The following is a 57671-nucleotide window of genomic DNA, read 5'->3' on the forward strand; positions in this document are numbered from 1 at the left end:
TAATTCGGTTCTTTATACCTAAAAGCCGTCCAGCAATGGGCGGCTTTTTTATGCCGTGCCCTCCGGTACACCACTCACGGGCTGTCGCCAGCGACGTTGAAAAACACACTATGCGTTTTTTATCTTTGCAGCCAAATACGAACGCAAGCCTGTGCCAATGCTCGTGTCGGATCGATGCTGATATCTCGCCAGCGTGATGATACCGTCTCCAGTGCAGGAGGCACTTCCGTGCAGGCCAGCACTAAACGTTCCGCACCTCGTGCTACCAGGCGTGCGGCAAGCTGATCCAGCAAGCGTCCACCGTGCTGTAATTCTCCGCGTTTTACCGCATAGCATCCCGGCACGAAGAGTGTCGTCATTTCCTGCTCGTCCGGCACCACGGTTTCAGCCCCTAACTGCGCGGCAAAACGCTGCTGATACCACCCAGCATTAAGCGTTCCGTGAGTCGCGATCAGCCCGATTTTTTGCGGTGCTTTCTTTGCCTCCGCAGGCAGTGTGATAGCGTGCAACGTGGCATCAGCAATATGTACCAGTGGCGCATGGCTTTCCTCCGCCAGCGCATCAAACCAGTGGTGTGCCGTATTGCACGGCACCACGATATGGCTGACCGACAAGCGGTTAAGCTGCCGAACGGCATGCAAAAGCATCGGCAACGGTGATTCGCCCGTTCCTGCCAATGCCTGCTGGCGGTCTGGAATCTGCGGCACAGTCCAGGCAACCACTGGCACATGATCCTGATCGCGGCTGGCTGGTGTTTCTTCAATGATTTTATGCAGCAGATCGACCGTCGCCAGCGGCCCCATGCCACCCAGCACACCAATCAGCGGCGAACTCATTGTGCGGCCGTCTGTTCAAACAGTTGACGGTAACCAAACAGTCCGGCTGACCCACCGGTATGGATGAAGACAATGTTTTCATCGGCGTGAAAATGTCCCTGACGAATCAGATCGATCAGCCCCGCCATGCCTTTGCCGGAATAGACCGGATCGAGCAGAATCCCTTCCAGTTGTGCCAGCAGCCTGAGCGCTTCCAGCGTTCCTTCGGTTGGAATACCGTACCCTTTGCCAACGTAGTCACTGTTCACCTGCACAGCACTGCGCGGTAGCTCACCCGGAATACCGAGCAGTTGCCAGGTGCGCTGCGCTAATGCGTAAACATTCTCTTCCTGCTTCGCTTTCGGCGCTCTGACGCTGATGCCTAACAGGGGAATTTGGCTATGCGTCGCCGCCAGCCCGGTAACCAATCCCGCCTGCGTACCCGTGCTCCCCGTCGCATGCACAATATGATCGATGCGCAGGCGCTGCTGGCTGGACTGAAACAACAACTCTTCCGCACAGGCGACATAGCCCAGTGCGCCGACCGGACTGGAGCCGCCGCCGGGAATGACATAAGGTTTCAATCCTTCTTTGCGCAGCGATTCTGCCAGCGTTTCCATCGCCTGCTGCATGTCCGTTCCAGCGGGCAGATGATCGATAATTTCACCGCCAAGCAGATGATCCAGCAGCACGTTGCCGGAACGCTGGTAGTCTTCGCCGTAGTCCTCCACGCGCTTTTCCAGCAGTACTTTGGTTTTCAGCCCCAGCTTTGTCGCCGCCGCAATGGTTTGCCGTACATGGTTAGACTGCGTCGCGCCCTGCGTGATAATGATATCCGCGCCCTGCTGTTGCGCATCGGCTAACAGGAATTCCAGTTTGCGGGTTTTATTCCCACCCGTTGCCAGTCCTGTCGCATCGTCGCGTTTGATATAAATCGTCGGCCCGCCCAGATAGGCAGACAGATTCGGCAGTGCCTCCAGCGGTGTAGGAAAATGGCCCAGTGACAAACGGGGGAATCGGGCAAGGTGCATAATAGTCTCCTGAAATTCGGATTACAGATTGAGGTGACGACGCGCTTCTTCACGAACGCGATGTAAAATACGCTGCTTCAAGGCGGCGTAGTCAGGGTGCTGTGCCAGAGTTTCAATGTCTCTTTCGCGGCCAAACGGCAGTGGGATCGCTTCTGCAATACGACCGGGACGCGCGGACATCACCAATACCCGGTCAGCCAAGAACAGCGCTTCATCCACGTCATGGGTGACAAATAACAGCGTGGTGCCGGTTTTTTGCCAGGCAGATAGCAGCAGTTCCTGCATCATCAAACGGGTTTGTGCATCCAGCGCACCAAACGGCTCATCCATCAGCAACACCTCAGGGTTCGGCAGCCAGGCACGAGCCAGTGCCACCCGCTGTTTCATTCCGCCAGAGAGTTGCCAGGGGTAGTGCTGTTGGAATCCTTCCAGCCCGACCAGTGCCAGATAATTTTCTGCTTCACGCTGAAGCAGGGCTTTATTTGCGCCCTGCATCCGTGGTCCAAACGTCACGTTTTCCAGCACGGTGAGCCAGGGAAATAAGTTGGCCTGCTGAAATACCATGCCGCGCGAGGGGCCCGGACGACGAACAGGTTCATCGCCGCACAGTACGCGTCCCTTATCGGCAGCTTCAAAACCGGCGATCATATTGAGAATGGTGGATTTGCCGCAGCCGGAAGGACCCAGCAGCACCACAAATTCACCTTTAGCGATCTGGAGAGAAACGTCATCCAGCACCGTTAGCGGGCCGCGTTGTGACGGAAATGTGAGGCTAACGCGCTCCACAACAATGTGTGGCGCAACGGGCTGAGAAGATTCTGTCATGATGATTTCCCCGCCCACGGCACGAAGACGCGCTGTGCACCAACCAATAACAGATCGAGCACATAGCCAATGCCGCCTAATAATAAAATGCCCAACATAACGATATCGGTACGCAGATAAGCGCTGGCGTTCATGACCATCCAGCCAATGCCCGACGTGGCAGCAACCATTTCTGCCGCAATCAGGGACGTCCAACCGATACCAATAGCCAGTCGCACCGTGGTAAATAATTCCGGCAGCGTATCGGGCAAAACGACGTGGAAAAAGATCTGTCGGCGACTGGCGCCGAGCGTTTGTGCGACGCGGATACGGGAACGTTCCACGCGCTCAACAGCGGCACAAGCCCCCACAACGACGCTGAGAAACGTCGCGATAAAGATCAGGAAAAATTTGGATGCCTCACCGATTCCCAACCAGACTACCGCCAGCGGGATCAGTGCGATTTTAGGCAGTGGCCGGAGAAACTGAACGAAAGGATTAAAAACGGCAGCAATCGGAGGCGATAGCCCCATCAACAGCCCAAGCGGGACACCAAGAATAATGGCGACGCTGAAAGCGCTTAGCGCCCGAGCGACGCTGACGGCAATATGCTCCCATAGCGGCACCTGCCGATAGCCATCCTGCGCCAGTTCCCCAGCGGTCAGGATGATATCTGACAGTGGCGGTAGCAGCAGCGGATCGGCCCACTGCTTCGCGCCCGCCACTTGCCACAACGCGAGCACCGCCGCCACAGACGCGATACTCAATAATACATAAGACGTTCTTTTCACGACCCGTTAATTCCCTTTCACAGCCTGCTTCAGATAAGAGGAATTAATGGAGTCGGCGAACGATGCAGGAATATCGCGTTGGCGAACTTCGCCGATACTCTCCAGAAAATGCGCCGTTTTTGCGACTGCCTGACCGATACCGCTGCGATCGGTGTTGCTACCGTCACCCAGCCACTGTGCCGTCGCCTGCTGTTCCAGCGTGGGGTATTCCAGCCCTGACAGCGTATTGGTTGCCGTCGTAACAGGCGCACCGACTTCTTTTGCCACAATTGCCGCCGCTTTTTCCGGATCCTGACGGAACTCATCCACTTTCAACTGGTGTACGCGCAGGAAGCGCGCCACCGTTTCAGGGTACTGCTGGGCAAAAGCCTTTCTAACCACATAGTTGTTGTAAATCAGATAGCCATCTTTTTGCAGATCTTTGGTCGCAAAAATCGCATGCCCGGCGGATGCTTCCAGCTCCTGCGCGAATGGTGCCCAGACGTAGCCTGCATCAATGTCGCCACGCTTCCATGCCGCCACCATCTCAGCCGGACGTAGCGGAATAAGGGTAATCTTGCTGCGGTCGAGTTTATTCACCGCGATTGCCGCTTCCAGCGCGTACTGCGCTGTGGAATTTGGCGGATAGGCGACACGCTTACCTTCGATATCTTTCAGCGTGGCGATACTAGACTTGGCAATCAGACGCTCGTACGTGGCGATCACACCAGATACACCGACGATCTCCACCGGCAGTTTCCTGACAATACCGGCTGTCGCCGGGCTGGAACCAAAGTTGGCGATATCTATCGCATTACTGGCAAAATAATTCAGCGCATCAGCACCAGAAGCAAACTGCACCCACTTTACTGGCGCACCCAATGCTTTTTGCAACGAACCATCGGCTTTAGCTAAGACTAATACCTGCGAACCGCCACTGTAGGCTACGCGCACCTCATCAGGATGCTTTTCCGCCGCCAATACAGATGTCGTGATTAATAACAAGCCACTGACGCCGACAACACTCAATCTATTTTTCATTACTTTTCCCTATAGCGTTAAATAAAAAATCAGTTAAGTAAGTTAATAAATAATTAATTAATACATCAGGCCACTTTTTTATTTAAATAAGAGAGTTGTCCCCAACTGACATCATCGACAAAAATACCGTTCTCCTGCCGCTGGCGATAGGTTTGCTTTTCTTTATCGCCCGGCAGTAATAATTCATTATCATCGCGGGATTGGCGCACCCATTCTAATAACGCAGGTATTTCCTGCTGATAGGTGGCCGCACCGCCTAATTTCTGCGGATCGATTAAAATCGACAGCATGCTGTTAATAATCTGCTTGCCCTCGCCTTTCGCCGTGCGCTCGGTTTTCCCACCGGTCAGCGCCGCACCCAGTAAAGAGCAAACCAGCGAAAGCCCCGATCCTTTATGCTCGCCAAACGGCAACAGCGCGCCCAAGGGTTGTTCCATCAGCCAGCGAGGATCGACCGTCGGGTTACCTTCGTTATCGACGATACAGCCGGGCGCGACCGATTTGCCCTCGTTCCAGGCGATACGCGCTTTGTTACCTGCAATCACGCTGGTAGCAAAATCCAGAATCACCGGATCGTCCTGTTCAACCGGAATCCCTGCACAAAACGGGTTCGTCCCGAAGCGCGCCTGCTGACCCTGCCACGGCAGCACCACCGGTTTGGTATACACGTTGGCGAAATGCAGCGATACCAACCCGGCTTCTGCGGCCTGTTCCGCCCACGCGCCGATACGTCCCAAATGGTGTGCATTGGCTAAACTTACCACCGCCAGACCGTGCGTTTGCGCACGCGCAATGCCTTCCGTCAGTGCCTGCTTTGCGACCACCTGCCCGAAGCCCTGCTGCCCGTCAAACGAAATGAGCGGACCGAAGTCCAGCGTTTTCTCCGCCTGTGCGTGAGGTGAAAGCCCACCTTCCCGAATGGCGTCGATATAGCGCGGCAACATACTGACGCCATGCGAGTCATGCCCTTTCAGGCTGGATTCAACGAGATTATCCGCCACCGTTCCTGCAATTGATGCATCGACGTCATTCTCTGTTAGGCGGTCACGTAAATAATCGCGTAAATAATGATGAGTAAAGACAGGCATATTTTTCTCGGTATAAAGAATGACAATTAACATTGTCGCCACTATAACGCGCAGATTTTTATCCATAACTGACAAATAAGACTATCTATAGCGAATATTTAGCTAAGGCGGTTATTTACTTGTTTTCTCTTATTCAGCACCAATTAAAATCGCCTTTCTTCTAACTTATTCCAAAAAACACTTTATCAGCGACACGCCAAGAAAATAGGATGCCTTCTTTCACACCTCCCTTATTACGTATTCTTTATTGAAATAATAAATGATGGCTCTGAGCTGCTTTATTGCCGATTCAATTACTATTAAAAATGAGACAACAATGATGAATCACTCACTCCCCGCGAAAAAATCGACACGTTTCACACGCCTTGCTGCCCTGATCGGCCTGACGCTAACGGCCTTTGGCACCAGTGCGGAAGGCAGCATCAGCATTGCGCAGCAGTTTGGCATTGGCTACCTGATTCTGGATGTGGTGCGCGACCAAAACCTGATAGAGAAGCACGGTAAGCAGCAGGGCCTGGATATCAAGGTAGACTGGCGCACACTTTCTGGTGCGACGGCGATTAACGAAGCCCTGCTATCCGGCGCGCTGGATGTGGCCTCCGCCGGGGTTCCTCCAATGCTGACCGTATGGGATCGCACACAGGGTCGCCAGAATGTGAAAGCAATCGCCTCGCTCGGTTCGATGCCCAACTATTTACTCAGTAATAACCCAGCAGTGAAATCTATCCGCGATCTGAGCGATAAAGACCGTATCGCCGTGCCTGCGGCAGGTGTAGGTTTTCAGTCTCGCACGCTGCAAATCGAAACCGCGAAGCTCTATGGCGCGGAAGATTTCAAACGTTTCGATAAGATTTCTGTCAGCCTACCGCATCCCGATGCCAGCGCGGCGCTGATCGCAGGGGGTTCCGAAATCAATGCACACTTTTCCAGCCCACCGTTCCAATATCAGGCGCTGGAACATGCCAATGTGCACAAGATCCTAAGCTCTTATGACGTACTGGGCGGTCAGGCAACGTTCAACGTGCTCTACACCACGCAGAAATTCCATGATGAAAATCCGAAAACCTACCGCGCCTTCTATGAAGCGCTGAAAGAAGCGTCCCAGATTATCAAAGCAGATAAAGTCGCGGCGGCAGAAACCTATATTCGGGTAGAAAAATCGAAGCTGGATCCTGAACTGGTCAAACGTATCGTCGCCGATCCCGAAATCGATTTCACTATCACGCCAGAACGCACCTACGTTTATGCCGAAAAGTTGCAACAGCTTGGCGTGCTGAAAAACAAAGCCGCCTCCTGGAAGGATTATTTCTTTGCTGAAATCCACGACCAACCGGGTAGCTAAGCGGTCAGCATGACCCCATTCGACAAGCATCTCGTCGCTACGCAGGAGAACAATATGACACACCACTCCCACGATACCGTCGCCCAGCCGCTGTTGCAGGTTGATGGCGTCGGACTGGAATACCGAACCCGTCGCAGTTTGGTTCGCGCCACCCATGATGTGAGTTTCGACGTCTTTCCCGCCGAGCGCTTTGTACTCTTAGGGCCTTCAGGCTGTGGTAAATCCAGCCTGCTCAAATCTATCGGCGGTTTTTTGTCTCCGGTAGACGGTGAAATCCGCCTTGAGGGTCAGCCAGTCGCACGTCCGGGCCCGGATCGCATCATGGTCTTTCAGGAATTTGATCAGCTGCCGCCGTGGAAAACTGTGCTGGAAAATACGCTATTTCCGCTGGTTGCCAGCCGTCAGGCAACACGAGCCGAAGCCGAGGAACGCGCGCGTTATTTTCTCGATAAGGTCGGGCTGGCGAAATTTGCCGATGCCTATCCGCATACGTTATCCGGTGGAATGAAGCAACGCGTCGCCATCGCGCGGGCGCTGACCATGCAGCCGAAAGTGCTGCTCATGGACGAGCCATTCGCCGCGCTGGATGCGCTGACCCGACGCAAAATGCAGGAAGAACTGCTGGCGCTGTGGGAAGAGGTGCGCTTCACGCTGCTGTTTGTCACCCACTCGATTGAAGAAGCGCTGATCGTCGGCAGCCGGGTCTTGCTGCTCTCCCCCCATCCGGGTCGTGTGCGAGCGGAAATCAACTGCCATCAGTTCGCGCTGAGCGACCAGGGCAGTGAAGCTTTTCAAACCACCGCACAGCGTATTCACCATCTTCTTTTTCCAACTGATACTGACGTGCCTTCACCCGTCACCTCTACGCAAGGTAAATCTTATGAGCATACAGCCCCCCGTGCGGCCCGAGTATCAGCGTGAACTGGCACCGCTGAAAGACTTCACACTGACCCAGCCTCTACCGCTGACCACGCGCCTGTGGAATCAGACCTGGATTCGCAAGCTGGTGCTGTTGGCAGGGCTGCTATTGCTGTGGGAGTTCGCCGCACGCTGGCAAAACAACGATCTGATGTTGCCGGGTTTCCTGCAAACCTTTCAGGCATTTCGTGACGATCTCGCCAGCGGCGAACTGCCGCATAAGATGGTGGTTTCCCTCGGCACATTGCTAAAAGGCTATGTCATTGGCAGCCTGCTGGCACTGGCCCTCAGCGCGTTGGCGGTATCCACCCGTTTCGGACGCGATCTCTTAGGCACCCTAACCTCCATGTTCAACCCGCTCCCTGCGATTGCGTTACTGCCGTTAGCGCTGCTGTGGTTTGGACTGGGAGAAAAGAGTCTGGTCTTCGTTCTCGTCCACTCCGTGATGTGGCCGATGGCGCTGAATACCTATTCCGGCTTTCTCGGTGTTTCGGAAACGCTGCGTATGGCAGGTCGCAACTACGGCCTGACAGGCTTTCGCTATATCAATGCCATCCTGATCCCCGCTGCGCTGCCGTCGATTCTCTCCGGTCTGAAGATCGGCTGGGCATTTGCCTGGCGTACCCTGATCGCCGCTGAACTGGTCTTCGGCGCATCCAGCGGCAATGGCGGTTTGGGCTGGTACATCTTCCAGAACCGTAATGAGCTTTATACTGACCGTGTTTTCGCCGGGCTGGCGTCCGTCATCATCATCGGGCTGCTGGTTGAAGGGCTGGTGTTTTCCACCATCGAAAAGATCACAGTGAAACGCTGGGGAATGCAGCGCTAAACGTCATTCTGGTTATGCGAAATCTAGCCATTGATAACCAGAATTGTTCTTTTGCGGCGCTCGATATCGCTGTTACAACTGATTTGTCTTTTCCCACAGAGATGAGAGATCGCGAACATGATTGCAATACAAGCGCCACAAACCTATCTGAATCGTGACGGCGTCATTCGTTCTGTTGGTGACTATGCGGCTCCCTACGCCAACACCATACTGATTATTACCAGTCCACAGGCATGGAAAACGACGGCGGATGCTGTCGAACGCAGCCTCAATGAGCACGGCTTGCGCTACCAGGTCGAATTTTTGCCGGGTGATTGCACCAAACCCGCGATCGAGGCGCTGACCGCACAGGCGCGCGCCTTCAACGCAGAACTGATTTTAGGCATTGGCGGCGGGCGTGTGCTGGATGTCGCCAAAGCCGTCGGCGACATTGTGGGACAGTTGCCCGTCATCGCCGTCCCCACCATTGCCGCTACCTGCGCCGCCTGGTCACCGATCAGCGTGATATACAGCGACAGCGGTGCGCACAACGGCCCCTTTCCGCTGACGCGGTTACCGGTGTGGGTACTGGTGGACAGCGAGATCATCGCTCACAGCCCTTCGCGTTATCTCAAAGCCGGTATCGTGGATGCGCTGGCGAAGTGGTATGAATTCCAACCTTATTTGCGCCACGGCGATGACGGGCTGGCATTAGCGCTTAAAGCACAGGCGGCGAAGCTGGCTGTGGAAACATTTAATACGTATGGCGAACAGGCCATCGCAGATAACGAGCAAGGTCTGGTCACGCCGACGCTGCGCCGTGTGATCGATGCCGTTATCGCGCTGGCGGGCGTCGCGAACAGTATGAAAGATGAGGTGCCACGCATTGGCGTTGCCCATGCCATTCACAACAGCATGACGCGCCTGCCGGAGCTGCACGACTGGCTGCATGGTGAGAAAGTCGGTTTTGGTCTGGCCGCACAGGCCTTTCTGGAACACGATAACGATGCTGACCGCGAAGAACTCTTCTCCCAACTGCGTCGCTACGGCAGCCCGATAACGCTAAGCGCTCTCGGTCTGAACGAACGCCCACAGCTAGTGGAAAACATCGTGCAGCACGTGAAAATCGCACCGAAAATTGCCTCACGACTGCCTTTCGCCACAGATGTCGAACGAATCCAACAGGCGCTGTGGCGCACGCAAACGTTAGAAACGGGTGTGATAAATAGCCACGCGGCCTAGTTGATAATCACCCTTCAAAATGGAAACGGGTGCATCGAATAACCGATGCACCCGTTTCTCTTTTTCTTTCCGGCATTATCCCTGCTGGGCAGGCTGCGTACTGATTCCCTTTATTTCGCGCTCGTAGGCCTGTGCTTTTTTCTCATCAAACTGGTGTTCCCACTTAGCGATGACCAGCACCGCCAGCGCATTCCCTACCACATTCAGCGCGGTACGCGCCATGTCGAGGATACGGTCAACGCCCGCAATGAACGCCAAACCTTCCAGCGGAATACCGACGCTGCCCAACGTAGCCAGCAGCACGACAAATGACACACCCGGTACGCCGGCAATGCCTTTGGACGTCAACATCAGCGTCAACACCAGCACGATTTCTTGCCCAATCGACAACTCAATACCGTAAAGCTGCGCGATGAAGATCGCCGCAATACTCTGGTATAGCGTCGAGCCATCGAGGTTAAAAGAGTAGCCGGTCGGTACGACGAAGCTGGTAATCGACTTCGGTGCGCCATAGGCTTCCATTTTTTCGATGATACGCGGCAGCACGGTTTCTGAACTCGCTGTAGAGTACGCGAGGATCAGTTCATCTTTCAGTATGCGGATCAGCATCGTAATACGCAGCTTACACAGCCGAGCGACGATGCCGAGCACCACCAGCGCGAAGAAGAAAATCGCGGCGTAAACCAGCATAACCAGCTTGGCTAACGGCCACAGCGACGCAAAACCGAAGTTGGCAACCGTAACGGAAATCAGCGCAAATACCCCAACCGGTGCATAGCGCATGATCATGTGGGTCACCTTGAACATCGTTTCCGACACGCCGCGGAAGACGTTCAGCAGCGGGTCACGATGCTCTTTCGGCAACGAAGAGAGCCCCAAACCAAACAGCACGGAGAAGAAAATAATCGGCAGCATGTCACCATGAGTCATCGCCGCGAAGATATTCGGCGGGATCAGCGACAGTACCGTCCCCACCAGACTGTGCGAACCGCTCTGCACCTGTTCGGTGGTCTTTTGATACTGCGAGATATCCACAGCGGTCAGCGTCGACATATCAATGCCGTGGCCTGGCTGGAAGATGTTCGCCAGCGTGATGCCCAGGATAATCGCCACCGTCGTGATGATTTCAAAATAGAGAATGGTTTTGAAGCCGATGCGCCCAAGCTTTTTAGCATCCCCTACACCCGCAATCCCGACAATCAATGTGGCGATCACGATCGGGACAACAATCATTTTAATCAGGCGGATAAAGATGTCGCCCGCAGGGCTAAGAATATTGCTGATGAGCCACTGGCGGCTTTCTTGTTGTTCATGCAGCACGGCACCGAGTGCAATACCAAGAACCAACGCGATAAGGATTTGCCAGGCAAGGCTGATTTTTTGTGTTTTCATCGTCATTTTCCGTTTTAAACTCCCCGCCATCACAAACATGGCGCTAGCGCGACTCCGGCGCAATGCGAACCGAAAAAATCAACGTGGAGGTGACTGACTATTGAGAAGGATGTCTGATGGATTATCCCGCATCTTGCAAGCTGCATACGCGCGGTTCAAAACGCACACGTTTTATCCTGCCGCTCGAATGATTTAGGGTAATTTTTCTAAAATGATACAAAAACCGTTAACATAATTATTCAATAAAAACGCACAAGTATTTGTATCACTTAATAAAAATACAGACATAAGTTATTGTTATGGCAGGAATGCTACTATTCCAGCACGATCAGATCAAGCAGATTGTCGGCACGATAAACCATATTTATGCTGAATCGAGCCCAGAAAACGGCAGGCATCGCGCTACAAGAAATCGCGGCGAAATCGAATGGAAAATGTCAGCCCAACCAGAAAAAACGCTGGCTGGGCATTGGGTTAGGAAACGATGCTGTTACTCAGATTTGGTAATCAATCACCGCTTCATCGTTATCCGAGAACACCTTATCTTTAATCTCATCCAGTGACAGTTCCGTGTTACACAGCTGAATAAATTTCCAGGCATAGTTACGCTGTAACTGACCCTTTTTTAACCCCAGCCAGACCGTATTCGCTTCAAACAAATGCTCGGCATTTAACCGCACCAACCCGGTATCGCGCGCGGGATCGTATGACATATCGGCCACAATCCCGACGCCGAGCCCCAGCTCAACATAGGTTTTAATCACATCCGAATCCTGCGCGCTCAGCGTAATATCCGGTGACATCCCCACCGCCTGAAACGCACGATCCAAACGCGAGCGACCGGTAATTCCCTGACGATAGGTAATCAGCGGCTCCGCATTGAGCATCTCTAGGGTAATAACCCGCTCCTGCGTCAGCGGGTGGTCCTCCGGCACAATGACGGAATGGTGCCAGCGATAGTAGGAGAACGCTGCCAGCGAGGGATCGTTAATCAACTGCTCACTGGCAATACCGATATCCGCTTCACCGGAATGGAGCATCGCCACGATCTCATCCGGCGTGCCCTGATTCAGCACCAGACGCACCTGTGGGTACAGAGAACGGAAGGCTTTAATCACCGGCGGCAGGCTGTAACGCGCCTGCGTATGCGTGGTCGCGATCACCAACTGGCCGGTATCGTTATTGGTGAAAACATTCGCCAGCCGCCGGATATTGCTGGCGTCATTCAGAATGCGCTCCGCCACCACCAGCAGCTCTTTTCCCGGTTCGGTCATACCTAACAGGCGTTTGCCACGACGAATGAAGATTTCAATCCCCAGCTCTTCTTCCAGCTCGCGGATATGGCGGCTCACGCCGGATTGAGAGGTAAACAGCGTATTCGCCACCTCGGTCAGGTTGTAATTGCACCGTGCTGATTCACGAATAATCTTCAGTTGCTGAAAGTTCACCTTTCACTCCCTTGTCCTTTATTACAGATAGCAATATTGATGCAAGTAATGAGAGCCAGAACAAATAAGCAAATGGAGTTGATTATATTTTTTTATACTAACGGTATGTCTGCCGCACAGCCTTACCTAACAAGAAATAGACATAAATTTTAAAATCAAAAAGTTAGACAACGCTACTTTTGTCACGCGCGCGCCGTCAATCAACCATTTCGCTATGATTTATGCCTTTCTGATCTATTTATCCCAGCGTTTTTATCCGCTTTTTCAGCATTTCCGCTCACGCTAAATAGGCCACACGACTTCAAGCTGACGTGCTATCGCTGCTATGATGGAAATCAGGATGAGAGACAAGGTGACAACATGCAGGGTGTACCGGAACAGTTTACCGATGAGAGAGACTATGCCCAGTTCCGGCATTTGCCGACGCTGCCCAGCATTGAGCTTTATCACGCGCACATCTGCCGTTATGCCTTTGAACCACACACGCATGAGGCGTTTGGTATTGGCACCATTGACGACGGCGCAGAGCAATTCCGCTACCGTGGCGCCAAGCATATTGCGCCTGTCGATTCACTCGTGTTGATGAACCCTGATGAACTGCATACGGGGGAATCAGCGACGGAAGACGGCTGGCGCTATCGCATGATCTACATCCCGCCCGATGTGCTGGAGAACGTCTCCGGTGAGAAAGGCTGGTGGTTTACCGATGTCGTGCGCCACGATCCCGCAACGGCACGTCAGTTGGCGATGACGCTGGCCGCGATGTGGCAGACAACCGACCCGTTAGCGAGTGAAAGCCTGCTGCTGTCGTTGATTGAACTTTTCCGGCCACATGCACACATCGCGCAACGCCAGATGATTGAACCGTTGCACCGCTTTGATGTAGTGAAAGCCTACCTGCGGGAGAACTTCGCTCATCCCGTTACCTTAAAAGATCTGGCGGCGCTGGTGTCCCTGAGCCCATATCATTTTCTGCGCCAGTTCAAAGCTCAGTATCACGTCACGCCGCACCAGATGCTGATGGCAATTCGGCTGTATGAGGCGAAACAGATGCTGACGCGCGGTATGGCGGCCGCTCATGTCGCCATCGCCGTCGGGCTAACCGATCAGGCACATCTGACACGCACCTTCGCTCAGCGCTATGGCGTCACGCCCATTCGCTACCAAAAGCAGGTTTATCCGGTTCGGCGTTAACCTCCTCCCTCGGATAATAAACAGCAATATCCTACAATAATTCACCGCCGACTCCCCCTAGACTGGCGCGATGCACTATTGTGAAAAAATGGGTTTATCATGTTAATCGGTGTTTTATTTGCGCTAGCCGCCGGCCTCATGTGGGGGTTGATTTTCGTTGGGCCGTTGATCGTACCGGACTATTCTGCTGCCTTGCAGTCCACCGGACGCTATCTGGCCTTTGGACTGATTGCCTTACCGCTGGCGTGGCTCGATCGCCGTCGTCTGCGTCAGTTAACCCGTCGCGACTGGCTGGAAGCCACGAAACTCACGGTTATCGGTAATCTGCTGTACTACTTCCTGCTCGCCAGCGCCATCCAGCGTACTGGCGCGCCGATCTCGACGATGATTATCGGCACCCTTCCCGTGGTGATTTCCGTTACCGCCAATGTGTTGTACAGCAAGCACGATGGCCGCGTGGCTTGGCGTCGGCTGCTGCCTTCGCTGCTGCTGATTGCGGCCGGTCTGGTCTGCGTCAACATTGCGGAACTGAAAGGAACGACCGTTGAATTCGATTTATGGCGCTATGCCAGCGGCATTGCGATGGCATTTTGCGCGGTCATTTGCTGGACCTGGTATCCGCTGCGCAACGCCCGCTGGCTCCGCGACCACAAAGATAATACGCCGACCACCTGGGCCACGGCACAAGGGCTGGTCACGCTACCGCTGGCTCTGCTGGGCTATCTGCTGGTATGCGGCCATCTGGCGCTAACGGACAGTACCTTTACGCAGCCGTTCGGCCCGCGACCTGAAGTTTTTATTCCGCTGATGATTGCGATTGGGCTGTTTTGCTCATGGATCGGTACGCTGTGCTGGAATGAAGCCAGCCAGCGCCTGCCGACAGTGCTGGTAGGGCCATTGATTGTGTTTGAAACGCTGGCGGGGCTGGCCTACGCCTTCATCATCCGGCAATCCTGGCCACCGCTGCTGACGCTTTGCGGCATCAGCTGTCTGATTGTCGGTGTGATCTACGCCATGCGGGTGAAACCGGAACCTGTGGTGGTCGCCGTCCCGGTGCCGGTTTCACGGACAGAGTAAACGCACGCCTGACATGCTGTGAAAATAGCCGGCCTTTATGTCCGGCTTGCCAGCTTCTGGAACAGCGCGGTCAGTTGTGCTTCATCTCTCGCCCCCTGATGCTGATCGGTCACCTTGCCATTGGCATCAATGATAAATGAGGTCGGCGTGCCGCTGACCTGATAACGCTCTTTGGTAATGCCCAACTGATCGCGCACCACCGGATAGGTCACGTTATGGTGCGCCAGCATTGACGTGATATCCACGCCGTCAGGATCGGTGTTCACCGCGACCACCACCACTTTATCGCCATACTCCTGACTCAGCTTCTCCAGCGCGCCCATTTCCACCATGCAGCCGCCGCAGCCCGATGACCAGAAATTCAGGTACACGCTTTTCCCCTGCCAGCGCGACAAATCCACCTGCTGGCCGGCTAAATCGTAGGCCGCCAGTGCTGGTGCCTGCGCCCCAACGCTCACCTGTTCTTCCTTACAGCCGCTCAGCGCGACAACGCCTAGTAGGCAAAGCGCGGTAATTCCGTTACGCCATTTCATGATGATTGACCTCTTCACCAAAATACTTACCGTGTTGCAGACGGATAATGCGGTCAGCAAACCGCCCCAGCTCAGGATTGTGTGTCACCATGACAATGGTACGTCCCTGCCGGTGCAGATCTTTCAGCAGATCCAGCACGCGTTGTTCGTTCTCTTCGTCCAGATTTCCCGTTGGTTCATCGGCGAAAATCACAGGAGGCTCGTTCACCAACGCACGGGCGATACACACACGCTGCTGTTCACCACCGGAAAGCTGGCTCGGTAAGTGATTCACGCGATGCGCCAAACCAACCTGATCCAGCACGCGCTGCGCCGCCGCTTCATCGACTACGCTGTGGTAATGCTGCGCCAGCATTACGTTCTCCAGCGCGGTCAAAAACGGAATCAGGTGGAACTGCTGAAAGACCAACCCAATCTTATCAGCACGAAACTGACGCCGTCCTTCCTCGTCCAGCGCAGCCGCGTCGACACCATCCAGCAATACCTGTCCTTCGCTCACCGTATCCAGACAGGTGAGAATATTCATCAGCGTGGTTTTACCCGAGCCAGACGCGCCCATGATGGCGACAAATTCGCCGCGCGCGATGCGGATATTGATGTTCTCCAGCGCGGTAACCTGACCAAAGCGTTTATAGAGCTGGCGAGTTTCAATCACCGCCTCCGCTGCCTGTGCCTTTTCCTGCACATTCACCTCTACAGACATCGAGCTACTCTCCTTTCAAGACTTTGGCCGGTTCGACATAAATCGCCCGCCGGGTGGGAACCACCGCCGCTACCGCAGCAACCAGCAACGATAGCCCCAGCGTGAGCGGGAACACCGGTAAACGCAGCGAGATTGTTGCGTTGAAGACGGCCATCCCCAGCACCTGTGCCAGCAGATAACCCAGCAGCGAACCACACACCACGGCCGCCAGCGCGATAATGCCGGTTTCCGCCAGCATCTGCCGAATAATGTCTCGTCCGCTCGCGCCCAACGCTTTCTGTAGTGCAAACTCGCGCGCGCGTTCCCCGACAATAGCCATCAGCGTGGTGTTGACACACAGTGAAGACAGCACGAGGATCACCGCCGATACCAGTCCCATCAGCCCTTTGATTTTATTCAGCACCTGGCCTTCCGACGCCGATACTTTCAGGATCGGGCGGATCTCCAATTGCGGATACTGCTGCTGGAGTTGGGCGGCGAAGCGATCGACCTGTCCCAGATCGTTGCTGACGCTCAGCAGCGCATTACTGATCGCGCCTTCTTTATCCAGCCACTTCTGCGCCAGCTCCAGATTGACGATCAGCATGTTGTCCGTCGCATCGCCGGATTCTACGATGCCTTTGATCTGTAACCGCTGTTTCCCGCCGTCGCCCACCAGCGTGATGCTGTCGCCGACGTTAACGTTCAGCCGCTGCGCCAGTTTCACCCCGATCATCGCATTACGATCGTCGAAGCTCACACCAATCCAGTTACCCGTGACCTGCCAGTACGGCGCCAGTTGTCGCAGCGACTCGAACCACACGCCCATCAGCACCACTTTTTCCAGCTCCGTACGCGCCATGCCGTACAGATAAGGGCTGGATGCATTGATCAAGCCAGCTGGCGCGTTGTCGATAATCGGCTGAAACGTACTCTGTGGGATCGTATTGCCCCGCGCCGGGCCGATATAAAAATTCGCGCCGAAGGTACGCAGCTCCTGGCTCATCTTGGCGTTGATATCGAAATAGACGGCAGACATCGCCGTCACAATCGCTGCCCCGACCATCAGCGCCGCGAACACCACGCTGACGCGTTGCATACGTAACCGCAGCGCGCGGAACACCAGCCGCCAAAACATGCTGTTCATCCAGCTATTAGCGCCCATACAGCACCTCCACCGGATACAGCCCAGCAATCCGGCGCGCCGGGAACCACGTTCCGATGATGGCAATTAACACCGAGATCACCAATACGCAGGGAATCACGATCCACGCGAAACTCAGCGGTACGCCGAACAGCATCAGGCCAATGGCTTTCGCCAATCCCCAGCCTGCGACGCAGCCCGCGATCCCACCGGCCAGCCCGCTCAGTGCCGCTTCGAGATAAAACAGCAGCATGATCTGCCACTGGCGAGCACCCAGCGCTTTCATCAGCCCAATCTCTTTGGCACGTTCCATAATCGTGCTGGTCATCAGCGAGGCAATTCCCATTGCAGAAGCGACCAGTGCGGCGAAGGTCACTACCGCCAGAAGCAGTTGGATCTTGTCGATCACCACGCCTTCCGAGGCGGCTACCTGCCAGATGGGGCGCACCACCGAGCCAGAAATGGCTTCTTCCAACTGGTGCGCAATCGAAGAGACATACGCGGTGCAGTACCAGAGGTCATATTCTTCGGCATTCAGTGCTTCCAGATTTTCCCGCGCCCGCCGCGACAGTTCGTTTTCCGGCACGGTTAGCGCCGACACACGAATCGCCTGAATTTTACCGGCCAGCCCCAGCAGCGATTGCACCGTTGCCAGCGGCATGACCAAACGGGTTTCTTCATCACCCCCGCTGCTCAGTATGCCGCTCACTTCTACCGTTGCGTCCCCTTTTGCACCGTGCAGCGCGAGTTTATCCCCGACTTTCCAGCCCGTTTGTGCCGCCAGCTGTTTTCCCACTAGCGTCTGCGCCACATTTTCCACCGTCACCGGCTCCCGCGGCCACTGTCCTGCCACCTGCCAGTAAGGGCTAACGGTCATTTGTCCCGTGCGGTAGTCCTCTTCGTCCGGCACGGCGACAGGCTGAGAAAAGAAGGTGCCCAGCACCGCAACCGGCTGTCCGTTGATCTCAACATCACCGCTCAACAACGGCGCAAAACCGACAATGTTATTGCGCCAGAAGATATCTTTGATATTCGGCAACTCGGCTTCGTCGAGGAAGTCTTGCCCTTCCAGCGGATTACTGCGTTCGCCAAACAACGCAGGCAGCGCCGCTTGCCCCGCGGGCTCAATCAGAATATTCGCGCCGTAGGACTTCAGTTCGCGAGCCATTTTGTCGCCGATGTCGATGGATACCGCCAGCAGCGCGGAGATCAACCCCGCCGCCAAAAATACGGTCAGCACCGCCAGCGATTTACGCCGAATATTTCTGCGCCAGGACTGACGTAACAGTCGCCACAGCATGATTATTCCCCCTCAGCCTGCTCGCCAGTTGCCGCTGCTTTGGCTGTGGCAAATTTCGCGGGACTTTCGCGGAAGCGGTTATAGTTGGCCTCCGACGAGAAGAAGTACGTTTTACCGCCGTAGCGATATTTATGCTCCGCGTTCACGTTGGTCAGTTTTGAACCATCAACCGGATCGATGACGTCCATCGATACCACCGTAGAGAAGTAGTTCGTGCCTGCCGCCAGTGACGCGCGCCCAATCACCAGTTCATTATCGTCGTTGCTCCACCCTTCAATCGGCACCGGATTACAGCCGCCCGCCTTACCGATAGAAGGAATGAAAATATGCACCCCGCAGGCAACACAAATGACCTGATTACCTTCCATCACATAGCCCTGATCGCCACACAGCAGGCAAGCATCAAACACCACCCCCAAGCGCAGGCGATCGGGATAGCGGTTAATGATGAAAAAGCGCACGGCTTTGCCGTCATCGGCAATCCACACGAAGCGATGCAGCTTGCCATCACGTACCTGTTCAATCGGAATATGTACTTTGCCATCCGCCGCCAGCGTCACCGGCTGTGCTTCCGACAGACGAGGCGGCTGTGACGCAACCTTGTCCCAATAGAGCTGAGCCAACACCACCACCAACAGCGCCGTGACCGTCGCCAGCAGCGTGCGGCGTACTGTGCGATAACTGGCCGTCGCCTTACGCTTTTCAATCGCTTCATGCTCAGCCTGCATCTGACGGCGCGCATGCAGCAGCGGCCAGACCAGCCCCACGGCCAACGCCGCCATGAACAATGCACTGAGGTAATTTAATAAATACGCGCTGTTGGTAACGTGCGCCACGTAGCTCAGGCGCGGCTTGGTGAGCCCCAGCACCTGTAATTTCATCAACAACAGCAGTAAATTACCGCTGATCGGTAGCAGTAGCAGTGCGACTAACAGCGCAAGAAGCGGCCAACGCAGTAAACGAATGCGGCGCACAATCATGCCGCACAGTGCGGCACAGAACACCAGCCAGCCAAATGCCAGCACCACGGCGCTGAAATTCAGCAGCAGATCGGTATTCACCACATGGGTGGTCGTCAGCGCGGTCAAATTGGGATCGTTGCCCCAATGCACCGCCGAACCTGCAACCAGAAGCGCCTGCCACAGATAGCCAAGACGCAGGTGGGAAAAACACTGGCAGATCAGAAACAGGATCAAGGCAAGCGCCTGAAGCGCCGTAAACCCCAGCAAAAACGCCTGCCCGTTAGGAAAATGCACGCCAATAAACGTACCGGCGAATAGCGCCAGCAGTGTGATCCAGCTCAGCGGCCCGATCGTCGGCGTAGAACGATGGCTCCAGTTCAGCCCCAGCAATAGCGCTATCGGCAGGAAGGATTGAAGTGTCGTGATAAAGAAATAACTCATATATCCCCGTCACCTTTCAAGTTACAGGTGCGTCGGTTGAGTGTGATGTCTGGTGGCACCCGTGCCCTAACCGAAAAATCACCGCCTCTGCGGGCTGCAATAACATCCCCGCAGAGGCGTGAACATGACCGCGATAGAATATCGCGGACAGAAGACCTTATTCTAAACCGACGTATTTGAAGTCAAAGCTGACATCAAACGGTTTCCACCAGCGACCGACGCCCGTTTCACCATCGGTGTGACGGTGCATACCGGCTTTTGATGGTGGATCGATGTGATAAGTCACTTTGTAGTTGCCCACGCCCATCATTTTGATGTTCGCGCCGTAGTGTGGGCCATCGCTGGCAACCATCGGCATGAAGGTACCTTCCTGCTTGGCACCGGTATCGGTGTTGGTCAGGGTATAAGCGATAGTCAGGAACGGCATCCACTCACCGGCACCGAAGCCGTTTTTGTTGCCTTCAGCTGCGTGAATATCGGCCTCCAGATGGATATCCGCTTTCGCAGCAGGCAAGCCCATTCCACGCGGTTCCATATCGATAGGCTGCAGATAAACAGCAGCAATTTCCATTTCGTTCATGGAAACCGGCTCACCTGCTGGATATTCTTTAAACGCCAGCGCGGCAGGCGCGGTGAAAATACCGGCAATAACGGCACCCGCGATCAGACTTTTTTGCATATTCATCAAACCCATCCTCATCTCAGTCGTCCCTACTCACTTAATTCGCTAAGCGATTGGGATTGTTATGGTTATTTTCTGCTCTTATTGCTTTCAGTATTACATTACCGTCGGATGCTTTCTTTATCAGACGGCAGACGCTCTACGTTGCATCACCCACAGGGCGATTAACGCCGCGACAACCAGTACACCCTGTGGAATCAGTGTTTCCACATAAGGATAAATGCCCAGCCAGCTGATCTCCGGTACGCCGGTCAACAGCGTCGGCTCAAATAGTTTTCCTTCGATCAGTTCCAACACGCCCTTACCCGCAAACACAAACGCCATCAGGTACATAAAGCAGCCGGTAAACATAAAGAACGGCTTCAGCGGCAGTTTGACGATGGTGTAACGCATCAGGAGATAAGCGATAAACAGAATCACACAGCCGATGGCAAACCCGGCCAGAATAGAGAGGTGCCCTGCCATATTGCTGGCATCGCCGACCAGCGCGTAATAGAACAGTACGGTTTCCGCCCCTTCGCGGTACACCGCCAGAAAGCTGGTCAGCCACAGGCCGACCATGGAACCGCTGCTCAGCGAATGGGACAGCTTGCCTTCCAGATAGGCCTTCCAGTGTCGCGCCTCAACTTTGGACAACAGCCAGTAGCTCATGAAGAACAGCATCACCACGGCGATCAGCATCGTAATGCCTTCCAGCAACTCACGGCTGGCACCGGAATTGGTGAACACAAGCTGGAAGATAACGGCGGTAATCACACTACACAGCAGCGCGACATAAACCGACTGGCGAATCAGCGGCAGTTTGTCCTGCTGATTGTTTTTCACCAGATAGGTCACGATCGCCGCCACAATCAGCAAGGCTTCCAGTCCTTCGCGCACAATAATCAGCAAACTGTAGATCAACAGACTCCAATGCGTTTCATCACCGTCGCCCAGCATGGTGACCGCCTTCGCCAGTTCCTGCTGCAACGCATCGGCCTGCCCTTGCAGTTGCTCAACTGGCTGCCTGGCATTCATCAGGCTTACCAGACGAGTGAAATACCCCTCCAGCGTAGATTTGAACGCCGCATCACGAGAACCAATTTTGTTCTCCATGCCGGTGGCTTCAAACAGATCGAAATAGGTGTCCTGCACCGCCATGATGGCGGGTTTGATCTGACCCTGACGGTACTGCGCAATGGCGGCAGCAATGGCCTGATTTATATCATCAGAAATTTTCGCCCAGTTGGCATCCGGTACGGCATCCGTATCGGCGTTTGCGGCAGGCGTTGCCGTCGCCTGCTGGCTGTCGCGCGTAGTCGGCAATCCCGGTAAGACATCTTCGATGTCCTGTAACAGCGTAGTCACCCGATAGGCGACATCCGTCAGTTGATCGGGTTGACCAGCTAGCGTAATCAGTGCGGAGAATTGTTGATTAATGGAAGCGGCCTGCTGCGCCGAGCGATTCTGCCTGACCGACATCTCCATTTCAGAGTTTTTAAACCCCTGATAGTGCGCCTGCTGCACGCTCTGGCTAGCTTTTTTGTAATCACCGGCCTGATATTCAGTCACGGCCTGCGCGAGCTGGTCATCGATGATTTTAAAACTCTGCTGCCAGTACGGTGCGATGTCGGTGTTGTCATAGGCACCGTGCTGCTCCTGCGCAACCAGCTTGTGCCCTTCCGACAGCACGGGCAGCACGGCATCCAGCTCGCCTTTCAGCCATGAAATCTTTGCCTGTACCTCGGCCTGCGGCTTTCCTTCGCCAATCATGCGGCGAATTTCACCGAATGTGGCTTCCAGTTGATAGCTTTTTTGTGCGGAAATGTTGATGCGGATAGGACCTTCGAGGTTTTCAAACACCTCGAAATAGGCCATCTGAACTTCGGTGCGGGCATCATCCGGCTTGTGCTGCTCATAGAGCTGCGCCGTTTTATCCAGCCGGGTTTCGATATCCTGAATAAATGAAGCGTAATCGGTCGCGGCAACTGCCGCTGAACAACTAAACAGCCAACACAACAACAGAAGCGTTTTTTGCCAGATAGACATAAGCGAGTGATGAAGCACAAATGATATTTATTCTTATTATCACTTTGAAGTCACGATCTGTCTTGATTTACGTCACGAAAATATCAGCAATAAAGACTTTAGTTTGTAACAAATGATTTCAACACTGCCTTGATGCCAAAAAAACCATCACCTTCTCATAATCCCAGAATAATACGGTTTTTTTGATCGCAAAAACCGCAAAACACTCCATAAAAAATAAAGCAATAAATATGCCAAAAACAGTAAAAAACCACCTTCCCGCTAGAGACGCCTATCTCAAAATGGCATTTCTTTACACTAACAAAGTCAAGTTTACAGAGAGAAATGCCATTTTCCCTCTGTAATCCAAAGCATTACATGCGTCACGAGTCGCGCTTTTCACCACCCTGTTCGGGCGATTAACCATAGCATTCAAATAAACCTGGCATTCGGGCGATAACCAGAGACCAACAGAACCCGACGGCGTCTTTCCGCCTGGTTCATCGCCAGTCTCATGGCTTATCTCGTCCTCAGCATCTGCCCGAGCGGCCACGCTCTGTCACGCATGTAACCCGCAGCGGATCAAAATTTTTCCCATCCTTCACCATTGCGGCCATGTGCAGACAGCAGCGGCGTGGTGCTCTGTCCGACAGCGCGATGAACAGGGGCGGCGACCGCTGGACGGGAAAAAGACGTCGCTGGATCGCAATCTGAATCCAGATCGAACACATCCACCACAGCAGACAGCTCGCTGGTTTGTTCATCCAGGCGGGCGGCCGCGGCGGCCGACTGCATCACCAACGACGCATTCTGCTGCGTGACGCTGTCCATTTCGTGCACTGCCTGGCTAATCTGCGTAATACCGCGTGTTTGTTCATCCGTTGCTGCGGCAATTTCACCAATCAGATCGTTAAAATGCGAAATGGAAGAAATAATTGCCGTCATCGCTTCACCGGACTGCCGAACCTGCCCTGCCCCGGTTTCAACCCGCGAAACCGATTCCGCAATCAGCGCTTCAATCTCTTTCGCCGCCTGCGCACTACGCTGCGCCAGTGTACGCACTTCACCGGCCACCACGGCAAAACCTCGCCCTTGCTCCCCCGCACGCGCGGCTTCCACCGCCGCATTCAGCGCCAGAATATTGGTCTGGAAAGCGATGCTGTTAATCACAGAGGTAATATCGGAGATTTGTCGGGAACTAGCGCTAATGTCATCCATCGTCGCCATCACGTTGGTGCTGATCGTTCCGCCTTTTTGCGCCATATCCGCCGCATCCTTAGCCAGCTTACGCGCTTGGTGTACGTGATCGGTGGTTTGCCGTACCGTGGAGCTAATCTCTTCCATACTGGCAGCCGTTTGCTGCAATGCTGCGGCCTGCTGCTCCGTGCGACTGGAAAGATCATCGTTGCCATCCTTAATGCTCGATGTCCCGTTATTGATTTCCGTCGTGCTCTGCCGGATCACGGTCACCGTATCGCGCAAACTTTTCTGCAACCGCTTGATGTCGGGAATTAATCGTCCCGCACAGTTCCTGCCGAACTCCGCCAGTTCACAGCCTAAGCGGCCCGCCGTGAGTTGCGCCAGATGGGATTTAAGCACTGAAATCGGAATAACCAGATAGTTCCTCAAATAGTATTCCGTGAAAATCAACACGATGAGACCAATAACCATCACGGCAATCATCGCGTTACGGTTTTGGGTGTTGTGTTCATTCACGCTTGGAATCAATGAGGAGGCGGTAATGCCGTCCGAATAGCGTTTGATGTCTTCACCAAATGCAAGGCTAATGGACGGATACACGGAGCGAAATATCTGCCGAAACCCTTCGTAATCATTACGTTGTAGCGCCGCGTTCATCGGATCGATCGCAGTAGCAATGAGCGTGCTCCACGTCTTGCTTACCGCATCAACCGTTGCGGGCTCGACGCCAACGTGCTCTGCCGTTTGGAATTTCTCCAGAGAATCTTTGGTATTTTTTAGCGCAATCTGTGCCATGTCCAACGTCTGTTTGGCGTTTTCTGGCTCGTTACGCTGCAAATAATCCATCGTTCTTTCCATACGAGTTACGGCCCGAAAATATTGATCGGCTCCATAGACCAGATGGGAATACGTTTTTCGCTGAGTCTCACTTTTATCAAGCAGATTGGTGACCTGATAAAGCGAGTAAAGACTAAATCCTGATGCCACTCCCCACGCTACTAGCAGGGAAGCCACTATGACCAGCACCATTATTTTTATGCTGACATTTTTTAGAAATTCCATAATGCACTCCGCGACGTTAACAAATATTTCCCGCCCGCACGCTCTGTCGGAAAAGTATTTACTTTTTACTCATGATGGTGCCGCCCGTTGTACCGCGCCCTTATCCCACGCGATCGAACAGACGTTCTGGAATTCCCTGATTAATGACCCAGTAGATGGGAAATTATGCTAAAAACCAAAAAATACAACTCGTTATCTTCCTTGAGATACCCGTCTCCATCGTTTTAAACAGCCGATAGCCATCACAACCACAGCCAAAGCGGTGGCATGTAGAGTTAATATCGTCCAAAACAGTATAGGCATTAACGGATAAAGAGGATGAATACGCTGTCACCTTATTTTCCAGACGAATGTCCTATAGAAAAAGGTCGCCGCACTCAACGCATTAGGCTGGTTTGTCATCGCACCGAGCATGACCACGATCAGTAAATTAATTTTCTTTATCGGTGATTATCGAAGGTTAGATGACTGCATCAACAGCCAGCGATAAGAATGCAGTTCTTACGATCCAAAACTCAGCTTTGGAGAATAATCATGCAGAAAGTGCTTACCGTCTGCCCGTATTGCGGGTCGGGCTGCAAAATTAACCTGCTGGTAGAGAACGGCAAAGTGGTTGGTGCAGAAGGGGCAAACGGCATCACCAACGAAGGTGAGCTGTGCCTGAAAGGCTATTACGGCTGGGATTTTCTTAATGACACGAAAATTCTGACGCCGCGTTTAAAGCAGCCGCTGATCCGACGTCAGAAAGGCGCCCCCTTTGAAGCCGTATCCTGGGAGGAGGCTATCGGCTTCGCCAGCTCCCGACTAAAGGCTATTAAAGAGAAGTACGGTGCCGAGTCGATTATGCACACGGGATCGTCACGCGGCCCCGGCAATGAAACGAACTACGTGATGCAGAAATTCGCCCGGGCGGTCACTGGAAATAATAACGTCGACTGCTGCGCCCGACTCTGCCACGGCCCTTCGGTCGCCGGGCTACAGGTTACGCTGGGCAATGGCGCAATGAGTAATTCCATCTGCGAAATTGAAAAAACCGACTGCATCCTGATTTTTGGCTATAACGCCGCGGACTCACACCCCATCGTGGCACGTCGGATCCTGAAAGCCAAAGCACGCGGGGCAAAAATCATCGTGTGCGATCCGCGCCATATTGAAACTGCCCGCATCGCCGATCTGTGGCTGCCGCTGAAAAATGGCTCCAACATGGCGCTGGTCAACGCTTTCGCCAACGTACTGATTAACGAAGGCCACTACGATAAGGCTTATGTCGCTCGTCATACCGAAGGCTTCGAGGAATTCACCCAGACCGTTGCGAAATACACGCCAGAATATGTTGCCGACATCACCGGCCTGTCGCCGAAAGTGATTCGGGACGCGATGCGCATGTATGCCGCCGCGCCATCTGCCACCATTCTCTGGGGAATGGGCGTGACCCAATGGGGGCAAGGTGTTGATGTGGTCAAAGGACTCTCCGGTCTGGCGCTGCTGACCGGCAATCTGGGACGTCCGAACGTCGGCGTCGGGCCAGTGCGTGGGCAAAACAATGTACAAGGCGCCTGCGATATGGGCGCGCTGCCCAATATGTTCCCCGGTTATCAAAAAGTCACGGATAAGGCGGTGCTGGCGAAATTTGCTGATGCCTGGGGCGTGCCTGAACTCTCTGACAAAGTAGGTTACTCGCTGACCGATCTCCCGCACAAAATACAGGAAGGGAAAATCAGGGCCAATTATGTAATGGGTGAAGATCCGCTGCAAACCGAGCCGGACCTGTCGATGCTGCGCGATGCCTTTAACGAACTGGAATTGCTGATCGTGCAGGACATCTTCATGACCAAGACCGCCGCGATTGCCGATGTGATTTTACCTGCAACCTCCTGGGGCGAGCACGAAGGGGTCTATACCGCGGCCGACCGGGGATTCCAGCGCTTTTATAAGGCTGTCGAGCCACAGGGCGATGTGAAACCCGACTGGGAAATCATCAGCCTGATGGCAACGGCGCTCGGCTATCCAATGCACTATCGCAACACGCAGGAGATCTGGGATGAACTGCGAGCACTCTGCCCTCTGTATTACGGCGCGACCTACGAGAAAATGGCGGGACTGGGCTATGTGCCCTGGCCATGCCCGACGGAAGACAGCCCCGGAACGCCGTGGCTGTATGCCGGCAACCGCTTCGATCGTCCCGGAGGGAAAGCCCTGCTGTTGACGGCCGAATGGCGACCGCCGATGGAGTTGGTGGACGAAGATTATCCGCTGGTATTGTGCACCGTGCGCGAAGTCGGCCACTATTCCTGCCGCTCCATGACAGGCAACTGCACGGCATTACAAACGCTGGCGGATGAACCCGGCTATGTGCAGGTTAGCCCATACGACGCCGAACGTTTAGGCATCCGCGATCAACAGTTGGCCTGGATCTCATCGCGACGCGGCAAGGTTATCTCTCGCGTTGCCGTCAGCGAGCGCATCAACAAAGGTGCCGTGTATATGACCTACCAATGGTGGATCGGCGCCTGTAATGAACTGACGTTAGATCACCTCGATCCGGTCTCTAAGACGCCGGAATACAAACACTGCGCCGTTAAACTGGAGGCGATTGACGACCAGCAAGCAGCGGAGAACTACGTACAGCAGGAATACAGCCAGTTGAAAGATCGGCTGCGTACTACCGCAGAAAACGTCAATTAATCTCCTTTGCCTAAGCCGCCTAGCACAAGCCGTGGCGGCTTAGGAAATACACAGAGCCCAAAAAACATATGTGATTCAGAAAATATCCGCTGGTTTAGACAACGTTTAACTCTTCTCTCCGATAATACCTTTCTTCACTTTCTCGTCTTGTAAATATTTATTAACGAAAGCGGGTGAATTTCCGTTAATCGGTAATAAATCTCTACACAGCTATTAATTTTTTACAACGCTGTTTATCTTTTAAAATTATTTTAGTCATCATCTCCCTTCTCTCCGCCACATTGTTTTTATTCTAATTTAGCGCAATTTGCGTTTCATTTTACAATGATTTAATTTGTTTTTAACAAAAAGAGCCCCCTACCAGTCGTAGCGTGCAAGTCGCTTAACATCATGCCAAACAATCGGTTAGATGCCAGCCGGCGGGGATAAAAGGAATATTATTATTGCTCGCATAGAGGTCGTATATGTTACCGATTACCTTATCTCTTCCTCATTACCTGTCATTTATTATTCGTCTCGACCCCGGAAGCTAACTTCCTCCTTTTATCTGTATTTCCTCTGAACGTCGCTGACATCGGGAAATACCTTAACACTCTCCCTTTTGATATGCGGTTATAAAAACCGTACGGCTTTTTGCACCCAAAACCCGCCGCAGAGAAAGGCTGCAAGTTATTCGAAAAATAATAAAAACAGGAGATTCACTGTGCTCACTATTCTCGGTTTCTCTATGGTCATCTGCTTTATGTACCTGATCATGACCAAGCGAATGTCTGCGCTTATCGCGCTGATTCTTGTCCCTACGCTGTTTGCGCTGGCGGCAGGTTTCTATCAGGGTCTGGGAGCGATGATGCTGGACGGCATCAAAACGCTGGCGCCAACGGGCGTTATGCTGACGTTCTCTATTCTCTACTTCGGCATCATGATCGACGCAGGATTATTCGATCCGCTGGTACGCTTCATTCTCCGCCTGGTTAAAGGCGACCCGCTGAAGGTGTTGGTCGGCACCGCCGTATTAACCTTCAATTACGGCGTCTCGTAGAATATCGACAAGGCAGCCCGGTCTTCAATCCCAAGCGGTTGGAACAAATTGCCGAGCATTTGGACATTCTTGATTGCCTACAACGAGGAGAACGCGAAACGGCGGCAGAGCGGATGAAGAAGCATCTGGAAAAAGCCTGCCACGATAAAGTCAGCACTGAGCTTTTCCGCTGAAATAATCAACAGCGAGGTCTAAAATCATCGGTAACATATGTTTAAAAAATAAAAAACACCATTTTAAACATCCTAAACGCCTAAATAGTTACAAATAGAAACACATAGAGCAATAATTAGACTTTACATCAACAACACAAAAATGAAACATAGATAAAAAAAATAAAAGTCACGATTTAAATAATTAAAAAATTAATTTATTCACAAAATAACCTGTATATAAAGTTTTCGTTAATTGTTCTTTTATTTTTACTTAATCTTTAAGTAATTCACCATATGTTTTATTGATGTGCAGCCACGTATCATTAGCAACACTAATTCAACACCTTACCCTACCCGTTATGACCAACGAAAAAATCACTTAACCCACTGTTTAATAATTAATTAATAAAAATCGCTCGTTGTATACGATCTGCGCACCACATCCCCATTTATCATTATAAGCGACATGGATATGCATTTTTCGCATGACAAAGATCACAATTACATAACAATCCGCAGAAAAAAAATGTAAAAAGCAAGAATCGTTGTAATATCGGCGGGCAGACACAACACCCCAATAACAGGTTCGGGTGAGGAATTGGTGTATTCAGGGAAATCACCAACCATCACGCGGCAATAATATTGTGTTGTCTGAATCAATTCATCAACATGAGGTTTATATGCAAAGGCAGAAGTTACTTGTACAGATAGTCTTGGCTATCGTCCTGGGAATATTAATCGGCTGGGCTTGCCACCAATATCTTGATGGCAGTCGAGCAAAAGAAGTCGCATCCTATTTCAACATGGTGACCGATATCTTCCTGCGCCTGATTAAAATGATCATCGCGCCACTGGTCTTCGCTACGCTGGTTTCCGGCCTGGCAAGCATGGGAGGAAATTCTTCTGCCGTTGGTCGTATCGGTATGAAAGCGATGATCTGGTTTGTCAGCGCATCGTTCATCTCTCTGCTTATCGGTATGCTCTTCGCTAACCTGTTCCAACCTGGCGCAGGCATGAATCTCGAAATCCCCGTTCAGCATGTTGCGACTGGCCTGAATACGGACGGATTTACGCTTAAGAGCTTCATCAGCCATATCTTCCCGAAAAGTATCGTAGAAGCGATGGCGAACAACGAGATCCTGCAAATTCTGGTGTTCTCTCTGTTCTTCGGCTCCGCGCTTGCCTATGTTAAAGGCAAAAACAAGCACGCAACGACGATCATTTCCATGATCGAAGAGCTGACCAAAGTGATGTTCCGCGTGACTGACTACGTAATGGCGCTGGCTCCTATTGCTGTCTTTGCCGCAATCGCTTCCGCGATTACCACGCAAGGTCTGGGGCTGCTTTACGACTTCGGTAAACTGATCGGTGAGTTCTACCTCGGCTTGGCCGTGCTGTGGGGCGTTCTGTTCCTGGTTGGCTACCTGTTCCTGGGCAAAGCTATCGTTACGCTGGCGAAGCTGATTCGTGAACCTACCATGCTGGCTTTCGCCACCGCGAGCAGTGAATCCGCTTATCCAAAAACAATGGAAGCACTGACCAAATTCGGCGTGCCGAAAAAAGTCACCAGCTTTGTATTGCCTCTTGGTTACTCGTTCAACCTCGACGGTTCCATGATGTACCAATCCTTTGCGATTCTGTTTATCGCACAGGCTTATAACATCGATCTGAGCATTACCCAGCAAATCCTGATCCTGCTGACGCTGATGATCACCAGTAAAGGGATGGCGGGCGTCGCGCGTGCTTCCATCGTCGTGGTTGCCGCAACGCTGCCGATGTTCAGCCTGCCGGAAGCCGGTATCCTGCTGATTATCGGTATTGACCAGTTCCTGGATATGGGCCGTACCGCAACGAACGTCATCGGTAACAGTATCTCTACCGCCGTTGTGGCCAGTATGGAAAAAGACATCCACGATGATGATGAGGAAACAGAGGTGGCTGACGAAGTCGTCGCCTATAAAGAACCTCAGCAGGCCACGCAAAATAGCTAATGCTAAATGAGTGAATGTCTGATCATAGCGGCCTGCGGGCCGCTATTTTTTTTATCTCTCGTCGCACTATCGCGACGTTTATAGTCCAGAGGTCGATGACAGCCCTTTCATATAACGCCAGAACTTCTCAGAAGCCACATTCAGTCGTGCATCAAGGCGATACAGGTAAACGCCCATGCGGATCACCGCATTTTCCATACTCAGGATCGTCAGCTCTTTATTTTTCAGCTCTTCCTGAATGGAATAGTCCGGCAGCCAGGCAATGCCATAACCTTTTTTCGTCATGCGTTTGAGCAAGTCGCTCATCGAAGAGACGAAGTTGACCGTAAACTTATCGCTATCAACGCTGGATAAATAACGGCTAACCTGACGCCCCATGTAGCTGGTTTCGGTATAGTTGAGTAACGGCACCGATGAAGCGCTCACATCAAACAGCGGCTTCCCTGCACTATCACACGCACAGACCGGATAAAGCCGGGATTCCAGTATCTTCTCGTGCATAAAGGGCTCACCCATCAGATCCTCATTGTAGAATGAGAAAATGAAGTCGCTGCGCCCTTCTTTGAGATTCAGTACCGCTTCATCCACATCGATTGATTCCACATAGAAGATTTTTTCCTGCGGATCCGGCACGTCTTTTAACAGCTCTGGCATGATGAAGACCGACAGCGAATGCGCCGCTGCGATGGTGATCTTATTTTTGTAATTATCTCCACCGTGCAGCTTGTTGAGCTGATATTCCAGATCGTCCAGCGTATTACGGATATAGGCGTGAAACACGCGGCCCTGTTCGGTCAATTGCAGCGGCAACGCGCTACGGTCGAAAATGTCAAACCCAACCGCCGCTTCCAGCGCCTGAATACGCCGACTAAATGAGGATTGAGAGATATTCCGCTTCTCCGCCGCCAGCGTAAAACTCCGGTGCTCTTCCAGCATGATAAAGTCATAGAGCCACTTGGTTTCGATATTGTTCAGCATCACCCCTCACTCAAAACGCGCAGCGTCATATTTTCGTTCCCTATGCCAACGTTCTATATCTGCCAACGGCCGACATCGCCAATAAAGATGCTCCCCACTATACACCGTTAAAATCAATAAAAGCATAGGGATGCCAATAGTTATGCAAATCCCACATAGGAGATGGGAATTTAGCAATTCACATTGCCAAGCAGTATGCGATTATCCTTTTAATTTCATAATGCTACAGGGTAAACAGCATGAACAGTCTCGTGGGAATTCTTGGTGGTATGGGGCCGGGTGCTACCGTCGATGCGATGCAAAAACTGATCAAAAACACGCCAGCGTATCGGGATCAAGACCATATTCCCATGATTGCGGTGTCTATTCCTGATATCCCTGATAGAACAAAATGCATCCTTCAGCACAGCGCGTCGCCGCTGGAGAAAATGCTGCAATATATGAAAATTCTCGAAAATGCAGGCGCTGAGTGCATCATTATCCCGTGTAATACCGCGCACTATTGGTTTAATGAATTAAAACAGCAGTGCCGTGCGGAAATGATCAGCATTATTGATGTGACCTGCCAGGCGATTAAACATGCCAACACCACACGCGTCGGTCTGTTAGCGACGACAGCGACGGTCAAAGCGAGAATTTATCAGGACAACCTGATTACCGATAATATTGAGTGCTTCACGCCGAATGATGCTGACCAACACCAGGTAATGGAAAGTATCTACGCGTATAAATCCGGTGATATTGCTGGTGCCTATCGCATGCTGTCCCCCGTAAAAGATCGCCTGTTACACGCTGGCGTCGAGAAAATTATTCTGGGTTGCACCGAGCTTCCTCTGATTCTGGAGCAGGAAGTCAAAACGTCACCGCAGCATTATGTCGATGCGACGGAAGAGTTAATAAAGAAAACGGTCGAGTGGTATTTTACCCACAGCCCGAGAAATAATATTGCCGCCTAACGTGCGACGGAGCATATCACTCCTGCAACTCGCTGCCGCCAAGTGCTACAGCCAGATCGTTGGCGGCTTGCAGCCTCTGTTGCCACAATGTGCTGGATGCCAACTCCACGCTATAAAACACATTTTGTGCGTTTAGCAAACGCTGTAGATCCTCAGCACCCGCTCTGTAGCGGATCTCAGCGAGCCTTAGCGAGTCCTGTGCCGCCGCCAGCTGTGCATCTTGCCAGCGCTGCTGCTGCTGTAAACTCAACACCGCGTGGAGTGCCGTTTCGACGTCACCAAAAGCCGTCAACAGCGCTTCGCGGTAGGCGTTAAGCGCAATTTTTCGGTTAATTAAGGCAAGACGCTGATTATCCACTCGGGCGGATCGATCCCAAATTGGTAGCGAAATCTCCAGACCGCTGCCCCACCCTGGCGCTAGCCGAAATAACGGATTTAGTCCCGTCGCGCTCACGCTGGAGGTCGCCGAGAGGGAAATCGAGGGAAACATTGCGGCTCGCGCCGCATCAATATTGGCACCCGCAGCAGCCAATTTGGCTTCTGCACTTAATAGATCGGGGCGCTTGTGCATGAGGTCCGCAGGAAGACCGCTGCCAATATCTGGCATGCGGAGATCTTCAATATGCTGACTGGGCTGTATTAATTCCTGCGGCGTTTTATCGAGTAACGCCGCCAGCGTTTTGCTGACCTGCCGAGATTGCTGATGCAGTTGCAGAAGCATCACTTCCATTCCCGCAACAAAGGATTGTTGTTGAGCAAGGTCGAGTCTCGCGACAGCGCCAGCGGCATATTTAGTCTCCACAAGGGCCAGCAATCTACGGCTAATGTCCAAATTTTTCTCGGCCAGCGCGATCTGACGACGGATGCCGAGCAGCGCTAAATATTGGGTAATTACTGACGAACGCAGCATTAATGCCGTCGCGGAAACATCATAAGATGCCGCTCGCCACAACGCTTCATTGCTATAAGAGGCAGCGCGTTTCGCTCCCCAAACATCTGGAGAATAAGATAACGACAGGTTAGCGCCATAGCTTTTGTTCCGCTGATGCTCTCCCCAAACGCCCGAAAGATTCTTAGAAAATGCGCCATTCACCTCTGGTGTTTTCGCCATCTGGCTACTCTGCCATTGGATACGAGCTTGCTCCATATTCTGGCGAACAGTATCAAGATTACGATTGGCTAGCAGCGCCCCTTCCAACAGCGTGTTCAACTCCTGACTGCCAAAAGCCTTCCACCACCCCTTATCTGGCGGCTTCAGCGCTGAAGTCGTGTCTATTGACCAGGTATCCGGTAATTCGGAAGCGGCATCATCAGGAACGGGTAATAACGTACACCCCGCACATAACATCCCCATCAATACATAGCTGAATTTCGCTAGTGTCCTCATTCCTGGTTCAGCGCCATAACGGGATCGAGTCGGGCCGCTTTACGTGCGGGTAAATATCCAAACAGGAGTCCGGTGACAATTGCACTACAAAAAGAGAGCAAAGCAGGGAAAAAACCCAGTGCGACGGGTTTGCCGAAAGTGTGAACAATGTGAGCAAGAAAATAGCCCGCCAGTAGCCCCACCACGCCACCACTCAATGCCAGAATGACGGCTTCCCACAGAAACTGGAACTGGATATCCTGCTGACGGGCGCCGACAGCCAGACGAATACCAATCTCCCGCGTACGCTCTGCAACAGACATTAACATCACGTTCATCACGCCAATTCCGCCCACCAGCAATGAAATCGCGGCAATTGAACCCAACATGGCCGTCATGATATCCATCGATGCTTCCTGAGAGCGCAGAATAGCCGCCCGGTTGATGATGGTGAAATCAGGGCGCTGATGACGAGCAGACAGTAGATCATTCACCTCGCTTTCCACGCGTCTGACCGTTTGTAAGGAGCGAGCCTTCACTGTCACGCTGTCGATATTCTGCCGTCCGATGACACGTAAACTTCCTGTGCCAAAAGGCACGATAACAGCCTGATCAAGATTTCCGTTCATATCAGCCCCGCCTTGAGGAGCAAGAACCCCTACCACCGTGAACGGAATATTGTTCAATAGAATGTCGCTGCCTACCGCGATTCCAGAAGGAAAACTGCGCTGCGCGACCTCTGCACCCAGCACAGTGACGGACATATTCGCGTATTCGTGCAAAGGCATAATAAATGCCCCTGCGCCTAGCCCCCAGTTATTGACCACCATCGCCTCGGCCGTCGTAGCAATAACAGCACTTTTTAAATTAAACGCGCCTTGCCGCACGGTAGCCTGTCCGGTCAGCATGGGAACGACCGCGTCGATATCTGGTAGCCGCTTAAGCGCTTCAATATCCGCATCAGTAATACGCCCCGCCGCCACATCAGCATCAATGCTCTGCGGAATGACGGTCATTAGCGTGCTGCCCAGCCGCGATAAGGTTTTTGACATTTCTTGTCGAGCGCCTTCCCCAATCCCAAGCATCACGAGAATAGAGGCAATACCGATAGCAATCCCCAGCAATGTCAGCGCACTGCGCAATGGAGAAAACAGCAGAGTCCGCCAAGCCTGACGCAGTAACGCATAGCGGTCAGTTTTCCCTCCCGCCGCAACAAGCCAATGCGTGTTCATTGTCTCTGCCGGGGCAGAGGCAGCACGGACGGTATCAGAAACAATGCGTCCATCACGCAATTCGATCACGCGGCGGGCGCGATTCGCCACATCTGGGTTATGTGTGACTAAAATAACGGTTCTTCCTGAGGCCGCCAGCGTCTCCAATAACACCAGTACCGACTCGCCGTTAACACTATCAAGCGCGCCCGTCGGCTCATCGGCGAACAACACATCGCCGCCGTTTATCAAGGCACGGGCGATAGATACACGTTGCTGTTGTCCCCCCGAAAGTTGCTCCGGTTTGTAGTCAAAACGATCGGATAGCGAAAGCTGGCTTAACAATGCCTGCGCATGGTCATGGCGCAACCTTTTTTCCAGGCCAGCATAGACGGTGGGAAGTTCAACATTTTCCTGCGCACTGATCCCAGGAATAAGGAAGTAACGTTGGAATACAAAACCAAAAACCGTACGACGAAGTTGTGATAATTGGTCGGCACTTAACTGGGAAACATCCTGTCCGGCAAAGCGGTAAACACCCTGAGTCGCATGATCTAAAGCCCCCAGAATATGCATGAGTGTCGACTTCCCCGATCCAGAAGGACCAACCAGAGCGACAAACTCACCGGCATGGATAGTCAGATTGATATCCTGTAATACGCTAACGTAGCCCTGAGCCTCGTGACCATACTGCTTGCTAACGCCGGATAACGTGATTAAAGGGGGAGGATTTACCATAAGGGATGACTTTCCACAATTTGCGGCAGCGGTGGCAACAAAACATGCTCACCAAGACTCAGCCCAGAGGTGATTTGAGCCAGCACGGGGCCTTTTATACCCACCTGAACCAAACGGGGAATCGCGTTGGCACGACCGCCTTCTGGAGGGATCACCTCAACCTGAAATTGCCCATCGGGACGTAGCGTCAACGCGGAAATCGGGACGCTAATAGCCTGTTTTACCGCATTCACAACGAGGTAAACCTGAGCGCTCATGTGTGACATCAAACGGCCATCTGCGTTATCAATATCAAAAAGTGCGGTATAAAATACCGTTTCTATCATGGGGTTCCCCCCCATGTTTCCGCCATTCATCGTGTTGTCCTGACTCCCTTGGGGAGCAGGCATGATCTGCTGTAATCTGGCTGTCCAACGCGCTTTCGGATAGCCGAGCACACTGAAATAGACAGGCATTCCGATACGAAGACGGGGAATATCTGCTTCAGAAACACGAACGGATACCGTCATCTTTGTCAGATCGGCAATCCGCATAATGACGGGAGTTTGTTGTACTGCATTGAGTGTTTGACCGGGGCGAGCCTGTAATGACACAACCGTACCCGCGATTGGCGCATAAATCTGGGTATACCCTAGCTTGACCTTATCTCCTTTTAACGTTGACTCCGTTTGGCGTATCTGTGCCTGAAGACTTTCTAACTGCGCTTGTGCAACCCGCAAGTTGGCTTCGCTAATCTGCATGTCCTGTTCGCTGGCAGCCCCTTCCATCCACATTTTTCTTTGTCGGGTATTCTGGCGCTGCGCTAATGTCAACTGCGCCGCCTGCTGGCGAATAGCTGCCTGCTGGCTATCAAGTAATGCACGATTCGCCTCAACCGTCGCGATTTGTAATTCCGGATCAATCTGCGCGACGAGCTGCCCCTTTTTGACGATCGATCCCACCGCCACAGCAATATGCTGAATCTGTCCAGAAACCTGAACCCCAACATCAACATATTGCATCGGGCTTACCTGCCCTGCTGCCGTCACCACATCGTCAATATCGGCGTAGGTAACCTCAACGCTATGGCGATTCGCAAATTCAGTCTGGCTGAAAAATAGACCTTCTCCCCAAACCGCAATAACAATACCAAGCGCCCCTAATACCAATAATAGGCCGAGCCATAGTTTTCTCTGTCGTTTATCTATTTCTGATGCCATATTTAACACTCAATACTCAGAAAATATCTGGCGCTGGCGTGTGAAAATAAAATTCACAGAAATATTTGACCAGCCACATGATAATAAAAAAGAACTGGCCAAATAACATGTCATTTTAAATAGGTGAATATATCGAATAGATGCTGTTATGGATTACTATCACAAACCCAACTAGACAACACCCGGTCGCCACTAATTTTCGCCGTATCCTTTATATAATGAACACTTTTTGTTTGAGGGTAAGCTTTCCGACAAGCGTCCCACGCCTTCCCCCAACTCGCCGTTGGCGGAATAGAATACGTATAACTTGCCTGCCCTGTTGAACGATCAAAGATAATTTTCGCTGGATCGGAAACATTAACAATGCCAAATATTACCGCACTAGCCTGAGGAACATAGCTTGCTGTTAATGCAGCGCTACAGAGAAAAAAAGCAAGGGTGCGAAATTTTCCTAATTTCATATTTTACGTCCTTTTGATATTGCATAATATTAAAGAGAGTGTTGATACTTATAACTGCATAGCAATTTATTATTTATCGCGGCAATCCCATGCAGCCAGCCAAAATACGCCGCCCGTCGTTTGAGAAATACCTTGCGTTGCTCCTTTAAATTCCACGCTTTTGGTTCCACGATGCCTGGAACGACATTCATCCCATGCGGCCCCCCAACTGTCTTGCCAGGCAGAATGAGACATCACTTTCGTAATGACACTCACTCCACCTAATGTTGCTGCTGATGTGGCAGATGAAAATAATGCAGGGAGAAAGAAAACAGTGGCGATAAAAGAATAAGTCATCAGTAACTTTTTATGAATAATAACGTCCATGTGTCATACCTCATCTGAATAATCCTAATGTCTCTTATTACGAATGGCATGATGAGGTTACAATAGTCATTAAAATAAAAAAGGACGTACAGCGGTCAATTGAGGACAAATCCGGCCATTTTCAGGTATGCCGCTGCGCACGAAGTTGACGGGGCGTCTTGCCGGTCCAGCGAGTAAATGCACGCCTAAAGCTACGGATGTCATCAAACCCCACTGCAAGGCCAATCTTTTCTATTGATAATCGTGAGGTGTACAGCAATGCCAGAGCACGCTCTTTACGTATCTCGTCCAGCAGCGTGAGATACGTTTTACCGCATTCCGCGAGTCGACGCCGTAATGTACGTTCACTTACTGCAAGCTGTCTGGCTATTGCATCAAACATTGGCGGTTTTTCCAGCGTTCGATGTAGGATAAGGGATACCTCATTAACAATATCTTTCTGAACGGAATAACGTTCAAGCAGTTGATCAAGAAACGCTAACATCAACTTATGATTGACATGATCATGAGTAGGAATAGGTAATTGTAAAATAGACTCTTGAAAATATAATGCATTATGCGGCTGGTTAAAATGTAAATCGCAGTTGAATTGCTTCCGGTATTTCTCAACATAAGAAGGCGGAGGAAAACTAAAGTCTATCTTTATCAACCGCATATTTTTCGCAGACATCTCTTGAATCATTCTTGGCAAGAATGAAAAAGCCTCCTCAATGAGAAAGGTCAGAATATCGATCTGGTGAAATGTACTGTGGGCAAATAATACAAAATTTCTCGACTCTTCTTTCTTATACGAGAAATGCAGTAACCCATGGATAAGCCCTTGGTATTTTAATCCGGTATCTAATACATGATGGAGCGTTGGGCTAGTAATAAAAGCAAAATAGAGTGGTCCCATTGTAGAGATAGTATGATTAGCGCCAATCCGTAGCCCAAAGCCATCATACTGGCAAAGCTGTAAGGCTCTCTGGATAATTGTTTGTCCATGAAGCACTGGAATCCGGACATAGGGATCATTGACATCTTGCAATGTGATAGGGAGGCCGACAAAAATTCGTTCAGGATCAATTCCTTGATTGAGAAGTTCATCACTAATGCTACGTAATAAAAACGTAGGCATAGTTGAATAGATAAACTCTTTGTTTTTCATCACTCCTCCATGACTTCTGAAAAAAGCAAATACCCCCAAAAAATCTGGCGATTTTCCTTACCAACTTCCGCTAATGGGGCTCTCCACGTACTTATTATCGGACAACCTTATCCGATGTTGATGGCACGGAATAATTTTTTACACTTTTAGTTATTGATGACAGAAACTCTGTCTGCTCAATCTCCGTAAAATCATTATTCTACTGTAATAATCATTCTGAAAATTAAAAAAAAATGCCACCCAACATAAAAAAAGTATGTCGAGTGGCATGGATCTAACATGCATCAATTTAAAATGTAAAGCATTTAAAAATCAAGCTCACGAAAAATATGCATGGCAGACGACTATCTAACATTACCTCCTGCTAATTATGATGGGAATTTCAGCGCACTGTTTTGCGCGCCGGAATTAGAAACCACCCAGGATTTCGCCGCTGACGTAGTCATCAAACTGTATGAATAGTTAGATGACGCCGTCCATTTAGCGGCAGGTGATTTACTTGCCACAGCGGCTGGTGAGCTGCCATTATCCGTAAAGGTTGAACCATTGCCTTTATCGTCAACCATCCCTTTATTTTCCGCACCGGTGCCAAATACGTTGCGTTCAGAAATAACATTGGCATTCTGCGCAACCGTAAAGGCCAGGTTGAATTTATTGACGTAGTTGTTGAATACGTGGAAATAACCATAACGCATCAGGCCAGGCGCACGAACCTGAATATTTTCGTAATAGTTATGGCAGATGGTCAAACGCGGATAGCCATTATAGGCGCTGTTATTGTCATCTGCCGGATGACCAAAGATGCAGCCATATTTATGGTTTGAGAATAAGCAGTTACTGATCGTGACGTAATCCGCTTTCTCACCGACATAAATCAGCTTATCGAGGCTACCGTCGTTATCACTCCACGTATGTCCAGGCCATGAACAGTGATCCACCCAATATCCTTTACCGTAATTCAGATACAGCTGGATATCGTCATTATCCTTGATGGAAACATCATGTTTAAAAACCAGATTCTGGAAAATAACGTTAGATGAACTGGCATCTGCGCGCAGGTGAATATTGGTCAATACGTTGGCACCACCGAAAGAACCAACAATGGTTTTATTGCTGCCAAATACGACTTTGGTCAGCGCAGATGTTTTCAGCGATGCGCCCAGCACCACAATCGTTTTTGTGGAACCGCTGACGGCTGATTTAAAATCGGCCAGAGAATTTACCGTAACAACTTTACCGCCTGTTCCTCCGGTAACATTTGCTGCTTTTGCAAAACCAATAATCCCAGTAAGATTCGTTGTTGGATAAGCCATAAATTTTCCTTTTTACAATTAGTGAATAGTAATGTCATTTGAGGTGTTAATTAACAAAATAAATAACACGCCTTCGACAATTACAGAGTGTATATAAGAGAATTTACTATGCTTATTAATCGAGTTTAATAAAAAAAGAACCTTGCAAATAGTTTCTTATTTAATTAATTCGCAGTCACCTTATTAATAAAGGTGACTGCATCATAGCCATCAAATTATTATCGCTACCATCCTTTTACTGCACCGCCATTAAAAATACGGTTAGCAGCCTGTTCAACCTCATCGGACTGGTAGGCTTGAATAAATTTCTTCACGTTCTCCGCCTCCTTATTATCCTCACGGGTAACAATGATATTCACATACGGAGATTCTTTATCCTCAATAAAAATACCGTCTTTCGTTGGCGTTAAGCCCGTTTGCTGAATATAGGTGGTGCTAATGATCGCCACCGTCACTTTCGGGTCGTCTAATAAACGTGGCAGCTGCGCACCTTCTACTTCCATAATACGCAGGTTGTGCGGGTTGGTGGTGATATCCAGTACCGTAGGCAATAAACCCGTATCAGGCTTCAGGGTAATTAATCCGGTTTTTTCCAGCAATAACAGTGCCCGCCCCAAATTAGTGGGATCGAAAGGAATCGCGATAGTATCGCCATCTTTCAGATCGTTGATATTTTTTATCTTTTTCGAATAACCCGCCATCGGGAAAACAAAGGTATTCCCTACCGCCACCAGTTTATAACCGTGTTCGCGATTTTGCTGTTCCAGAAAGGGACGATGTTGAAAGACGTTTGCGTCCAGATCGCTTTTATCCGTCGCTTCGTTAGGCAATAGCGAACCGCTAAACCCGACCAGTTCAACATCAAGGCCATATTTTTCTTTTGCCACTTTCTTCGCCACGTCGGCGACATCCTGTTCTGCGCCGTTAATCACACCGACTTTAATGTGGTTGGCAGAATTGCTTGCGTTATCACATGCGGTCAACGCCATCGCCGCCGTGACCATTCCCGCCACCAACGCTATACGCCATTTCTTCATCATTCTGATTCCCTGATATCGTAAATACATTGATTTCTCAATATATTGATTTAAAGAAAAAAACAGTATGTCCCTCGATTAAGCGAGTCAAATAACTCCGCGTTCTATCAATATGCTTTTCACCATGCGAACAATAAATATGGTGAATTTGTTAAGCCGATTCCATTTTAATTATCTACTATTGCTCGCCCCTTGATTCCCCCGCATTATGACACTTTGATGACTTCTGATTCACACGGCGAAACCATGATTAATGTGGCTTTGGTTGACGATCACATCGTTGTACGGTCTGGCTTTGCACAGCTTCTGGCATTAGAAAATGACATTCAGGTAGTTGGGCAATATGCCTCTGCGGCGCAGGCGTGGCCCCATCTCCTCAAACAGCCCATTGATGTTGCGGTGATTGATATTGCCATGCCGGATGAAAGCGGCCTGTCGTTATTAACCCGCCTACGTCAACAGCGCCCTCAGTTTCGCGCCATTATTTTGAGCATTTACGACACTACCGCCTTTGTGCAAAGCGCGTTGGACGCTGGGGCTGGCGGCTATCTCACGAAGCGCTGTGGCCCAGAAGAGCTTGTGCAGGCGGTTCGCGTGGTCAGCAGCGGCGGCATTTACCTGTGTGCCGATGCCTTGCACGCCATTCGCCATCAGCAGCAGCCACCGAAGGAACTGCTGGCGCTGACCCCACGCGAGCGGGAAGTATTCAGCCTGCTGATTAACGGAATTAGTGTGAAAAGCATTGCTGAACAGCTCGAACTCAGCCATAAAACCGTCCACGTACACCGCGCCAACATTCTCAGTAAATTGCAGTGTGAATCTACGGTAGAACTGGTGCACTTTGCGCTCCAGCACCAACTGCTGGCAGGGAAATAGGCCATGCGCCGCCTGCACGTCATCGGTATGACGCTGTTTTTGGCCTTTTTCTACAGCCTGACCTGGCTGGCGCTGTGGACCATCAGTTTCTATTTAAGCAACAACGGCCAGCAGGCAGCGCTGTTGTTACCGCAAGGATTACGGCTGGCGTTGATGATTTTGCTGCCGCGCAAATACTGGCCGACCTTACTGCTTTCCGAAATCGCTATCCAGAGCTGGCTTATCAGCGAGCAGCTCATGACGCGTTCACTGCTACTGCTTTCCCCGTTCCTCAGCCTGATTCCGGCCATCATCACGCACAAAATTTGGCATCGCCATACACTTTATTGGCAACGCCTGCTGCTATTGCTGGCGGCGCTGACGCTCAACACGATTCTGCACGGCATCGCCATTGGCCCCTGGTTGCATTCGCAGCTGACACAGACGCTGCTGGCCACGTTTACCGGTGGCGTCCTGCTGATTCCGTTCATCTATCTGCTGTACGAATACATCAAGCAGCAGCATTTGCAGACGCTGCTGGCACAGGAGATCCCCGATCCGCCGCTGCGTACCTCACTGCTGATTTGGTGTTCGCTGTTTTTTTCTATCGGCGTTTGTCTGCAAATGGCGTTCACACCCGAAATGGAACGTCTGCTGCTGATCTTCGTTTTTCTGCCCAACGTGGTGATGGCGTATAAATTCGGCTGGCAAGGCGGCGTGCTCTCCGCCGTACTCGGCAGCCTGATGATTGCCGTCACGCGTCAGGTGAGCGGCGCGTTCGACGATCTGCGCGAGCTGGAGCTTTTTCTCTCCACACAGGCGCTGCTTGGTATTGGGCTGGGGATCGCTATCAGCCGCCAGCAACAGCTGGCACAGCGGCTACAGCGCTATCGCCAGCAGTTGGAGCAGGAGTTGAAAACCCGACGGCGGCTCATGGAGCGCATTATTCATACCGAAGAGGCCGTACGCAAAGACATCGCGCGCGAGCTGCATGATGACATCGGCCAAAACATCACCGCGATTCAGATTCAGGCCATGCTGGTAAAACACAGTGCACCTGCCGATGCCGCCCAGCACGCGGCCGGACAAATCAGCGAGCTGTCGCGACGCATTCACCACACCACGCGCCAGCTTCTACGCCAACTACGCCCACCGGTACTGGATGAGATGGTGTTGGATAAAGCGCTGCATCATCTGGCGGATGAGTTCGCCTTCGCTGCGCGCGGTATTCAGTTTCAGTTGGATTATCAGCTCCCCACGCCCCCGCATGATGACGTGGTGGTATTCACTCTTTACCGGCTGGTGCAGGAACTGCTGAATAACATCAACAAACACGCCAGCGCTACGCAGATTATGGTTCGGCTTTCGCAGCAGGATGACATGATTACGCTCGATGTCATTGATAACGGCGTGGGCATTGCACAAAAAGACAGGACCAATCCCACGAGTGGCGGTTTCGGCCTGCGGGGCATCGAGGAGCGCGTTCAGGCGCTGGGTGGCAATTGGCTGGTGAAGGCCGCAACCCACAGTGAATCCACCGCGCCGCGTGGCACGCACATAATTGTTAACCTGCCCACAAAATTTAAACAAAAAGACGATTAGCTAGGAATTATTCCTAGTCACCTAAAACCTTGTCTCATCCTTTTTGATTCACACCCCCCTACTCTTCTCTCAACGCGACGGAGAACCCCATGCAGGCACCCATGTTTTCTACGGGACAGGACTCAACGGGACAGCTTTCACCCACACAAATCAGCCAGCGCTATCGCTACTGGCGGCCGCGGTTGCTGATTTCCATGGTCATCGGGTACGCCACGTTCTACCTGACGCGCAAAAGCATCAACTTTGTCATGCCGGTGATGCAGTTGGAATTAGGGTTAAGCAAAGGCGATATCGGTCTGCTGGGGACGCTGTTTTATCTCTGTTACGGCGCCTCCAAGTTTATTTCCGGCATCGTGTGCGATCGCAGTCAGGTGCGCTGGTTTATGGGTGTCGGGCTGATGATTACCGGGGTGCTGAACATTCTGTTCATGTACTGCCAGTCGCTCACCGGGTTACTGATTGTCTGGGCGCTGAACGGGTTCTTTCAGGGATGGGGTTGGCCCCCTTGCGCCAGACTGCTGAGCAGTTGGTATTCGCGCAATGAGCGCGGTCTCTGGTGGGGATGCTGGAATACGTCGATCAATATTGGCGGTGCAGCGGTTCCCCTGCTCGCAGGCTATCTGGCCTCCGAATGGGGATGGCAGGCAGCGCTGCTGGTGCCGGGCATCATCGGCATTGTGATTGGTCTGTGGCTGTGCTGGCAGCTGTGCGATAAACCCCAGCAACAAGGTTTGCCCAGTGTCGGCCAGTGGCGGCGCGATGCGCTGGAGATTCGTCAGGAGCAGCAGAGTCCGCCGATGCCAATGCGCCAGATTTTGCGTGATGCGATTCTGCGTAACCGCACCATCTGGCTGCTCGGGTTCTCCTACATTCTGGTGTACCTGATTCGTATCGCACTGAATGACTGGGGAAACATCTGGCTGTCGGAGAGCCACGGCTTCAACCTCCTCAGCGCGAACGCCACGCTGTCGCTGTTTGAACTGGGTGGATTGCTGGGGGCGCTGTTTGCCGGTTGGGGGTCGGACCTGCTGTTTCGTGGTCAGCGCGCACCGATGATTTTGCTGTTTGCCCTCGGGCTGTTTTTAACCATGACCGCGCTGTGGCTGGCACCAATTCATCACTATTCGCTGCTCGCGGCCTGTTTCTTCAGTATCGGTTTTTTTGTTTTTGGACCACAGATGTTGATCGGTCTGGCTGCGACGGAATACAGCCATAAGGATGCCGCAGGCACGGTGACAGGTTTTCTGGCGTTGTTCGCCTATCTGGGGGCGGCGTTGGCAGGCTGGCCGCTGGCACAGGTGCTGCAACACTACGGATGGTCGGGATTTTTTACTCTGCTGGCGTTGGCTTCAGCCTGCATCGGACTGTTATTGATGCCGCTGCTGATGGCAGGTGTCAGCCGCCGGGAACGTTTGATGACATCAAAATAGCAGTAACAATCGATAACTATACCCTAAATAATTCGAGTTTCAGGAAGGCGGCGACACAGCGAATCCCCAGGAGCTTACTCAGGTAAGTGACTGGGGTGAGCGAGGAAAGCCAACGCACATGCAACTTGAAGTATGACGGGGATATACTAAGGAAAACATCATGAAACTGAGTACCTTAACTACCCTCATCGCCGCTGGACTGACCGTTGCTGCCGTTACCACCACCACCGCACGTGCCGAAGGGCGTCTGGTCATTTACTGTAGCGCCACCAACGCCTTCTGCGAGGAAGAAGCCAAGGCCTTCGGTGAAAAACACAACGTTAAAACCTCCTTCATCCGCAACGGTTCCGGCAGCACGCTGGCGAAAGTCGATGCAGAGAAGAAAAACCCGCAGGCTGACGTCTGGTACGGCGGCACGCTGGATCCGCAATCTCAGGCTGGCGAAATGGATCTGCTGGAACCCTATCAGTCTAAAAACCTCGATCAGATCATGCCGCAATTCCGCGACCCCGCTAAACGTAAAGGCAACTACTCGTCTGCTGTTTACGTCGGCATCCTTGGCTTTGGCGTCAACACCGATCGCCTGAAAGAGAAAAATCTGCCGGTTCCACAGTGCTGGAAAGATCTGACCAACCCGGTCTACAAAGGCGAAATCCAGATTGCCGACCCACAAAGCTCCGGCACAGCCTATACCGCGCTGGCCACTTTCTCCCAGCTTTGGGGTCAGGATCAGGCCTTTGATTATCTGAAAAAACTGAATGCCAACGTGTCGCAGTACACCAAATCCGGTATTGCCCCGGCACGTAACGCCGCACGTGGCGAAACCGCTATCGGCATCGGCTTCCTGCACGACTACTCGCTGGAAAAAGAGAAAGGCGCACCGCTGACGCTGATCTCCCCGTGTGAAGGTACCGGCTATGAAATTGGCGGCGTCAGCATCCTGAAAGGCGCGCGCAATATGGATAACGCCAAACTGTTCGTTGACTGGGCGCTGTCGAAAGAAGCACAGGAACTCTCCTGGAAGAAAGGCCAGTCCTACCAGATTCTGACTAACACCACCGCCGAGGCGTCCCCACTGTCGCTGAAATTGCAGGATCTGAAACTGATCAACTACGACATGGACAAATACGGTGCGGCAGACGTGCGTAAGGACCTGATTTCCAAGTGGGTTAACGAAGTCAAAATGGGCCAATAAGCTCCAATTATTGACTTTGATTGAAAAATAACGGGAACACGGCAGCAGCTTGCTCGCATTTCGCTTAACGCCGTGTTCTCAGCATCGCTGATTAACCATTACTCAATATTATTCACCAACCAATACCTGTGACGATTCAATCTTATAAAACAACGCTATAAAGCACCAGGGAACCTTATGTCACACACACGAACGCTTTCACCGACGCCTAAGCGGGATCCTATATTCCTGTGGCTGGCGCTGATTGCGGCAACATTCTTGCTGCTGCCAGCGTGGAGCCTGGATTACGGCCTGCTGGATGCCTCACGCGATGAACTGCTGGCCGCTTACAGCTGGTCGAACCTGAATATCAGCCTGCTTTGGTTCCTGCTCCCGCTGGGACTGCTGGCGCGTCCGCTGTTTACACCCGGCCGGGAACAACGCGGTCGCCACCGTTTTGATGCGGCGTATGCCTTGTTCTGCGCGCTTTTCGTGGTCACCAGTGCCACGCTCGAAGGACGCGGAATGGGCTATGGCACGATCGCCCTGTTTGTCGCACTGAGTGCGATTATTACGCTGGCGCTCTCTAGGCTTGACTGGCTGGGTGGCGATCGCTTCGTCATCGGCTCGCTCATCAGCATCATCGCGCTGATTGGCGTGTTTATCCTTTACCCCAGCATTGCCATCTTTATTCCCATGTTCACCAACGACAGCGGTGAATTCGCGCCGCTCGCGTTTATGCAGATTCTGGGTCAGACGCACATTTTACGCGTGATCTGGAACTCATTCCTGCTGTCGGTTGCCGTTGGTATCGGCTGTACCTTCTTCGGTATGGTGCTGGCCATTTACACTTCGCGCATCGCCCGTCGCTCCGCGATTATCGGCCGCATTTTCTCCATTCTACCTATCGTTACCCCGCCGTTTGTCGTCGGGTTAGGCGTAACGCTGATGATGGGTCGCTCCGGTTATGTCACCGAGCTGATGGTAGCCTGGTTCGGCCTGACGAACACCAACTGGCTGTATGGGTTTACCGGTATCTGGCTGGCACAGGTGCTCGCCTTTACGCCGATGTCGTTCATGATTCTGGAAGGCGCGATGAAGACGATTCATCCGTCGCTGGAAGAGGCGTCATACACGCTGCGTGCCAACCGCTATCAAACCTTTCAACGGGTTTTCCTGCCCCTGTTGAAACCCGCGTTGGCTAACTCGTTCCTGATCGTAATCGTCCAGTCGCTGGCCGATTTCAGTAACCCGCTGGTGCTGGGCGGCAACTTCGACGTACTCGCCACCCAGATTTACTTCTACATCACTGGCGCACAGCTGGATTATCAGTCAGCCAGTACGCTCGGCGTTGTCCTGCTGCTGTTCTCACTGGCGGTGTTCTGCGTGCAATATCTGTGGATCGGCAAACGTTCCTACGTCACGATTTCCGGTAAATCCTACCGTGGCGATGTGCAACCGCTGCCCGTTTCGCTGGTGTGGATCGTCAGCATCCTGCTCTATGTCTGGATTGCCTTTAACGTCCTGCTGTACGGCAGCATTTTCTACGGCAGCTTTACGGTTAACTGGGGCGTGGATTACACCCTGACGTTGGCAAACTTCAGCAAGTTGTTCGGACAAGGCTTTAGCGACGGCGCCTGGCCTTCCCTGCTGGATACGCTGCTGTTCGCGGGCATCGCAGCACCGATTACGGCACTGTTTGGACTGCTTATCGCCTACATCGTGGTACGCCAGCAGTTCTACGGTAAGAAAGCCATCGAGTTCACCACCATGCTGTGCTTTGCGGTGCCGGGCACCGTTGCCGGTGTGTCTTATATTCTGGCCTTTAACAGCGCGCCGGTTTACCTAACGGGAACGGCAGTGATCGTCATCATGTCGATGGTGATGCGTAACGTACCCGTTGGTATCCGTGCCGGTATCGCCGGACTGGGGCAGTTGGATAAATCGCTGGACGAGGCGTCGCTCAGTCTGCGGGCAGGTTCGATGCGTACGGTGTTCTATATTCTGCTCCCGCTGTTACGTCCGGCCATTTTGTCCGCGCTGATTTACAGCTTCGTGCGCGCTATTACCACCGTCAGCGCCATTATCTTCCTGGTTACGCCAGATACCCGCGTCGCCACGTCTTACATTCTTAACCGCGTGGAAGACGGCGAATACGGTATGGCGATTGCCTACGGTTCCATCCTGATTGTGGTCATGCTGGCCATTATTTTCCTGTTCGATTATCTGGTCGGTGAAGCGCGGGTTTCCCGTTCAAAAGCCAAGAATAGTGACTAAGCGGAGTGATTACCTTGAATACTGAAAAAAACTTTGTTGAACTGAAGCACGTCACTAAACGTTTCGGCAACAACACCGTCATTGATGATTTGAATCTGGCGATCCCACAGGGAAAAATGGTCACGCTGCTGGGGCCATCTGGCTGCGGTAAAACCACGGTACTCCGTGCAGTTGCCGGTTTGGAAAAACCGACGGAAGGCCAGATTTTCATCGACGGCGAAGACGTCACCGAGCGCTCCATTCAACAGCGTGATATCTGCATGGTGTTCCAGTCTTACGCCCTCTTCCCACACATGTCGCTGGGAGAAAACATTGGTTATGGCCTGAAAATGCTTGGTCGTCCAAAGGCGGAAATCAATCAGCGAGTAAAAGAAGCGCTGGCGCTGGTGGATCTGGAAGGGTTTGAAGATCGCTACGTCGACCAGATTTCCGGCGGACAGCAGCAGCGTGTCGCGCTGGCGCGAGCGCTGATCCTCAAACCTAAAGTCCTGCTGTTCGATGAGCCACTGAGTAACCTCGACGCTAACCTGCGCCGCAGTATGCGTGAGAAAATCCGCGAGCTTCAGCAGCAGTTCAATATCACCTCGCTGTATGTGACGCACGATCAGAGTGAAGCCTTTGCGGTGTCGGACATGGTTCTGGTCATGAACAAAGGCAAAATCATGCAGTTGGGCGCGCCGCAGGAGCTCTATCGCCAGCCGGCTTCCCGCTTCATGGCCAGCTTTATGGGAGATGCTAATATCTTCCCGGCGACCTTTACGGCAGACAGCGTGAACATCTATGGCTACCTCATTCCGCGTCCGCAGGGTTTTGCTGCCGGATTAAGCGAATCGACCGTTGGTATTCGCCCGGAAGCCATTACACTCAGCCATCAAGGCGAAGAAAGCCAGCGCTGCACGATCACACAGGTCGCCTACATGGGGCCGCAGTACGAAGTGCAGGTAGACTGGCACGGACAGTCGATGCTGTTGCAGGTTAACGCGACCCAGCTTCAGCCGAATCCAGGCGACAGTTACTATCTGCAAATTCACCCTTACGGCATGTTTGTACTGTCCGAGCAGTAAGCAACGGGTAACCCTCCGCCAAACCGGGAGCACCTGCTCCCGGTTTTACTTTTTACAACCATCTAAAAACGCCGACAAACGCCTGCTCTTTTTTCTGCCTGCTTCGATTGCGCCGAGATACATACGCCTGTTACGGATTACCCACGCGATTTGTTATGATGATGCTCTTTCACGCACGGAATAGCCGCTATGAAACAGAAACCCATAACACTAAATGATGTCGCCGAGTATGCCGGGGTTTCCTATCAGACAGTTTCCCGCGTGCTGAATCAGGCACCTCATGTGTCATCTCGCACTCGCACTAAAGTAGAAGAAGCGATGGCGGCGCTAAACTACACGCCTAACCGCGTCGCACAGCAGTTGGCAGGGAAAACCATCACTACGCTGGGACTCGTCACCACCGATCTTTCACTGCACGCCCCTTCCCAAATTGCTGCGGCGATCAAAAGTACCGCCAGCCAGTTAGGTATTAACATCGTGATGTCCATGCTGAGCAGCCCGGATGTCAACACCTGCAATAACGCCGTTAACGACCTGCTTTCTCAGCGGGTCAGCGGTGTTATCGTGAATGTCCCACTCTCATCGGATGATGTCGCACACATTAGCCAGACCTGTGCCGATACGCCCGTCCTGTTTATGGATGCCGATCCGCATACCGACATACTCAACGTCATGTTCGATCCCGATCACGGCGCACGTTTGGCTATCACGCATCTCGTGCAACTGGGGCACCAGCATATCGCCCTGCTGACGGGGCCAATGACCTCGATTTCCGCCCGACTGCGTTATGAAGGCTGGCTAGCCGAGCTGGAAAAACAGCAACTTTCTCCCGCTTCGGTGCTGCATGGCGACTGGAGCGCTGCTTCCGGTTACCACCAGACGCTGGCACTGCTGGGGCAATCTTTGCGCGTATCCGCCATTGTTGTAGCGAACGATCAAATGGCACTTGGCGTTCTGCGCGCGCTGCATGAGTATGGCCTTCGCGTGCCGGAACAGATGTCGGTGATCGGTTTTGACGATACTCAGGACAGCGCGTATTACACTCCGCCACTGACAACCATTCGCCAGGATTTCAGGCTCTTAGGTAAAGAAGGCGTCACCCGCTTGCTCACTACGCTGCGCGCCCCTACCCAGAGTACGTCACTACTGTTACCCACCGAACTGATCGTACGCCATAGCACCGCTGTACATTCATCGACACACGCTTCCCTGCAAGAACTCACCAAAAATCTGCTGGACATTACACGCCAGCTCCAGAGGCTTTAACCCTTTACACTATTTGTAACCCTTTACACCACAGTACCTTTTTCATCCCCAGTGCCAAAACCTTAACAAATAACATGATAAACAATAAATTATTTGTCACCCCTGATTGAATTGTTGCGTAGCGCTTTCCAGATTCGATGTTCTCTCATTCTTTTTACAAACGATCTTTGTGATCGCTTCCACTTTATTGTCACGCGCCACTTTACTCGCCCTGACGAGTCGATATGTTATGAGCAACACAAATTGTGAGCGGATAACAATTTAAACTCCCATCACAATGACAGCCTCAAAACGTTCAGGAGCCAAGCCATCATGAGCGATACCGTTTTGCCGCATCCCGTACGCCATCGCGCCACGTTGCAAGAAATCCTTTCCCGACGCGATTGGGAAAACCCAACTTGTACTCACTACCAGAGGCTTCCTGCACATCCGCCGTTTAACAGCTGGCGCAGCGTAGCTGCCGCACAGCAGGATGAACCTTCTCAGCGGCTACGCCGCCTGAATGGCGAATGGACGTTTAGCTATTTCACTCGCCCGGAAGCGGTGCCGGAAAGCTGGTTACAGCAGGATCTGCCCGATGCCGATACCATCCCAGTGCCTTCCAATTGGCAATTACAGGGCTATGACGCTCCGATTTATACCAACGTAAAATACCCGATCCCCGTCAATCCACCTTATGTGCCGAAAGACAATCCCACCGGTTGTTACTCGCTCACTTTTAAGATCAATCATGACTGGATCAGCAACGGGCAAACCCGGATTATCTTTGACGGTGTTAACTCCGCGTTTTACCTCTGGTGTAACGGTCACTGGGTAGGATATTCGCAGGATAGTCGCCTGCCTGCAGAGTTTGATATCGGGCGCTATCTGACAACCGGAGAGAATCGGCTGGCCGTCATGGTGTTACGCTGGTCTGACGGCAGCTATCTGGAAGATCAGGATATGTGGCGTATGAGCGGTATTTTCCGCGATGTCACGCTTCTGCATAAACCCACGGTTCACCTCAGCGATATCCAACTGACTACGCCGCTCAGCGCCGATTTCCGCCACGGTACGCTGGAGATTCAAGTGAGGGCAACGCTCACCGAAGCGGAATCCAAAAGCCATCACGTCCGTGCACAACTTTGGCGTGGTAATAAACTCATCGGTGACACACGACAGGCGTTCGGCAGCGATATTGTCGATGAACGCGGTGCTTACCACGATAAGGCTTTTCTCCGTATTGACGTGCCACAGCCCGATCTGTGGAGCGCCGAACTGCCGCACCTGTACCGCACGGTTATTTCATTGGAAACAGCGGAAGGCGAGCTCGTAGAAGCAGAAGCCTATGATGTCGGTTTCAGAAAAGTTGAAATCCGCAACGGTCTGCTGCTGCTGAACGGTCAACCGCTACTGATTCGTGGCGTTAACCGCCATGAGCATCATCCGCAGCATGGTCAGGTCATGGATGAAGACACAATGCGGCGCGATATTATGCTGATGAAACAGCATAATTTTAACGCCGTGCGTTGCTCACATTACCCCAACCATCCGCTGTGGTATCGGCTGTGCGATCGCTACGGCCTGTATGTTGTGGATGAGGCGAACATTGAGACGCATGGCATGCAGCCGATGAATCGTCTGTCAGACGATCCCGTCTGGCTACCTGCCTACAGCGAACGCGTATCGAGGATGGTACAACGCGACCGCAATCATCCCTGCATTATTATCTGGTCATTGGGGAACGAGTCCGGTTACGGCGCAAATCATGACGCACTCTATCAATGGATCAAGCGTCACGATCCGACGCGTCCCGTGCATTACGAAGGCGGCGGCGCGAACAGTCGTGCGACCGACATTGTGTGCCCCATGTACGCCCGCGTCGATGAAGATCAGCCCTTCCCCAGCGTGCCCAAATGGTCGATCACCAAATGGGTCAGCATGCCGGACGAACATCGGCCACTTATCCTTTGCGAGTACGCACACGCGATGGGCAACAGTCTGGGGGGATTTGCCCGCTACTGGCAGGCATTCCGTCAATACCCTCGGTTACAGGGCGGATTCATCTGGGATTGGGTCGATCAGGCGCTGACCCGCCACGACGAGCAAGGCAATGCCTACTGGGCATACGGTGGAGACTTTGGCGACACACCTAACGATCGTCAGTTCTGTCTGGACGGCTTGCTGTTTCCCGATCGCACCCCGCATCCCAGCCTATATGAAGCACAGCGAGCACAGCAGCATATTCAGTTCGACTGGCAGGCGGGGTCACCGTGTGAGCTTCACGTCACCAGCGAATACCTGTTTCGCCATACGGACAATGAGCAGTTGAACTGGCGCATCACGCTGGACGATAAAACGCTAGCAGAAGGTTCGCAGCCGCTGACGCTCGCGCCGCAGTCCACCCAGACTCTCACGCTACTGGAGGCGCTTCCCGCCGTCGAACACACAGGGGAGCTTTGGCTCAATGTTGAAGTCGTACAGCCTAAAGCCACCGCCTGGTCAGAGGCAAACCACCGTTGCGCCTGGGATCAATGGCAACTCCCTGCACCACTTCATCTTCCCGATACGGTCAGTTCCGGGCAGAAGCAACGCCCCGTACTGCGATCGTCCGATGCGCACTTCGATATCGTTCAGGGCGAACAACGCTGGCACTTTAACCGCCAGAGCGGCTGGCTGGTACAGTGGTGGACAGCCGACACGCCAGTGCTGTTAACCCCGTTGCAAGATCAGTTTGTTCGGGCACCGATGGATAACGACATCGGTATCAGCGAGGTTGATCGCATCGATCCGCGCGCCTGGGCCGAACGCTGGAAATCTGCTGGTCTTTACCAATTGCAGACACAGTGTATAGCGATTCAGGCTGACCAACTCGACGATGCCGTGCAGGTTACTACCGAGCATGTATTCCGCCATGCCGGACAAATCTTGCTACGGAGTAAAAAGTGCTGGCAGATTGATGTACACGGCGTGATGACTGTTGATGTCGACGTTGATGTCGCGACGGTACTCCCATCATTAGCCAGAGTGGGCTTGCACTGCCAGTTAGCCGATGTTGCACCTCAGGTCAGTTGGGTCGGGCTTGGTCCACATGAGAATTACCCAGACCGACAGCTGGCTGCACAGCATGGGCACTGGAGTCTGCCGCTGGATGACCTTCATACGCCCTACATTTTCCCGTCAGAAAACGGACTGCGCTGCAACACTCGCACGCTAACGTACGGCAAGTGGACAATCACCGGAAATTTCCACTTCGGGTTAAGTCGTTATGGGTTAACACAGTTAATGACCTGTACTCACCACCATTTATTAGAAAAGGAAGAAGGCGTTTGGCTCAATCTGGATGGCTTCCATATGGGCATTGGCGGCGATGATTCCTGGAGCCCCAGCGTTCATCGCGATGATTTACTCACGGCGACACATTATCACTACCGCGTCGCGCTTCAACATCACCAACCGTATTGATATGAAAAAGCAGTATTAAAAAGCAACGAAAGAGAGCGGGTATCTACCTCTTTCTATCCTGGTTGTATCCCGCCGCCGCCAAAATAAGCGCCGCGGCTATATACCCTAAATAACTCGAGCTGCATACAGGTGGCTTGAGGTATGACGGGTATACCCTAAATAATTCGAGTTTCAGGAAGGCGGCAAGAGAAGGAATCCCGATGAGCTTACTCAGGTAAGTGATTCGGGTGACTGAACGCGGCCAACGCACATGCAACTTGAAGTATGACGGGTATATAATGCATATCGGAGAAAGCGCCATGTACTACCTACATAATAAGAATTTCTGGATATTCGGCCTGTTTTTCTTTTTCTACTTCTTTATCATGGGGGCTTATTTCCCGTTCTTCCCTATTTGGCTTCACGATATCAACCAAATAAGTAAAAGCGACACGGGAATTATCTTCGCCTGCATCTCCTTTTTTGCTTTGCTATTTCAACCTATATTTGGCCTATTATCCGATAAGTTAGGATTGAGAAAACACCTGCTGTGGATTATTACCATTATGCTGGTGTTTTTTGCTCCATTCTTTATTTATGTTTTTGGCCCATTGCTAAAATACAACATCGTTTTAGGTTCTATCGTCGGCGGAATTTACCTGGGATTTATCAACAACGGTGGCGCACCAGCAATTGAAGCCTACATCGAGAAAGTCAGCCGCCGCAGCCAGTTTGAATTTGGCCGTGCACGCCTGTTCGGTTGCCTCGGCTGGGCGCTCTGTGCGTCTATCGTCGGGATTATGTTTACCATCAATAATCAGTTTGTTTTCTGGCTTGGTTCCGCGTGTGCCGTCATCCTCGCCATCCTGCTGCTGTTGGCAAAACCGGAAGTCTCTTCCAGCGCGTTCGTTGCCGATCAAGTTGGCTCTAACCAGAAACCCTTTAGCCTGAAAATGGCAGCCGAGCTGTTAAAAGAACGTAAGATCTGGTTCCTGACCCTCTATGTCGTCGGTGTGTCATGCACCTATGATGTGTTCGATCAGCAGTTTGCCAACTTCTTCACGTCGTTTTTCGAAACCCGACAGGAAGGCACAAGAGTATTTGGCTACGTCACTACGCTGGGTGAATTGCTTAATGCCACCATCATGTTTTTTGCACCGCTAATTGTGAACCGTATCGGCGGTAAAAACGCCCTGCTCATCGCCGGGACGATTATGTCCGTTCGTATCATTGGCTCCGCTTTTGCCAGTTCCGTACTGGAAGTGATTGTGCTGAAAACGCTGCACATGTTTGAAGTGCCTTTCCTGATTGTCGGCTGTTTCAAATACATCACCACGATCTTTGAAGTCCGCTTTTCCGCGACGATTTATCTGGTGTGCTTCTGCTTCTTTAAACAGATATCGATCATTTTCATGTCTATCTTTGCTGGCAATATGTATGACAGTATCGGTTTTCATGGCACTTACCTGATTTTAGGCGGCATCGCCCTCTCCTTCACGGCGGTATCCCTATTCACGCTGTCGGGAAAAGGGCCGTTATATGCCTTTTCCGACAAACAAAAAGCGCCAGTGAATACACTCTAGCAATGGCAGGACACGATAAAATGCCGGTATTTGCCAAAAATATCGGCAGATTGCACATTCTCTCACCGAACAGTGCAATTTTGTGGTTTACGCCTTTGACATGCGCGGCACACGCCGTTATTATGCGCCCCGTTCACACGATTCCTCTGTAGTTCAGTCGGTAGAACGGCGGACTGTTAATCCGTATGTCACTGGTTCGAGTCCAGTCAGAGGAGCCATATTTAGAAAATCCCGCTTAAGGAAACTTAAGCGGGATTTTCGTTTTTCAGCGCCTATCCAACAAATTCACGCGCAAAGCGTTCCCGATGCTCCCCCGTTTTCACCCCGTAGCGGAAAAAGTTGGTAGTCAGATTTAGGGTCTTTCTGGTTCGATAATGGTGTGACCCCAGTATTAGATACCATTGTCAGTGAGTAATATCTGTTCTGTTACTGCCTAATTTCCCATTTCGCCACCGTGCTGCAAACTCTAATGGCGCCTGATAATTCAGTGCTGAATGTGGCCGACACTCGTTATAGTCCTGCCGCCAGGCATTAATGATTTCTCTGGCATGGACAATATCGCTGAACCAGTGCTCATTCAGGCATTCATCGCGAAAGCGACCGTTAAAACTCTCAATAAATCCGTTCTATGTTGGCTTACCCGGCTGGATTAAATGCCGTTCTACTAGGGGATAGAATGAGCGATAAGACAACGTTCCGTGCTGAGTGTCTTGAATACGTGGGAGAAAGAAACTGTATGCAATGGGGTACGGAGTCTCACCTGTTACAATGTGGTTGATATGGAAAATTATGACCGCCCCTGGCTCAGAGCGGACATTTCAGCTTTGCCCTACCCCTGGCATCTGAACTTCGCCTTGACACCAGAACCAAGTAATTAGCCCAGCGCACCCATACTGGTCAAACGTGCCTCATGGCTTCATCACGATGCGGCCAAGCGGTTTCGCTGTCTCAGCGAATTCGTGGGCCGCGGCAGCATTGGCCAGGGGGAAGATGCGGTCAATAACAACCCTGATGCGCCCTGCTGCTACAACCTGCAACATGTCGTCCACACTTGCCCGAACTTCGGGCCTTTCAAAAAGGGGTCCCATGAATACCCCCATGAGTGTCTGGTTAGACTGCATTGGCGGCCACAAATCGACAGTCAGGCTACCACCGCCCGCATTACCGACGAAGACGAGACGTCCTTCCGGAGCGAGCGCAGAAAGCGAAGCGGGCAACGTCGTCCCCACCGGATCGATGACGAGGTCAACACCGGTGCCATGGGTGTACTGCCGAACACTGTCCACGACGTTATTCTCTGCACGATCCACGACATGATCGGCACCAAGTTCAAGCAACCGGCTTCTTCGCTGCGTTCCACTTGCCACGGCGA

The 57671-nt window shown here is 52.1% G+C and carries 47 protein-coding genes, 1 tRNA gene and 2 pseudogenes (2 of these 50 only partly in view); 23 read left to right on the top strand and 27 right to left on the bottom strand.

The genetic code is table 11. The features are described from left to right. On the top strand, positions 1 to 3 hold the end of the coding sequence (locus I2D83_RS14960; RefSeq protein ID WP_015839678.1) for an anaerobic C4-dicarboxylate transporter. It extends 1338 nt beyond the left edge of the window; 3 of the gene's 1341 nt are visible here — the last part of the coding sequence; its start codon lies beyond the left edge, outside the window; it ends in the stop codon at positions 1 to 3. Between the two features lie 116 nt (positions 4 to 119). On the opposite strand, the gene cuyB (I2D83_RS14965) is transcribed toward I2D83_RS14960, so the two are convergent. The 6 genes from cuyB (I2D83_RS14965) to I2D83_RS14990 form a co-directional block, all read right to left on the bottom strand. Further along, entirely contained in the window at positions 120 to 836 is a 717-nt protein-coding gene (gene cuyB, locus I2D83_RS14965; RefSeq protein ID WP_205946826.1) for a cysteate racemase, read from the bottom strand. After that, the gene (gene cuyA / locus I2D83_RS14970) at positions 833 to 1846 is read right to left on the bottom strand and encodes a D-cysteate sulfo-lyase (RefSeq protein ID WP_181829500.1); all 1014 of its coding nucleotides are present in this window, start codon (positions 1844 to 1846) and stop codon (positions 833 to 835) included. Before cuyA ends, cuyB (I2D83_RS14965) begins: the two co-directional genes overlap by 4 nt. Before the next feature lie 21 nt (positions 1847 to 1867). Beyond that, positions 1868 to 2671 (bottom strand): ABC transporter ATP-binding protein, encoded by an 804-nt coding sequence (locus I2D83_RS14975; RefSeq protein ID WP_205946827.1) that lies wholly within the window; start codon positions 2669 to 2671, stop codon positions 1868 to 1870. After that, positions 2668 to 3441, bottom strand: coding sequence for an ABC transporter permease (locus I2D83_RS14980; RefSeq protein WP_205946828.1), 774 nt, complete (start codon positions 3439 to 3441; stop codon positions 2668 to 2670). Before I2D83_RS14980 ends, I2D83_RS14975 begins: the two co-directional genes overlap by 4 nt. Before the next feature lie 6 nt (positions 3442 to 3447). Continuing rightward, positions 3448 to 4461, bottom strand: a complete 1014-nt coding sequence (locus I2D83_RS14985) for a taurine ABC transporter substrate-binding protein (RefSeq protein WP_205946829.1) — start codon at positions 4459 to 4461, stop codon at positions 3448 to 3450. 65 nt (positions 4462 to 4526) lie between these two features. Continuing rightward, positions 4527 to 5549 (bottom strand): malate/lactate/ureidoglycolate dehydrogenase, encoded by a 1023-nt coding sequence (locus I2D83_RS14990; RefSeq protein ID WP_205948200.1) that lies wholly within the window; start codon positions 5547 to 5549, stop codon positions 4527 to 4529. Between the two features lie 319 nt (positions 5550 to 5868). Here I2D83_RS14990 and I2D83_RS14995 point away from each other — a divergent pair, with 319 nt between their 5' ends. From I2D83_RS14995 to I2D83_RS15010, 4 genes are all read left to right on the top strand, one after another. Further along, a complete protein-coding gene (locus tag I2D83_RS14995; protein ID WP_205948201.1) occupies positions 5869 to 6891 on the top strand; it encodes an ABC transporter substrate-binding protein in 1023 nt (340 codons plus the stop codon). Between the two features lie 54 nt (positions 6892 to 6945). Continuing rightward, entirely contained in the window at positions 6946 to 7812 is an 867-nt protein-coding gene (locus tag I2D83_RS15000; RefSeq protein WP_205946830.1) for an ABC transporter ATP-binding protein, read from the top strand. Continuing rightward, positions 7772 to 8638 carry an ABC transporter permease gene (locus tag I2D83_RS15005; protein ID WP_181847510.1) on the top strand — a complete coding sequence of 289 codons (867 nt, stop codon included), beginning with the start codon at positions 7772 to 7774 and terminating at the stop codon, positions 8636 to 8638. Before I2D83_RS15000 ends, I2D83_RS15005 begins: the two co-directional genes overlap by 41 nt. Before the next feature lie 117 nt (positions 8639 to 8755). Then, positions 8756 to 9859, top strand: coding sequence for an iron-containing alcohol dehydrogenase family protein (locus tag I2D83_RS15010; RefSeq protein ID WP_205946831.1), 1104 nt, complete (start codon positions 8756 to 8758; stop codon positions 9857 to 9859). Between the two features lie 75 nt (positions 9860 to 9934). Here the strand turns inward: I2D83_RS15010 and gltP are convergent, their stop codons facing one another. Next, the gene (gene gltP, locus I2D83_RS15015) at positions 9935 to 11251 is read right to left on the bottom strand and encodes a glutamate/aspartate:proton symporter GltP (RefSeq protein WP_015839667.1); all 1317 of its coding nucleotides are present in this window, start codon (positions 11249 to 11251) and stop codon (positions 9935 to 9937) included. A 366-nt stretch (positions 11252 to 11617) separates the two neighbouring features. Here gltP and I2D83_RS15020 point away from each other — a divergent pair, with 366 nt between their 5' ends. After that, positions 11618 to 11758: a hypothetical protein gene (locus I2D83_RS15020; RefSeq protein WP_180777182.1), complete on the top strand. Its 141-nt coding sequence runs from the start codon at positions 11618 to 11620 to the stop codon at positions 11756 to 11758. On the opposite strand, the gene cbl is transcribed toward I2D83_RS15020, so the two are convergent. Beyond that, positions 11746 to 12699, bottom strand: a complete 954-nt coding sequence (gene cbl, locus I2D83_RS15025) for an HTH-type transcriptional regulator Cbl (RefSeq protein ID WP_015839666.1) — start codon at positions 12697 to 12699, stop codon at positions 11746 to 11748. The two genes, I2D83_RS15020 and cbl, sit on opposite strands and share 13 nt — an antisense overlap. A 360-nt stretch (positions 12700 to 13059) precedes the next feature. Between cbl and I2D83_RS15030 the strand changes: the two genes are divergently transcribed. After that, entirely contained in the window at positions 13060 to 13893 is an 834-nt protein-coding gene (locus I2D83_RS15030) for an AraC family transcriptional regulator (RefSeq protein WP_205946832.1), read from the top strand. Between the two features lie 99 nt (positions 13894 to 13992). Further along, entirely contained in the window at positions 13993 to 14970 is a 978-nt protein-coding gene (locus I2D83_RS15035) for a DMT family transporter (RefSeq protein ID WP_180777183.1), read from the top strand. Positions 14971 to 15005: 35 nt separating this feature from the next. On the opposite strand, the gene I2D83_RS15040 is transcribed toward I2D83_RS15035, so the two are convergent. From I2D83_RS15040 to I2D83_RS15075, 8 genes are all read right to left on the bottom strand, one after another. Then, entirely contained in the window at positions 15006 to 15503 is a 498-nt protein-coding gene (locus I2D83_RS15040) for a TlpA family protein disulfide reductase (RefSeq protein WP_181844458.1), read from the bottom strand. After that, positions 15490 to 16206 carry an ABC transporter ATP-binding protein gene (locus tag I2D83_RS15045; RefSeq protein WP_015839662.1) on the bottom strand — a complete coding sequence of 239 codons (717 nt, stop codon included), beginning with the start codon at positions 16204 to 16206 and terminating at the stop codon, positions 15490 to 15492. The genes I2D83_RS15040 and I2D83_RS15045 overlap by 14 nt, the downstream gene beginning before the upstream one ends. A gap of 4 nt (positions 16207 to 16210) precedes the next feature. Then, positions 16211 to 17350, bottom strand: coding sequence for an ABC transporter permease (locus I2D83_RS15050; protein ID WP_309545873.1), 1140 nt, complete (start codon positions 17348 to 17350; stop codon positions 16211 to 16213). Next, positions 17340 to 18629, bottom strand: coding sequence for an ABC transporter permease (locus I2D83_RS15055; protein ID WP_181829493.1), 1290 nt, complete (start codon positions 18627 to 18629; stop codon positions 17340 to 17342). Before I2D83_RS15055 ends, I2D83_RS15050 begins: the two co-directional genes overlap by 11 nt. A gap of 2 nt (positions 18630 to 18631) precedes the next feature. Further along, positions 18632 to 20032: a Fe-S-containing protein gene (locus I2D83_RS15060; protein ID WP_205946833.1), complete on the bottom strand. Its 1401-nt coding sequence runs from the start codon at positions 20030 to 20032 to the stop codon at positions 18632 to 18634. A 157-nt stretch (positions 20033 to 20189) separates the two neighbouring features. Next, the gene (locus I2D83_RS15065) at positions 20190 to 20717 is read right to left on the bottom strand and encodes an iron transporter (protein ID WP_010285198.1); all 528 of its coding nucleotides are present in this window, start codon (positions 20715 to 20717) and stop codon (positions 20190 to 20192) included. Between the two features lie 120 nt (positions 20718 to 20837). After that, positions 20838 to 22742, bottom strand: coding sequence for an FTR1 family iron permease (locus I2D83_RS15070; RefSeq protein WP_205946834.1), 1905 nt, complete (start codon positions 22740 to 22742; stop codon positions 20838 to 20840). A gap of 561 nt (positions 22743 to 23303) precedes the next feature. Beyond that, positions 23304 to 24983 (bottom strand): methyl-accepting chemotaxis protein, encoded by a 1680-nt coding sequence (locus I2D83_RS15075; RefSeq protein WP_181844462.1) that lies wholly within the window; start codon positions 24981 to 24983, stop codon positions 23304 to 23306. Positions 24984 to 25517: 534 nt separating this feature from the next. Between I2D83_RS15075 and fdhF the strand changes: the two genes are divergently transcribed. From fdhF to I2D83_RS15095, 4 genes and pseudogenes are all read left to right on the top strand, one after another. Further along, entirely contained in the window at positions 25518 to 27668 is a 2151-nt protein-coding gene (fdhF, locus tag I2D83_RS15080; RefSeq protein ID WP_205946835.1) for a formate dehydrogenase subunit alpha, read from the top strand. Positions 27669 to 28371: 703 nt separating this feature from the next. Then, a pseudogene (locus I2D83_RS15085) lies at positions 28372 to 28686 on the top strand (SLC13 family permease); the annotation flags it as partial. Then, positions 28680 to 28880: an FCD domain-containing protein gene (locus I2D83_RS15090; protein ID WP_241007317.1), complete on the top strand. Its 201-nt coding sequence runs from the start codon at positions 28680 to 28682 to the stop codon at positions 28878 to 28880. The pseudogene I2D83_RS15085 and the gene I2D83_RS15090, both read left to right, overlap by 7 nt. A gap of 662 nt (positions 28881 to 29542) precedes the next feature. Beyond that, positions 29543 to 30853, top strand: coding sequence for a dicarboxylate/amino acid:cation symporter (locus tag I2D83_RS15095; RefSeq protein ID WP_015839653.1), 1311 nt, complete (start codon positions 29543 to 29545; stop codon positions 30851 to 30853). Positions 30854 to 30931: 78 nt separating this feature from the next. On the opposite strand, the gene hypT is transcribed toward I2D83_RS15095, so the two are convergent. Further along, on the bottom strand, positions 30932 to 31831 hold the full coding sequence (gene hypT, locus I2D83_RS15100) for a hypochlorite stress DNA-binding transcriptional regulator HypT (protein ID WP_048259433.1): 900 nt from the start codon (positions 31829 to 31831) through the stop codon (positions 30932 to 30934). Between the two features lie 239 nt (positions 31832 to 32070). Here hypT and cuyB (I2D83_RS15105) point away from each other — a divergent pair, with 239 nt between their 5' ends. Beyond that, the gene (gene cuyB / locus I2D83_RS15105; RefSeq protein ID WP_015839651.1) at positions 32071 to 32787 is read left to right on the top strand and encodes a cysteate racemase; all 717 of its coding nucleotides are present in this window, start codon (positions 32071 to 32073) and stop codon (positions 32785 to 32787) included. Positions 32788 to 32803: 16 nt separating this feature from the next. On the opposite strand, the gene I2D83_RS15110 is transcribed toward cuyB (I2D83_RS15105), so the two are convergent. The 8 genes from I2D83_RS15110 to nlpA form a co-directional block, all read right to left on the bottom strand. Next, positions 32804 to 34174 carry an efflux transporter outer membrane subunit gene (locus I2D83_RS15110; protein WP_205946836.1) on the bottom strand — a complete coding sequence of 457 codons (1371 nt, stop codon included), beginning with the start codon at positions 34172 to 34174 and terminating at the stop codon, positions 32804 to 32806. After that, the gene (locus tag I2D83_RS15115) at positions 34171 to 36102 is read right to left on the bottom strand and encodes an ABC transporter permease (RefSeq protein WP_205946837.1); all 1932 of its coding nucleotides are present in this window, start codon (positions 36100 to 36102) and stop codon (positions 34171 to 34173) included. Before I2D83_RS15115 ends, I2D83_RS15110 begins: the two co-directional genes overlap by 4 nt. Next, the gene (locus I2D83_RS15120; protein ID WP_205946838.1) at positions 36096 to 37301 is read right to left on the bottom strand and encodes an efflux RND transporter periplasmic adaptor subunit; all 1206 of its coding nucleotides are present in this window, start codon (positions 37299 to 37301) and stop codon (positions 36096 to 36098) included. Before I2D83_RS15120 ends, I2D83_RS15115 begins: the two co-directional genes overlap by 7 nt. Before the next feature lie 146 nt (positions 37302 to 37447). Further along, positions 37448 to 37762 (bottom strand): hypothetical protein, encoded by a 315-nt coding sequence (locus I2D83_RS15125; RefSeq protein WP_015839647.1) that lies wholly within the window; start codon positions 37760 to 37762, stop codon positions 37448 to 37450. A 69-nt stretch (positions 37763 to 37831) separates the two neighbouring features. Next, complete coding sequence (locus I2D83_RS15130) at positions 37832 to 38128, bottom strand: hypothetical protein (RefSeq protein WP_205946839.1); 297 nt, start codon at positions 38126 to 38128, stop codon at positions 37832 to 37834. 121 nt (positions 38129 to 38249) lie between these two features. Continuing rightward, entirely contained in the window at positions 38250 to 39275 is a 1026-nt protein-coding gene (locus tag I2D83_RS15135) for an AraC family transcriptional regulator ligand-binding domain-containing protein (protein ID WP_181829485.1), read from the bottom strand. A gap of 368 nt (positions 39276 to 39643) precedes the next feature. Continuing rightward, positions 39644 to 40588, bottom strand: a complete 945-nt coding sequence (locus I2D83_RS15140) for a pectate lyase family protein (RefSeq protein WP_015839644.1) — start codon at positions 40586 to 40588, stop codon at positions 39644 to 39646. Between the two features lie 224 nt (positions 40589 to 40812). Further along, a complete protein-coding gene (nlpA, locus tag I2D83_RS15145; RefSeq protein ID WP_180777207.1) occupies positions 40813 to 41628 on the bottom strand; it encodes a lipoprotein NlpA in 816 nt (271 codons plus the stop codon). 243 nt (positions 41629 to 41871) lie between these two features. Between nlpA and I2D83_RS15150 the strand changes: the two genes are divergently transcribed. The 10 genes from I2D83_RS15150 to I2D83_RS15195 all read left to right on the top strand — a co-directional run bounded on the left by I2D83_RS15150 (position 41872) and on the right by I2D83_RS15195 (position 56517). Next, positions 41872 to 42501, top strand: a complete 630-nt coding sequence (locus I2D83_RS15150) for a response regulator transcription factor (protein WP_205948202.1) — start codon at positions 41872 to 41874, stop codon at positions 42499 to 42501. 3 nt (positions 42502 to 42504) lie between these two features. Continuing rightward, positions 42505 to 44082: an MASE1 domain-containing sensor histidine kinase gene (locus I2D83_RS15155; RefSeq protein ID WP_205946840.1), complete on the top strand. Its 1578-nt coding sequence runs from the start codon at positions 42505 to 42507 to the stop codon at positions 44080 to 44082. Positions 44083 to 44171: 89 nt separating this feature from the next. After that, entirely contained in the window at positions 44172 to 45512 is a 1341-nt protein-coding gene (uhpC, locus tag I2D83_RS15160) for an MFS transporter family glucose-6-phosphate receptor UhpC (RefSeq protein ID WP_015839640.1), read from the top strand. 160 nt (positions 45513 to 45672) lie between these two features. Continuing rightward, positions 45673 to 46707: an ABC transporter substrate-binding protein gene (locus I2D83_RS15165; RefSeq protein ID WP_180777217.1), complete on the top strand. Its 1035-nt coding sequence runs from the start codon at positions 45673 to 45675 to the stop codon at positions 46705 to 46707. A gap of 177 nt (positions 46708 to 46884) precedes the next feature. Then, positions 46885 to 48963 carry an ABC transporter permease gene (locus tag I2D83_RS15170; protein ID WP_205946841.1) on the top strand — a complete coding sequence of 693 codons (2079 nt, stop codon included), beginning with the start codon at positions 46885 to 46887 and terminating at the stop codon, positions 48961 to 48963. 5 nt (positions 48964 to 48968) lie between these two features. Beyond that, entirely contained in the window at positions 48969 to 50027 is a 1059-nt protein-coding gene (fbpC, locus tag I2D83_RS15175; RefSeq protein WP_181829482.1) for a ferric ABC transporter ATP-binding protein, read from the top strand. Between the two features lie 189 nt (positions 50028 to 50216). Next, the gene (locus tag I2D83_RS15180; RefSeq protein WP_181844470.1) at positions 50217 to 51293 is read left to right on the top strand and encodes a LacI family DNA-binding transcriptional regulator; all 1077 of its coding nucleotides are present in this window, start codon (positions 50217 to 50219) and stop codon (positions 51291 to 51293) included. Between the two features lie 312 nt (positions 51294 to 51605). Further along, a complete protein-coding gene (locus I2D83_RS15185; RefSeq protein WP_205946842.1) occupies positions 51606 to 54737 on the top strand; it encodes a beta-galactosidase in 3132 nt (1043 codons plus the stop codon). Between the two features lie 299 nt (positions 54738 to 55036). Then, positions 55037 to 56299 carry an MFS transporter gene (locus I2D83_RS15190; RefSeq protein ID WP_205946843.1) on the top strand — a complete coding sequence of 421 codons (1263 nt, stop codon included), beginning with the start codon at positions 55037 to 55039 and terminating at the stop codon, positions 56297 to 56299. A 142-nt stretch (positions 56300 to 56441) separates the two neighbouring features. Continuing rightward, positions 56442 to 56517, top strand: a tRNA-Asn gene (locus I2D83_RS15195). Between the two features lie 186 nt (positions 56518 to 56703). Here the strand turns inward: I2D83_RS15195 and I2D83_RS15200 are convergent. Next, positions 56704 to 56964 (bottom strand): annotated as a pseudogene (locus tag I2D83_RS15200) (integrase core domain-containing protein); the annotation flags it as partial. 243 nt (positions 56965 to 57207) lie between these two features. Continuing rightward, positions 57208 to 57671, bottom strand: the 3' portion of a protein-coding gene (locus I2D83_RS15205; RefSeq protein WP_205946844.1) for a quinone oxidoreductase family protein. Its footprint extends 496 nt past the window's final position; the window shows 464 of its 960 coding nt (coding positions 497-960); its start codon lies beyond the right edge, outside the window — the gene reads right to left on this strand; its stop codon occupies positions 57208 to 57210.

Origin of the sequence: Pectobacterium aroidearum, from assembly GCF_015689195.1 — a bacterium.
Taxonomy (GTDB): Bacteria; Pseudomonadota; Gammaproteobacteria; order Enterobacterales; family Enterobacteriaceae; genus Pectobacterium; species Pectobacterium aroidearum.

Excerpts from the sequence above, each read along its gene's own strand:
- I2D83_RS14985 (WP_205946829.1), bottom strand. The coding sequence starts at position 4,461 with ATGAAAAATAGATTGAGTGTTGTCGGCGTCAGTGGCTTGTTATTAATC.
- I2D83_RS15055 (WP_181829493.1), bottom strand. The coding sequence starts at position 18,629 with ATGCTGTGGCGACTGTTACGTCAGTCCTGGCGCAGAAATATTCGGCGT.
- I2D83_RS15190 (WP_205946843.1), top strand. The coding sequence starts at position 55,037 with ATGTACTACCTACATAATAAGAATTTCTGGATATTCGGCCTGTTTTTC.
- I2D83_RS15075 (WP_181844462.1), bottom strand. The coding sequence starts at position 24,983 with ATGGAATTTCTAAAAAATGTCAGCATAAAAATAATGGTGCTGGTCATA.
- I2D83_RS14990 (WP_205948200.1), bottom strand. The coding sequence starts at position 5,549 with ATGCCTGTCTTTACTCATCATTATTTACGCGATTATTTACGTGACCGC.
- I2D83_RS15060 (WP_205946833.1), bottom strand. The coding sequence starts at position 20,032 with ATGAGTTATTTCTTTATCACGACACTTCAATCCTTCCTGCCGATAGCG.
- cuyB (WP_205946826.1), bottom strand. The coding sequence starts at position 836 with ATGAGTTCGCCGCTGATTGGTGTGCTGGGTGGCATGGGGCCGCTGGCG.
- I2D83_RS15065 (WP_010285198.1), bottom strand. The coding sequence starts at position 20,717 with ATGAATATGCAAAAAAGTCTGATCGCGGGTGCCGTTATTGCCGGTATT.
- I2D83_RS15135 (WP_181829485.1), bottom strand. The coding sequence starts at position 39,275 with ATGAAAAACAAAGAGTTTATCTATTCAACTATGCCTACGTTTTTATTA.
- I2D83_RS15180 (WP_181844470.1), top strand. The coding sequence starts at position 50,217 with ATGAAACAGAAACCCATAACACTAAATGATGTCGCCGAGTATGCCGGG.
- I2D83_RS15030 (WP_205946832.1), top strand. The coding sequence starts at position 13,060 with ATGCAGGGTGTACCGGAACAGTTTACCGATGAGAGAGACTATGCCCAG.
- I2D83_RS15120 (WP_205946838.1), bottom strand. The coding sequence starts at position 37,301 with ATGGCATCAGAAATAGATAAACGACAGAGAAAACTATGGCTCGGCCTA.
- I2D83_RS15050 (WP_309545873.1), bottom strand. The coding sequence starts at position 17,350 with ATGGGCGCTAATAGCTGGATGAACAGCATGTTTTGGCGGCTGGTGTTC.
- I2D83_RS14995 (WP_205948201.1), top strand. The coding sequence starts at position 5,869 with ATGAATCACTCACTCCCCGCGAAAAAATCGACACGTTTCACACGCCTT.
- I2D83_RS15095 (WP_015839653.1), top strand. The coding sequence starts at position 29,543 with ATGCAAAGGCAGAAGTTACTTGTACAGATAGTCTTGGCTATCGTCCTG.
- I2D83_RS15070 (WP_205946834.1), bottom strand. The coding sequence starts at position 22,742 with ATGTCTATCTGGCAAAAAACGCTTCTGTTGTTGTGTTGGCTGTTTAGT.
- uhpC (WP_015839640.1), top strand. The coding sequence starts at position 44,172 with ATGCAGGCACCCATGTTTTCTACGGGACAGGACTCAACGGGACAGCTT.
- I2D83_RS15045 (WP_015839662.1), bottom strand. The coding sequence starts at position 16,206 with ATGTCTGTAGAGGTGAATGTGCAGGAAAAGGCACAGGCAGCGGAGGCG.
- hypT (WP_048259433.1), bottom strand. The coding sequence starts at position 31,831 with ATGCTGAACAATATCGAAACCAAGTGGCTCTATGACTTTATCATGCTG.
- gltP (WP_015839667.1), bottom strand. The coding sequence starts at position 11,251 with ATGAAAACACAAAAAATCAGCCTTGCCTGGCAAATCCTTATCGCGTTG.
- I2D83_RS15110 (WP_205946836.1), bottom strand. The coding sequence starts at position 34,174 with ATGAGGACACTAGCGAAATTCAGCTATGTATTGATGGGGATGTTATGT.
- I2D83_RS15040 (WP_181844458.1), bottom strand. The coding sequence starts at position 15,503 with ATGAAATGGCGTAACGGAATTACCGCGCTTTGCCTACTAGGCGTTGTC.
- I2D83_RS15165 (WP_180777217.1), top strand. The coding sequence starts at position 45,673 with ATGAAACTGAGTACCTTAACTACCCTCATCGCCGCTGGACTGACCGTT.
- I2D83_RS15115 (WP_205946837.1), bottom strand. The coding sequence starts at position 36,102 with ATGGTAAATCCTCCCCCTTTAATCACGTTATCCGGCGTTAGCAAGCAG.
- I2D83_RS15185 (WP_205946842.1), top strand. The coding sequence starts at position 51,606 with ATGAGCGATACCGTTTTGCCGCATCCCGTACGCCATCGCGCCACGTTG.
- I2D83_RS15020 (WP_180777182.1), top strand. The coding sequence starts at position 11,618 with ATGCTGAATCGAGCCCAGAAAACGGCAGGCATCGCGCTACAAGAAATC.
- I2D83_RS15000 (WP_205946830.1), top strand. The coding sequence starts at position 6,946 with ATGACACACCACTCCCACGATACCGTCGCCCAGCCGCTGTTGCAGGTT.
- I2D83_RS15155 (WP_205946840.1), top strand. The coding sequence starts at position 42,505 with ATGCGCCGCCTGCACGTCATCGGTATGACGCTGTTTTTGGCCTTTTTC.
- I2D83_RS15125 (WP_015839647.1), bottom strand. The coding sequence starts at position 37,762 with ATGAAATTAGGAAAATTTCGCACCCTTGCTTTTTTTCTCTGTAGCGCT.
- I2D83_RS15010 (WP_205946831.1), top strand. The coding sequence starts at position 8,756 with ATGATTGCAATACAAGCGCCACAAACCTATCTGAATCGTGACGGCGTC.
- I2D83_RS15035 (WP_180777183.1), top strand. The coding sequence starts at position 13,993 with ATGTTAATCGGTGTTTTATTTGCGCTAGCCGCCGGCCTCATGTGGGGG.
- I2D83_RS15170 (WP_205946841.1), top strand. The coding sequence starts at position 46,885 with ATGTCACACACACGAACGCTTTCACCGACGCCTAAGCGGGATCCTATA.
- fdhF (WP_205946835.1), top strand. The coding sequence starts at position 25,518 with ATGCAGAAAGTGCTTACCGTCTGCCCGTATTGCGGGTCGGGCTGCAAA.
- I2D83_RS15005 (WP_181847510.1), top strand. The coding sequence starts at position 7,772 with ATGAGCATACAGCCCCCCGTGCGGCCCGAGTATCAGCGTGAACTGGCA.
- I2D83_RS15130 (WP_205946839.1), bottom strand. The coding sequence starts at position 38,128 with ATGGACGTTATTATTCATAAAAAGTTACTGATGACTTATTCTTTTATC.
- cuyA (WP_181829500.1), bottom strand. The coding sequence starts at position 1,846 with ATGCACCTTGCCCGATTCCCCCGTTTGTCACTGGGCCATTTTCCTACA.
- nlpA (WP_180777207.1), bottom strand. The coding sequence starts at position 41,628 with ATGATGAAGAAATGGCGTATAGCGTTGGTGGCGGGAATGGTCACGGCG.
- I2D83_RS15140 (WP_015839644.1), bottom strand. The coding sequence starts at position 40,588 with ATGGCTTATCCAACAACGAATCTTACTGGGATTATTGGTTTTGCAAAA.
- I2D83_RS15150 (WP_205948202.1), top strand. The coding sequence starts at position 41,872 with ATGATTAATGTGGCTTTGGTTGACGATCACATCGTTGTACGGTCTGGC.
- cuyB (WP_015839651.1), top strand. The coding sequence starts at position 32,071 with ATGAACAGTCTCGTGGGAATTCTTGGTGGTATGGGGCCGGGTGCTACC.
- I2D83_RS14975 (WP_205946827.1), bottom strand. The coding sequence starts at position 2,671 with ATGACAGAATCTTCTCAGCCCGTTGCGCCACACATTGTTGTGGAGCGC.